The 55,088-nt window shown below is 62.1% G+C and carries 57 protein-coding genes (2 of these 57 running past the window's edge); 41 read left to right on the forward strand and 16 right to left on the reverse strand.

Features of this window, described 5'->3' with window-relative positions; all coding sequences use genetic code 11:
• The 10 genes from AC4P1R_RS05420 to AC4P1R_RS05465 all read left to right on the forward strand — a co-directional run.
• Positions 1–136, forward strand: partial view of an FtsB family cell division protein gene (locus AC4P1R_RS05420; protein ID WP_069457867.1) — the end only. Its footprint begins 185 nt before the window's first position; 136 of the gene's 321 nt are visible here — the last part of the coding sequence; the start codon falls outside the window, past its left edge; its stop codon occupies positions 134–136.
• A 136-nt stretch (positions 137–272) separates the two neighbouring features.
• On the forward strand, positions 273–1,319 hold the full coding sequence (gene pdhA, locus AC4P1R_RS05425) for a pyruvate dehydrogenase (acetyl-transferring) E1 component subunit alpha (RefSeq protein ID WP_069457866.1): 1,047 nt from the start codon (positions 273–275) through the stop codon (positions 1,317–1,319).
• A gap of 17 nt (positions 1,320–1,336) precedes the next feature.
• The gene (locus tag AC4P1R_RS05430) at positions 1,337–2,713 is read left to right on the forward strand and encodes a pyruvate dehydrogenase complex E1 component subunit beta (protein ID WP_069457865.1); all 1,377 of its coding nucleotides are present in this window, start codon (positions 1,337–1,339) and stop codon (positions 2,711–2,713) included.
• A gap of 12 nt (positions 2,714–2,725) precedes the next feature.
• Entirely contained in the window at positions 2,726–4,060 is a 1,335-nt protein-coding gene (locus AC4P1R_RS05435) for a pyruvate dehydrogenase complex dihydrolipoamide acetyltransferase (protein ID WP_069457864.1), read from the forward strand.
• Between the two features lie 56 nt (positions 4,061–4,116).
• A complete protein-coding gene (locus tag AC4P1R_RS05440; protein ID WP_069457863.1) occupies positions 4,117–4,758 on the forward strand; it encodes an SGNH/GDSL hydrolase family protein in 642 nt (213 codons plus the stop codon).
• A 2-nt stretch (positions 4,759–4,760) separates the two neighbouring features.
• Positions 4,761–5,342 (forward strand): GNAT family N-acetyltransferase, encoded by a 582-nt coding sequence (locus tag AC4P1R_RS05445; protein WP_069457862.1) that lies wholly within the window; start codon positions 4,761–4,763, stop codon positions 5,340–5,342.
• 18 nt (positions 5,343–5,360) lie between these two features.
• Complete coding sequence (gene lpdA / locus AC4P1R_RS05450; protein WP_492177478.1) at positions 5,361–6,806, forward strand: dihydrolipoyl dehydrogenase; 1,446 nt, start codon at positions 5,361–5,363, stop codon at positions 6,804–6,806.
• 75 nt (positions 6,807–6,881) lie between these two features.
• Positions 6,882–7,133: a GlsB/YeaQ/YmgE family stress response membrane protein gene (locus AC4P1R_RS05455; RefSeq protein WP_069457860.1), complete on the forward strand. Its 252-nt coding sequence runs from the start codon at positions 6,882–6,884 to the stop codon at positions 7,131–7,133.
• A gap of 130 nt (positions 7,134–7,263) precedes the next feature.
• Positions 7,264–8,229 carry a lipoyl synthase gene (lipA, locus tag AC4P1R_RS05460; protein ID WP_069457859.1) on the forward strand — a complete coding sequence of 322 codons (966 nt, stop codon included), beginning with the start codon at positions 7,264–7,266 and terminating at the stop codon, positions 8,227–8,229.
• 80 nt (positions 8,230–8,309) lie between these two features.
• Positions 8,310–9,101, forward strand: coding sequence for a class I SAM-dependent methyltransferase (locus AC4P1R_RS05465; RefSeq protein ID WP_069457858.1), 792 nt, complete (start codon positions 8,310–8,312; stop codon positions 9,099–9,101).
• 22 nt (positions 9,102–9,123) lie between these two features.
• On the opposite strand, the gene AC4P1R_RS05470 is transcribed toward AC4P1R_RS05465, so the two are convergent.
• Both AC4P1R_RS05470 and AC4P1R_RS05475 read right to left on the reverse strand, forming a co-directional pair.
• A complete protein-coding gene (locus tag AC4P1R_RS05470) occupies positions 9,124–9,591 on the reverse strand; it encodes a cytochrome C-552 (protein ID WP_106407795.1) in 468 nt (155 codons plus the stop codon).
• A complete protein-coding gene (locus tag AC4P1R_RS05475) occupies positions 9,588–10,934 on the reverse strand; it encodes a sulfite oxidase (RefSeq protein ID WP_492177479.1) in 1,347 nt (448 codons plus the stop codon). Before AC4P1R_RS05475 ends, AC4P1R_RS05470 begins: the two co-directional genes overlap by 4 nt.
• A gap of 192 nt (positions 10,935–11,126) precedes the next feature.
• On the opposite strand from AC4P1R_RS05475, the gene AC4P1R_RS05480 reads away from it, so the two are divergent.
• Positions 11,127–11,576 (forward strand): type II toxin-antitoxin system RatA family toxin, encoded by a 450-nt coding sequence (locus AC4P1R_RS05480; protein WP_069457943.1) that lies wholly within the window; start codon positions 11,127–11,129, stop codon positions 11,574–11,576.
• On the opposite strand, the gene AC4P1R_RS05485 is transcribed toward AC4P1R_RS05480, so the two are convergent.
• Together AC4P1R_RS05485 and AC4P1R_RS05490 are read right to left on the reverse strand one after the other, a co-directional pair.
• The gene (locus AC4P1R_RS05485; RefSeq protein WP_069457857.1) at positions 11,564–12,061 is read right to left on the reverse strand and encodes a CinA family protein; all 498 of its coding nucleotides are present in this window, start codon (positions 12,059–12,061) and stop codon (positions 11,564–11,566) included. The genes AC4P1R_RS05480 and AC4P1R_RS05485 overlap by 13 nt on opposite strands.
• Positions 12,061–13,275, reverse strand: a complete 1,215-nt coding sequence (locus AC4P1R_RS05490; RefSeq protein ID WP_207544019.1) for a bifunctional 2-C-methyl-D-erythritol 4-phosphate cytidylyltransferase/2-C-methyl-D-erythritol 2,4-cyclodiphosphate synthase — start codon at positions 13,273–13,275, stop codon at positions 12,061–12,063. Before AC4P1R_RS05490 ends, AC4P1R_RS05485 begins: the two co-directional genes overlap by 1 nt.
• Before the next feature lie 148 nt (positions 13,276–13,423).
• On the opposite strand from AC4P1R_RS05490, the gene dusB reads away from it, so the two are divergent.
• The 9 genes from dusB to hflX all read left to right on the forward strand — a co-directional run bounded on the left by dusB (position 13,424) and on the right by hflX (position 25,087).
• Complete coding sequence (dusB, locus tag AC4P1R_RS05495) at positions 13,424–14,452, forward strand: tRNA dihydrouridine synthase DusB (protein ID WP_492177480.1); 1,029 nt, start codon at positions 13,424–13,426, stop codon at positions 14,450–14,452.
• On the forward strand, positions 14,449–15,603 hold the full coding sequence (locus AC4P1R_RS05500; RefSeq protein WP_069457854.1) for a two-component system sensor histidine kinase NtrB: 1,155 nt from the start codon (positions 14,449–14,451) through the stop codon (positions 15,601–15,603). Before dusB ends, AC4P1R_RS05500 begins: the two co-directional genes overlap by 4 nt.
• On the forward strand, positions 15,600–17,054 hold the full coding sequence (gene ntrC, locus AC4P1R_RS05505; RefSeq protein WP_069457853.1) for a nitrogen regulation protein NR(I): 1,455 nt from the start codon (positions 15,600–15,602) through the stop codon (positions 17,052–17,054). The genes AC4P1R_RS05500 and ntrC overlap by 4 nt, the downstream gene beginning before the upstream one ends.
• A gap of 193 nt (positions 17,055–17,247) precedes the next feature.
• Entirely contained in the window at positions 17,248–19,518 is a 2,271-nt protein-coding gene (locus tag AC4P1R_RS05510; protein WP_492177481.1) for a sensor histidine kinase NtrY-like, read from the forward strand.
• Positions 19,508–20,872, forward strand: a complete 1,365-nt coding sequence (ntrX, locus tag AC4P1R_RS05515; protein WP_151611162.1) for a two-component system response regulator NtrX — start codon at positions 19,508–19,510, stop codon at positions 20,870–20,872. Before AC4P1R_RS05510 ends, ntrX begins: the two co-directional genes overlap by 11 nt.
• Before the next feature lie 208 nt (positions 20,873–21,080).
• The gene (gene trkA / locus AC4P1R_RS05520; RefSeq protein ID WP_069457850.1) at positions 21,081–22,457 is read left to right on the forward strand and encodes a Trk system potassium transporter TrkA; all 1,377 of its coding nucleotides are present in this window, start codon (positions 21,081–21,083) and stop codon (positions 22,455–22,457) included.
• Positions 22,458–22,469: 12 nt separating this feature from the next.
• On the forward strand, positions 22,470–23,333 hold the full coding sequence (locus AC4P1R_RS05525) for a D-amino-acid transaminase (RefSeq protein WP_069457849.1): 864 nt from the start codon (positions 22,470–22,472) through the stop codon (positions 23,331–23,333).
• Between the two features lie 107 nt (positions 23,334–23,440).
• Complete coding sequence (hfq, locus tag AC4P1R_RS05530; RefSeq protein ID WP_003535434.1) at positions 23,441–23,683, forward strand: RNA chaperone Hfq; 243 nt, start codon at positions 23,441–23,443, stop codon at positions 23,681–23,683.
• 78 nt (positions 23,684–23,761) lie between these two features.
• A complete protein-coding gene (gene hflX / locus AC4P1R_RS05535; protein ID WP_069457848.1) occupies positions 23,762–25,087 on the forward strand; it encodes a GTPase HflX in 1,326 nt (441 codons plus the stop codon).
• 23 nt (positions 25,088–25,110) lie between these two features.
• Here the strand turns inward: hflX and mazG are convergent, their stop codons facing one another.
• Both mazG and AC4P1R_RS05545 read right to left on the reverse strand, forming a co-directional pair.
• Positions 25,111–25,944, reverse strand: coding sequence for a nucleoside triphosphate pyrophosphohydrolase (gene mazG / locus AC4P1R_RS05540; RefSeq protein WP_069457847.1), 834 nt, complete (start codon positions 25,942–25,944; stop codon positions 25,111–25,113).
• A gap of 4 nt (positions 25,945–25,948) precedes the next feature.
• On the reverse strand, positions 25,949–26,536 hold the full coding sequence (locus tag AC4P1R_RS05545; protein WP_069457846.1) for a nucleoside deaminase: 588 nt from the start codon (positions 26,534–26,536) through the stop codon (positions 25,949–25,951).
• 214 nt (positions 26,537–26,750) lie between these two features.
• Here AC4P1R_RS05545 and cysG point away from each other — a divergent pair, with 214 nt between their 5' ends.
• The 5 genes from cysG to AC4P1R_RS05570 all read left to right on the forward strand — a co-directional run bounded on the left by cysG (position 26,751) and on the right by AC4P1R_RS05570 (position 31,692).
• Complete coding sequence (cysG, locus tag AC4P1R_RS05550; protein ID WP_069457845.1) at positions 26,751–28,196, forward strand: siroheme synthase CysG; 1,446 nt, start codon at positions 26,751–26,753, stop codon at positions 28,194–28,196.
• A gap of 10 nt (positions 28,197–28,206) precedes the next feature.
• Entirely contained in the window at positions 28,207–28,524 is a 318-nt protein-coding gene (locus AC4P1R_RS05555; RefSeq protein WP_069457844.1) for a DUF2849 domain-containing protein, read from the forward strand.
• 14 nt (positions 28,525–28,538) lie between these two features.
• On the forward strand, positions 28,539–30,209 hold the full coding sequence (locus AC4P1R_RS05560; protein WP_069457843.1) for a nitrite/sulfite reductase: 1,671 nt from the start codon (positions 28,539–28,541) through the stop codon (positions 30,207–30,209).
• A gap of 27 nt (positions 30,210–30,236) precedes the next feature.
• Positions 30,237–30,734 carry a DUF934 domain-containing protein gene (locus AC4P1R_RS05565; protein ID WP_069457842.1) on the forward strand — a complete coding sequence of 166 codons (498 nt, stop codon included), beginning with the start codon at positions 30,237–30,239 and terminating at the stop codon, positions 30,732–30,734.
• A 145-nt stretch (positions 30,735–30,879) separates the two neighbouring features.
• Positions 30,880–31,692: a ferredoxin--NADP reductase gene (locus AC4P1R_RS05570; protein ID WP_069457841.1), complete on the forward strand. Its 813-nt coding sequence runs from the start codon at positions 30,880–30,882 to the stop codon at positions 31,690–31,692.
• A gap of 244 nt (positions 31,693–31,936) precedes the next feature.
• On the opposite strand, the gene AC4P1R_RS05575 is transcribed toward AC4P1R_RS05570, so the two are convergent.
• From AC4P1R_RS05575 to AC4P1R_RS05590, 4 genes are all read right to left on the reverse strand, one after another.
• Positions 31,937–32,713, reverse strand: a complete 777-nt coding sequence (locus tag AC4P1R_RS05575; protein ID WP_069457840.1) for an amino acid ABC transporter ATP-binding protein — start codon at positions 32,711–32,713, stop codon at positions 31,937–31,939.
• Positions 32,714–32,727: 14 nt separating this feature from the next.
• Entirely contained in the window at positions 32,728–33,882 is a 1,155-nt protein-coding gene (locus tag AC4P1R_RS05580; RefSeq protein WP_069457839.1) for an amino acid ABC transporter permease, read from the reverse strand.
• 4 nt (positions 33,883–33,886) lie between these two features.
• Positions 33,887–35,080, reverse strand: a complete 1,194-nt coding sequence (locus AC4P1R_RS05585) for an amino acid ABC transporter permease (RefSeq protein ID WP_069457838.1) — start codon at positions 35,078–35,080, stop codon at positions 33,887–33,889.
• Between the two features lie 94 nt (positions 35,081–35,174).
• Positions 35,175–36,200, reverse strand: a complete 1,026-nt coding sequence (locus tag AC4P1R_RS05590; protein WP_069457837.1) for an amino acid ABC transporter substrate-binding protein — start codon at positions 36,198–36,200, stop codon at positions 35,175–35,177.
• 338 nt (positions 36,201–36,538) lie between these two features.
• On the opposite strand from AC4P1R_RS05590, the gene AC4P1R_RS05595 reads away from it, so the two are divergent.
• Positions 36,539–37,726, forward strand: coding sequence for a cystathionine beta-lyase (locus AC4P1R_RS05595; RefSeq protein WP_069457836.1), 1,188 nt, complete (start codon positions 36,539–36,541; stop codon positions 37,724–37,726).
• A gap of 118 nt (positions 37,727–37,844) precedes the next feature.
• Here AC4P1R_RS05595 and AC4P1R_RS05600 read toward each other — a convergent pair whose 3' ends face one another.
• A complete protein-coding gene (locus tag AC4P1R_RS05600; protein ID WP_069457835.1) occupies positions 37,845–39,017 on the reverse strand; it encodes an FAD-dependent monooxygenase in 1,173 nt (390 codons plus the stop codon).
• Between the two features lie 20 nt (positions 39,018–39,037).
• The gene (locus AC4P1R_RS05605; protein ID WP_069457834.1) at positions 39,038–39,283 is read right to left on the reverse strand and encodes a zinc-finger domain-containing protein; all 246 of its coding nucleotides are present in this window, start codon (positions 39,281–39,283) and stop codon (positions 39,038–39,040) included.
• 182 nt (positions 39,284–39,465) lie between these two features.
• On the opposite strand from AC4P1R_RS05605, the gene AC4P1R_RS05610 reads away from it, so the two are divergent.
• From AC4P1R_RS05610 to AC4P1R_RS05645, 8 genes are all read left to right on the forward strand, one after another.
• Positions 39,466–40,251 (forward strand): alpha/beta fold hydrolase, encoded by a 786-nt coding sequence (locus tag AC4P1R_RS05610; protein WP_069457833.1) that lies wholly within the window; start codon positions 39,466–39,468, stop codon positions 40,249–40,251.
• 108 nt (positions 40,252–40,359) lie between these two features.
• The gene (gene cysE, locus AC4P1R_RS05615; protein ID WP_069457832.1) at positions 40,360–41,187 is read left to right on the forward strand and encodes a serine O-acetyltransferase; all 828 of its coding nucleotides are present in this window, start codon (positions 40,360–40,362) and stop codon (positions 41,185–41,187) included.
• A gap of 185 nt (positions 41,188–41,372) precedes the next feature.
• Positions 41,373–41,576, forward strand: a complete 204-nt coding sequence (locus AC4P1R_RS05620; RefSeq protein WP_069457831.1) for a DUF3126 family protein — start codon at positions 41,373–41,375, stop codon at positions 41,574–41,576.
• Positions 41,577–41,866: 290 nt separating this feature from the next.
• A complete protein-coding gene (locus AC4P1R_RS05625; protein WP_069457830.1) occupies positions 41,867–42,220 on the forward strand; it encodes a phasin family protein in 354 nt (117 codons plus the stop codon).
• A gap of 279 nt (positions 42,221–42,499) precedes the next feature.
• Positions 42,500–42,853: an ATP-dependent Clp protease adapter ClpS gene (gene clpS / locus AC4P1R_RS05630; RefSeq protein WP_069457829.1), complete on the forward strand. Its 354-nt coding sequence runs from the start codon at positions 42,500–42,502 to the stop codon at positions 42,851–42,853.
• 9 nt (positions 42,854–42,862) lie between these two features.
• Complete coding sequence (gene clpA, locus AC4P1R_RS05635) at positions 42,863–45,358, forward strand: ATP-dependent Clp protease ATP-binding subunit ClpA (RefSeq protein ID WP_069457828.1); 2,496 nt, start codon at positions 42,863–42,865, stop codon at positions 45,356–45,358.
• Positions 45,359–45,514: 156 nt separating this feature from the next.
• Positions 45,515–46,252 (forward strand): AzlC family ABC transporter permease, encoded by a 738-nt coding sequence (locus AC4P1R_RS05640; protein WP_069457827.1) that lies wholly within the window; start codon positions 45,515–45,517, stop codon positions 46,250–46,252.
• A complete protein-coding gene (locus AC4P1R_RS05645) occupies positions 46,222–46,593 on the forward strand; it encodes an AzlD domain-containing protein (RefSeq protein ID WP_069457826.1) in 372 nt (123 codons plus the stop codon). The genes AC4P1R_RS05640 and AC4P1R_RS05645 overlap by 31 nt, the downstream gene beginning before the upstream one ends.
• A gap of 2 nt (positions 46,594–46,595) precedes the next feature.
• Here AC4P1R_RS05645 and AC4P1R_RS05650 read toward each other — a convergent pair whose 3' ends face one another.
• From AC4P1R_RS05650 to AC4P1R_RS05665, 4 genes are read right to left on the reverse strand one after another with little or no spacing between them, the layout of a single operon-like run.
• Positions 46,596–47,015: an HIT family protein gene (locus AC4P1R_RS05650; RefSeq protein ID WP_069457825.1), complete on the reverse strand. Its 420-nt coding sequence runs from the start codon at positions 47,013–47,015 to the stop codon at positions 46,596–46,598.
• A 51-nt stretch (positions 47,016–47,066) separates the two neighbouring features.
• Positions 47,067–48,248: a GNAT family N-acetyltransferase gene (locus tag AC4P1R_RS05655; protein WP_069457824.1), complete on the reverse strand. Its 1,182-nt coding sequence runs from the start codon at positions 48,246–48,248 to the stop codon at positions 47,067–47,069.
• 4 nt (positions 48,249–48,252) lie between these two features.
• Complete coding sequence (locus tag AC4P1R_RS05660; protein ID WP_069457823.1) at positions 48,253–48,978, reverse strand: glycerophosphodiester phosphodiesterase; 726 nt, start codon at positions 48,976–48,978, stop codon at positions 48,253–48,255.
• A gap of 13 nt (positions 48,979–48,991) precedes the next feature.
• Positions 48,992–49,459, reverse strand: coding sequence for a RidA family protein (locus tag AC4P1R_RS05665; RefSeq protein ID WP_069457822.1), 468 nt, complete (start codon positions 49,457–49,459; stop codon positions 48,992–48,994).
• 133 nt (positions 49,460–49,592) lie between these two features.
• On the opposite strand from AC4P1R_RS05665, the gene AC4P1R_RS05670 reads away from it, so the two are divergent.
• The 7 genes from AC4P1R_RS05670 to AC4P1R_RS05700 form a co-directional block, all read left to right on the forward strand.
• Complete coding sequence (locus tag AC4P1R_RS05670) at positions 49,593–50,414, forward strand: cell envelope integrity EipB family protein (protein WP_069457821.1); 822 nt, start codon at positions 49,593–49,595, stop codon at positions 50,412–50,414.
• 212 nt (positions 50,415–50,626) lie between these two features.
• Positions 50,627–51,394 (forward strand): 30S ribosomal protein S2, encoded by a 768-nt coding sequence (gene rpsB, locus AC4P1R_RS05675; RefSeq protein WP_069457820.1) that lies wholly within the window; start codon positions 50,627–50,629, stop codon positions 51,392–51,394.
• 251 nt (positions 51,395–51,645) lie between these two features.
• The gene (tsf, locus tag AC4P1R_RS05680; RefSeq protein WP_069457942.1) at positions 51,646–52,569 is read left to right on the forward strand and encodes a translation elongation factor Ts; all 924 of its coding nucleotides are present in this window, start codon (positions 51,646–51,648) and stop codon (positions 52,567–52,569) included.
• A 193-nt stretch (positions 52,570–52,762) separates the two neighbouring features.
• Positions 52,763–53,485, forward strand: coding sequence for a UMP kinase (gene pyrH / locus AC4P1R_RS05685; RefSeq protein ID WP_069457819.1), 723 nt, complete (start codon positions 52,763–52,765; stop codon positions 53,483–53,485).
• Between the two features lie 49 nt (positions 53,486–53,534).
• Positions 53,535–54,095 carry a ribosome recycling factor gene (frr, locus tag AC4P1R_RS05690; protein WP_069457818.1) on the forward strand — a complete coding sequence of 187 codons (561 nt, stop codon included), beginning with the start codon at positions 53,535–53,537 and terminating at the stop codon, positions 54,093–54,095.
• Positions 54,096–54,131: 36 nt separating this feature from the next.
• On the forward strand, positions 54,132–54,875 hold the full coding sequence (locus tag AC4P1R_RS05695; RefSeq protein ID WP_069457817.1) for an isoprenyl transferase: 744 nt from the start codon (positions 54,132–54,134) through the stop codon (positions 54,873–54,875).
• Positions 54,875–55,088 carry the 5' portion of a phosphatidate cytidylyltransferase gene (locus AC4P1R_RS05700; RefSeq protein WP_069457816.1) on the forward strand. Its footprint extends 620 nt past the window's final position, so the window shows 214 of its 834 coding nt (coding positions 1–214); its start codon is at positions 54,875–54,877; its stop codon lies off the right edge, out of view. Before AC4P1R_RS05695 ends, AC4P1R_RS05700 begins: the two co-directional genes overlap by 1 nt.

A 55,088-nucleotide genomic window follows, 5' to 3' on the forward strand; every position in this document is an offset into this window, starting at 1 on the left:
AAGAACCCTGGAGCGGGAGGTCGAGCTGATGAGCGACGGCTCGCTGGAAAGGGACATGTTGGATGAGAAGGCTCGGCTCGCGCTCAACATGTCGCGTAGCGATGAGATCGTTATTTTTCATCATCGTGCAAATTAACCGGAAATTGGTTAATTCAAATTTTCCGCGAAAAAACAACGGGTTGTGCGTAATAATAGCCATGCAATTATGGCATTGCTGCGGCGCTCTTCTTTCCCTATGGTAGCCGGCGAAGGCTAACCATTGGGAGGAACGAATGGCTCCGCGAAAATCCGCGTCCGTTTCCAGCCGCAAGACCGCCGCCAAGCCGTCCAAGAAGGACTTCGCCGGCGGCACTATCGCCGAATTCTCCAAGGAAGACGACCTCAAGGCCTATCGCGAAATGCTGCTGATCCGGCGTTTCGAGGAGAAGGCCGGCCAGCTCTACGGCATGGGTTTCATCGGTGGTTTCTGTCACCTCTACATCGGCCAGGAGGCGGTCGTCGTTGGCATGCAGCTGGCGCTGAAAGAGGGTGACCAAGTCATCACCGGCTATCGTGACCACGGCCACATGCTCGCCTGCGGCATGAGCCCCCGCGGCGTCATGGCGGAGCTGACCGGACGCCGCGGCGGCCTTTCCAAGGGGAAGGGTGGCTCGATGCACATGTTCTCCAAGGAGAAGCACTTCTACGGCGGCCACGGTATCGTCGGTGCCCAGGTGTCGCTCGGTACCGGCCTCGCTTTCGCCAACAGGTATCGCGGCAACGATAATGTGAGCCTCGCCTATTTCGGCGACGGTGCCGCCAACCAGGGCCAGGTCTATGAGAGCTTCAACATGGCCGCGCTCTGGAAGCTGCCGGCGATCTACATCGTCGAGAACAACCGCTATGCGATGGGCACCTCCGTGTCGCGCGCGTCGGCCCAGACCGACTTCTCCCAGCGCGGCGCCTCCTTCGGCATTCCCGGCTACCAGGTCGACGGCATGGACGTGCGGGCCGTCAAGGCGGCGGCCGACGAGGCCGTCGACTATTGCCGCTCCGGCAAGGGTCCGCTCATCCTCGAAATGCTGACCTATCGCTACCGCGGCCACTCCATGTCCGACCCGGCGAAGTATCGCTCGAAGGACGAAGTGCAGAAGATGCGTTCGGAGCATGATCCGATCGAGCAGGTGAAGGCCCGCATTGTCGAGAAGGGCTGGGCCAGCGAGGACGAACTGAAGCAGATCGACAAGGAGGTTCGCGATATCGTCGCGGATAGTGCCGATTTTGCTCAGTCTGATCCGGAGCCGGATGTATCCGAGCTCTACACCGATATCCTGCTTTGATCCGGGGAGGGAAAAACATGCCAGTAGAAATTCTCATGCCTGCGCTTTCCCCGACCATGGAGGAAGGCACGCTTTCCAAATGGCTGAAGAACGAGGGCGACAAGGTGACCTCCGGCGACGTGATCGCCGAAATCGAGACCGACAAGGCGACGATGGAAGTGGAAGCGGTCGACGAGGGCACGATCGGTAAGCTGCTGATTGCGGCCGGCACCGAAGGCGTCAAGGTCAACACGCCGATCGCCGTGCTGCTGCAGGACGGCGAAGCTGCCGGTGACATCAATCTCAAGGCCGAGGCGCCGAAGACGGAGGCACCGAAGCCGACCGCCGCTGAAGCGCCCGCATCTGCGGCCCCGGTAGCGGCTCAACCGAAGGCGGAAATTCCCGCCGATCCGGCAATTCCGGCCGGAACGGAAATGGTGACCATGACCGTGCGCGAGGCGCTGCGCGACGCGATGGCGGAAGAAATGCGCGCCGATGACGATGTGTTCGTCATGGGTGAGGAAGTCGCCGAATACCAGGGTGCCTACAAGGTCACGCAGGGCCTGCTGCAGGAGTTCGGTCCGCGTCGCGTGGTCGATACGCCGATCACCGAGCATGGCTTTGCCGGCGTCGGCGTCGGCGCGGCGATGGCCGGGCTCCGCCCGATCGTCGAATTCATGACCTTCAACTTCGCCATGCAGGCGATCGACCAGATCATCAACTCCGCCGCCAAGACGCTCTACATGTCCGGTGGCCAGATGGGCGCACCGATCGTCTTCCGTGGCCCCAACGGCGCGGCCGCCCGCGTCGCGGCGCAGCACTCCCAGTGCTATGCCGCCTGGTACAGCCAGATTCCGGGCCTGAAGGTCGTCATGCCCTACACGGCGGCGGACGCGAAGGGCCTCCTGAAGGCTGCAATCCGCGATCCGAATCCGGTGATCTTCCTAGAAAACGAAATTCTCTACGGCCAGACCTTCGAGGTGCCGAAGCTCGACAATTTCGTGCTGCCGATCGGCAAGGCCCGCATCCACCGCGTCGGTAAGGACGCGACGATCGTCTCGTTCGGCATCGGCATGACCTATGCGGTGAAGGCCGCGGCGGAACTCGAGGCGCAGGGCATCGATGTCGAGCTTATCGACCTTCGCACCATCCGTCCGATGGATCTTCCGACCGTCATCGAGTCGGTCAAGAAGACCGGCCGCCTGGTCACGGTCGAAGAGGGCTATCCGCAATCGTCCGTCGGCACGGAAATCGCCAGCCGCGTCATGCAGCAAGCCTTTGACTATCTCGATGCGCCCGTGCTGACGATCGCCGGCAAGGACGTGCCGATGCCCTATGCAGCCAATCTCGAGAAGCTCGCTCTGCCGAATGTCGCCGAAGTCGTCGATGCGGTAAAAGCCGTCTGCTACAAATAAGGGGGTCGTTCGATGCCAATCAACATCACCATGCCGGCCCTTTCTCCGACGATGGAAGAGGGCAATCTTGCCAAGTGGCTGGTCAAGGAAGGCGACGCGGTCAAGTCCGGCGACGTGATCGCCGAGATCGAGACAGACAAGGCGACGATGGAAGTCGAAGCCGTCGATGAGGGCACGATCGCCAAGATCGTCGTGCCGGCCGGCACCGAAGGCGTCAAGGTCAATGCACTGATCGCCGTGCTGGCGGAAGAGGGAGAGGACGTCGCCACCGCCGCCAAGGGCGGCAACGGCGCCGCCGCCCCGGCATCCGCAGCCAAGGCGGAAATGGCCCCGGCAGCACCGGCCGCGGCTCCCGCTCCCGCTGCGGCACCGGCACCGCAAGCCGCGGCCCCGGCTCAGGCTGCAGGTGACGGCAAGCGCGTCTTCTCGTCGCCGCTTGCCCGCCGTTTGGCGAAGGAAGCAGGCATCGATCTTTCCGCAATCGCTGGTTCCGGCCCCTACGGCCGGGTCGTCAAGAAGGATGTCGAGGCCGCCGCTGCCGGCGGAGTTGCGAAGCCTGCCGCGGCGCCTGCTCCGGCCGCAGCACCGGCCCCGGCGTTTGCCAAAGGCATGTCCGAGGACGCGGTCCTCAAGCTCTTCGAGCCGGGCAGCTACGAGCTCGTGCCGCATGACGGCATGCGCAAGACGATTGCCAAGCGCCTGCAGGAATCGAAGCAGACGATCCCGCATTTCTATGTGTCGATCGATTGCGAGCTCGACGCACTTCTGGCGCTGCGGGCCCAGCTCAATGCCGCGGCCCCCGAGAAGGATGGCAAGCCGGTCTACAAGCTCTCGGTCAACGACATGGTGATCAAGGCCATGGCGCTGGCGCTGCGCGACGTTCCGGACGCGAACGTCTCCTGGACCGATGCGAACATGGTCAAGCACAAGCATGCCGATGTCGGCGTCGCCGTCTCCATTCCGGGCGGCCTGATCACTCCGATCATCCGCCAGGCGGAACTGAAGAGCTTGTCCGCCATCTCCAATGAGATGAAGGATCTCGGCAAGCGCGCCAAGGAGCGCAAGCTGAAGCCGGAAGAGTACCAGGGCGGTACCACGGCCGTTTCCAACATGGGCATGATGGGCGTCAAGAACTTCGCCGCGGTCGTTAATCCGCCGCATGCGACGATTCTGGCGGTTGGTGCGGGCGAGGAGCGCGTCGTAGTCAAGAACAAGGAAATGGTCATCGCCAACCTGATGACCGTGACGCTTTCCACAGACCATCGCTGCGTCGATGGCGCGCTCGGCGCCGAACTGCTCGCCGCCTTCAAGCGCTACATCGAAAACCCGATGGGCATGCTGGTGTAATACGATCCGGACCGGCGTTTCAGCCGGTCCCTCCCCACTGACAGGCGAGTAGGCAGATGAAGACAGTCCTTTGCTATGGTGACAGTCTGACCTGGGGTTATGACGCTACGGGGCCCGGACGGCACGCGCTCGAAGATCGCTGGCCGAGCGTGCTGCAGCAGGCGCTCGGCTCCGATGTCAATGTCATCGCCGAAGGGCTGAACGGGCGCACCACCGCCTATGAAGACTATCTCGCGGATTGCGACCGCAACGGCGCCCGGGTGCTCCCGACCGTTCTCCACAGTCACGCGCCGCTCGATCTCGTTATCTTCATGCTCGGCTCGAACGATATGAAACCGGTGATCCACGGTACCGCCTCCGGCGCCGTCAAAGGTATCGAGCGTCTGGTCAAACTCGTCCGTCATCACGATTGGCCGATGGAGACGGAGGAGGGGCCGGGCATTCTTGTCGTCTCGCCGCCGCCGCTTTGCGAAACGGCCGACAGCGACTTCGCCGCAATGTTTGCCGGCGGCATCGAGGAATCGGCGATGTTGGCCTCGCTTTATCGCGACCTTGCCGACGAGCTCGATTGCGGCTTCTTCGATGCGGGTTCCGTGTCGCGGACGACGCCGCTCGACGGTGTTCATCTCGACGCCGAGAATACCCGGGCTCTCGGGCGCGGCCTCGAGCCGGTCGTGCGGATGATGCTCGGGCTCTGACGATGGCGGCCCCAGCGAACCTGAGAGCGGCGGAGAAAAGCGAGGCGGCGGAGCTCGCGATCCTGATCGACATCGCGTCGCACGGCTTTGCCTCCTGGCTGTGGTATGGCGGCGTCCTGAGCAAATCGGCGGAAACCGCCTTCGAGCATGGCCGCGACAGGCTTCGGCAGGATAGCGGTCTCGGCACCTGGCGCGATGCGGTCGTGGCACTGGTCTCAGAGGAGATTGTCGGCGTTTCGGTGTCCTATGGGCTGGACGAGTCCATCCTCGAAGTGGAGGCTACACACCCGGTGCTCGTGCCGCTGATTGCCCTGCAGAAGCAGGTGGTCGGCCATTGGTTCATCGACAGCCTCGGCGTCTACAAGGCCCATCGCGGCAAGGGGATCGGTCGCGCCCTGCTTGATCATGAATTCGGTCGCGCCGGTTCGGCGCCGGTGAGCCTGATCACCGAAAGCCACAATGAGAAGGCGCAGGCGCTCTACGGAAGGAATGGCTTCGAGGAGGTGGCGCGTGCTCAAGCCGTGCCGCTTTTCGAAGACATGCGGAAACATGACTGGGTGCTGTTCACCCGCAAGGTCGCTTGAAACAAAGGTAGGAAACACATGGCTGAGAATTACGACGTCATCGTTATCGGTTCGGGCCCGGGCGGCTATGTCACCGCCATCCGCTCGGCGCAACTGGGCTTGAAGACGGCGATCGTCGAGCGCGAGCACCTGGGCGGCATCTGCCTGAACTGGGGCTGTATTCCCACCAAGGCGCTTTTGCGTTCGGCGGAAATTCTCGACCATGCCAATCATGCGAAGAATTACGGCCTGACGCTCGAAGGCAAGATGACCGCCAACGTCAAGGACGTGGTCGCCCGCTCGCGCGCGGTTTCCGCGCGGCTGACCGGCGGCGTCGCCTTCCTGATGAAGAAGAACAAGATCGACGTGATCTGGGGCGAGGCGAAGCTGACCAAGCCCGGCGAAATCGTCGTCGGCGCGCCGTCAAAGCCGGCGGTCCAGCCGCAGAATCCCATTCCGAAGGGCGTCAAGGGCGAGGGTACCTATACGGCCAAGCACATCATCATCGCGACTGGCGCCCGGCCGCGGGCGCTGCCGGGCATCGAGCCCGACGGCAAGCTGATCTGGACCTATTTCGAGGCGATGAAGCCGGAAGAACTTCCGAAATCGATGGTGGTGATGGGCTCGGGTGCGATCGGCATCGAGTTCGCGAGCTTCTACCGGTCGATGGGCGTGGACGTCACCGTCGTCGAGCTGCTGCCGCAGATCATGCCGGTCGAGGACGCGGAAATCTCCGCCTTCGCCCGCAAGCAGCTCGAGAAGCGCGGGCTCAAGATCTTCACCGACGCCAAGGTGACGAAGGTCGAGAAGGGTGCCAATGACGTGACCGCCCATGTCGAAACGAAGGACGGCAAGGTGATGCCCATCAAGGCGGATCGCCTTATCTCCGCCGTCGGAGTCCACGGCAACATCGAGAACCTCGGGCTCGAAGCACTCGGCATCAAGACGGATCGCGGCTGCATCGTCACCGACGGCTACGGCAAAACGAATGTCGCCGGCGTCTACGCGATCGGCGACGTTGCCGGCCCTCCCATGCTGGCGCACAAGGCCGAGCACGAGGGGGTGATCTGCGTCGAAAAGATCGCGGGCATTCCGGGCGTCCATGGGCTCGACAAGGGTAAGATCCCGGGCTGCACCTATTGCGATCCGCAGGTCGCCTCGGTCGGCCTGACGGAAGCCAAGGCGAAGGAGCTCGGCCGTGACATCCGCGTCGGCCGCTTTGGCTTCGGCGCCAACGGCAAGGCGATCGCGCTCGGCGAGGATCAGGGCATGGTCAAGACGATCTTCGACAAGAAGACGGGTGAACTCCTCGGCGCCCACATGGTCGGCGCCGAAGTGACCGAACTCATCCAGGGCTTTGTCGTCGCCATGAATCTGGAGACCACGGAGGAGGAACTGATGCACACGGTCTTCCCGCATCCGACGCTTTCGGAGATGATGAAGGAAAGCGTTCTCGATGCCTATGGGCGCGTATTGAACGCCTGATGCGGAACCGCCGAGCGGAACTTTCGACCTTTTCGCGCATTGCTTGCGAGACATCGGCAATGCGTGGAGGTCGTCATGAGCCTGAACGGAGTGGGCCTTCTGGCCGCAATCATCATCGGCGGACTTGCCGGCTGGCTGGCCGAGCAATTCATGCACAGCCAGATGGGGCTGATCGCGAATATCGTCCTTGGTATCATCGGTGCCTTGGTGCTGAACTTCATCCTGGCCGCCTTTGGCATGGCCTATACTGGCTGGGTCGCCTATCTCATCATCGGCTTCATCGGCGCCTGCCTGCTGATTGCGGCGGGGCGTGCCGTCAGAGGTTAGCACTCAGTCCATTCACTTGCGGTCAGGCTGCCATGCAAATGGCGGCCTGACTTTTTGCGTCCAGCTCGTTATATAAAGCGACACGGTGCGAACGGCCCGGCCGCTTGCTCGATACGATGAAGGAAGACAGATGGTAACGGTTTTCGATGCGGTCTCGGACCGGGCTGAGCGGGTTCGCCATCCGGAGAAGGCGCACAGGCCGGACACGGAGGTCCTGCGCAAGCCCGACTGGATTCGCGTGAAGGCGCCAACCTCCAAGGGTTACCTGGAGACGCGCTCGATCGTGAAGGGCAACAATCTCGTCACGGTCTGCGAAGAGGCCGGCTGCCCCAATATCGGCGAATGCTGGGACAAGAAGCACGCCACCTTCATGATCATGGGGGAGATCTGTACCCGCGCTTGCGCCTTCTGCAACGTCTCGACCGGCAAGCCGAACGCGCTCGACCTGGATGAGCCGGCCAATGTCGCGAAGGCGGTCAAGCAGATGGGCCTGAGCCATGTGGTCATCACCTCGGTCGACCGCGACGATCTTGATGATGGCGGCGCCGAGCACTTCGAGAAGGTGATCTTCGCGATCCGGGAAGCCTCACCGGCAACCACGATCGAGATCCTGACGCCCGACTTCCTGAGAAAGCCCGGCGCCCTGGAGCGCGTCGTCGCCGCCAAGCCGGACGTCTTCAACCACAATCTCGAGACCGTTGCCTCCAACTATCTGACGGTGCGGCCGGGCGCCCGTTATTTTCATTCGATCCGCCTGCTACAGCGGGTGAAGGAGCTCGATCCGTCGATGTTCACCAAGTCCGGCATCATGGTCGGGCTCGGCGAGGAGCGGAACGAGGTCCTGCAATTGATGGACGATCTGCGCACCGCCGACGTCGATTTCCTGACGATCGGCCAATATCTGCAGCCGACCCGCAAGCATCACAAGGTCGAATGCTTCGTCACCCCGGAGGAGTTCAAGTCCTACGAGACGGTCGCCTATACCAAGGGCTTCCTGATGGTCGCATCGAGCCCGCTGACCCGCTCGTCGCACCATGCCGGCGACGATTTCGCGCGGCTGAGGGCGGCGCGGGAGAAGAAGGCGGCAGCGGAGTAGCCGGGCGGCGACCGGGTGCTTGCAGAAATACGCTTGAGATAAGTAGATCGCAACCTCCGAGCGTGAGTGTGGGGGCTTCGATGCAATCTGCCGAGGTTGGTGCCTGCTGGGAGGGGAATGCCGAGAACTGGACGAAGTTCTCGCGCGCCGGCTACGATATTTACCGCGACGCGCTGAATACACCCGCATTCCTGGACATGATTCCGCCTGTCGCCGCCTTGCGCGGGCTTGACCTCGGTTGCGGAGAGGGGACCAACACCCGCCGTCTCGCCGAACACGGGGCACTGATGACGGCGATCGACATCGCGCCGACCTTCATCCGCCATGCGCGCGAACAGGAGGAGGATGATCCGCGGGGAATTCGCTACGAGATTGGCGATGGTGCAGATCTGCCATTCGAGGACGAGGCGTTCGATTTCGTGACGGCTTTCATGTCGCTGATGGACATGCCCAACCAGGCTGGCGTCCTGCGGCAGGTCTTTCGCGTGCTGCGCCGAGGCGGCTTCTTTCAGTTCTCGATCCTTCATCCCTGTTTCGTGCCGCCGCATCGCAAGACCATCCGGGACGAGAACGGAGACTGCCACGCCGTCGAAGTTGCGGACTATTTCGACGAGACCGATGGGCGAATCGAGACCTGGCTGTTTTCGTCGATGCCTTCGAGCGAGCGGGAGAACGCGACGCCCTTTCGCGTCCCCCGCTTTCACCGGACGCTCAGCACCTGGGTGGCAATGATCACTGCGTCGGGTTTCGTCCTGGAGGAACTGCGCGAGCCGATGGCCTCCGAGGAGGCGGCCCGGCTGTACCCGACCGTCGCCGATACGCGCGTGGTCCCTATATTTCTCCACCTTCGCCTCAGAAAACCCGCGTCTTGAGGCACGGTGTCCCGCAGACTCTCTACCGTTCGGAAGAAAAATGTGTCTGCAGGTAGTTGAGGATCGCCTCGCGCGTTTCTTCATCCTGGTCGGGCATGCCCTGTTCGCGGACCATCCAGTCCCACAGGTAATTCCATCGCTCATCCGTGAGCCGCTGTTGGGTCACCAGTGCGATCGAGTGGCAAGCCGAGCAAAGATAGTAGGTGTCCTCGGCGCCGGGAGCGTCCGGCAGGTCACCGAGTTCGGGGTTGCCCGGCGGCGCAGGTTCGCCCCGCTGGGTGGGTCTCCCGATGCCTCGTCGCATCGGGTCGTATCCGGGCGCGCCGCCCTGCTGCGCCAGTTGGATCGAGGGTTCCGTTGCATGTGCGGCAGGGGCGCCTATGCCGCCGACAAGAAGACAAGCGGCGACGCTGACGAGACTGATCGCGCCGCTTGCGTTGAAGCGGCGGGAAGGAAAGGCTCTCCTTGCGAGCTTGCCCCGGGTCGTCATTGCGCAAATAGCGCTATCCGGTGGATAATGTTGTTGCCGTAGCCGCGCGGGTTCCAGCCAGGCGCTACCGGCGGCTGCATGACGTCGTTCATGTCGGTCGCTCGCGCCCAGACCTCGTAATAGCCCTTTTCCGGCGGAGTGACGTTGGCGCGCCACCTCTGCCAGGCAAACTTGTTGCGCGGAGGCTCCAGCGTCGCTTCCTGCCAGCTCTGCCCGAAATCGAGCGAGACATGCATGGCCTTCACATCGCCACTGCCCGCCCATGCATGACCCCGCACTTCCGTCGCCTGGCCGGCCGGAACATTGGAGCCGGTTGCGGGTGCGGTCACGATCGACTTGACCGGCATGACAGTGAGGATCTCCATGTCCTCTTCCGGCACCTCCGTTCCCGGAGCGACCGGATAGGCGGGCAGGCGATAGGAATGCCCGCCCATTTTCTCGCCGTCGTGAACTTGATCGCGGACCCAGATACGGGTCAGGAACTTCTGCGAGGCTGAACCCGGATATCCTGGAATGACCAGCCGCAGCGGAAAACCGTGGAGCGCCGGCAGGTCCTCGCCATTCATCGCCCACACGATCAGGGTCTCGGGTTCCCTTGCCTTTTCGATCGGAACGCCGCGGGAAATCACCACCTTGTCCTGGTCTCCCGAAATGTCCACATCATTGCCATAGTGGCCGGTGTAAACAGCCGACGGTTTGATGCCGGCCTTTTCCAGGACGTCGCGCAGGCGCACTCCGGTCCATTCCGGGCAGCCGACGGCGCCGACCGTCCACTGATTGCCGGAGGCGCCCGGGTCGAAAAAGGCGCGGCCGTTGCCCGCGCATTCGAGCACCAGCGCCAGCGTCACGTTCTCGAAGTCGTTCTTGAGGTCGTCGAGACTGAGTGAAAGTTCGTTATCCACCTCTCCATCGATTTTGAGGGTCCAGCCCTCGGCATTCTTGTCGAGCGCCGTTTGTGGGATGAGCCCGTTCGAACGAATGAAAAGTCGCGAATACGGCGTGAGATCGTCGTCGAGGAGATGCGCGGGCGTCTCGGCGTTGAGAGGCCGATCGGCCAAGACCGTCAGCCCGTCCTTCTCCTTCATAAGCGCGGCGCCGGTGTCCTGGGCAAAGGCAATCGGCATCAGCCCGGCTGGAAAGTTGCGGTGGAAAGGCATCGCTGCACCGAGCGCCGCACCCAGCGCCGCAAGCCCTGCATTCTTTAGAAAGCCGCGCCGGTCCGGGCAAGAAATGCGCCCAAACAGTCTCTGTTCGGCCCCTTCGGGATCCTCATGGTAAGCCGTGCGGATATCCGCGCGCGTGAGGATCTGCTCGACCTGGCGCTTCTGTCCGTGAACAGCCATTCGCTCCTCCCTGCGTTCGACAATACTTTCTTGGATATAATGCCAAAAGGATACCACCACGGCGCCCCCGGGGCAAAAGAGCGAGACATGTCGTCCCTCAAGCGGTGATGCCACCGGTCCCATGATACAAGAACCCGGGACAAATGCGCGCGCTCCTTGATCTTCCTTGCGCGCGCGCTTAACTCAAAATTCATGCCACATTTCGAAACCAACCATGTCGTGAACCATTCGGCCGAACAGATGTTCGACCTCATCGCCGATGTCGAGCGCTACCCGGAATTTCTGCCCCTCTGCGAGGGCTTGAGCGTGCGCTCGCGCAAAGAGCGGGACGGCAAGGTCCTGCTGCTGGCGGATATGACGGTCGGCTACAAGGCAATCCGCGAGACCTTCACGACACAGGTCCTGCTCAATGGGGCGGAGCGGATGATCGACGTGAAATATATCGAGGGGCCCTTTAAATACCTCGACAATGTCTGGCGCTTCGAAGCGGTGAACCAAGGCCAGTCCATCGTTCATTTCTGCATCGACTACGAGTTCAAGAGTCGCATTCTGGGTGCGCTGATGGGATCGATGTTCGACCGCGCCTTCGGCATGTTCTCCGAGGCTTTCGAGAAGCGGGCCGACGTGATCTACGGCTCCTGAGCGACTTCCCGGAGGAGGTCCAGCGCGGTGGCGACCGTTGCCAGTCGCACGGCGGTGCGACCGATGTCGCCATAGCGCATCTCCCGCTGAAGAAGCCGGCCTGTTCGCGTGGCCGCCGCGAGGTGAACGAGGCCGACCGGCTTCTCGACGGAGCCGCCGCCCGGACCGGCAATGCCCGTGACAGCCACTGCCAGATCGGCGCATGAGTGCTCGAGGGCGCCTTTCGCCATTTCGGTGGCGGTTTCGCGCGAGACGGCGCCGTGCGCCAAGAGGGTTGCGGCAGCGACGCCAAGCATCTCGACTTTCGCCTCATTGGAATAGGTGACGTAGCCGCGGTCGCAAACGGAGGACGAGCCCGCAATCTCCGTCAGTGCCCCGGCAATGAGCCCGCCGGTACAGGACTCTGCCGTTGCCACTTTCAGGCCGCGCCTGGTGAACTCGGCGATAACCGCGTTCGCCCTCTCTGCGATCGCCGCCGGCCACATCAGCTCTTTCTCCCGGACACATAGACGACGGTCGCAGTCGCGATCGCGGCAATGCCCTCCTTGCGGCCGACGAAGCCAAGCTTCTCGTTCGTCGTCGCCTTGATCGAGCAGCGGTCGAGATCGATGTCGAGCATCGCGGCGAGGCTCTCGCGCATCTGTTGACGATGGGGGCCGACCTTCGGTGCTTCGGCGATCAGCGAAATGTCGGCATTGGTGATCCTGCCGCCCCGCGCGCGCACGATCTTTGCCGCGTGCTCCAGGAAGATGCGGGAAGGGGCGCCCTTCCACTGCGGATCGGTCGGCGGAAAATGGTCGCCGATATCGCCGGCGCCGCAGGTGGCAAGCAGCGCGTCGGTCAAGGCGTGCAGGGCGACGTCGGCGTCGGAATGGCCGGAGAGCTTGCGCTCATGCGGAATGAAGACGCCGCAAAGCGTGACGCCGTCGCCCTCGACGAGCTGATGCACGTCATAGCCGTTGCCGGTGCGCACGTCCGGAACGGCGTCGCGGGTCAGCCTTTCATCGGCCATCGATATGTCCCTCTTGAGGGTAAGCTTGACGTTGTCGACCGCGCCTTCGACGAGAATGACGGGAAGACCCGCCCATTCGGCGATAGAAGCGTCATCGGTGAAATCGCTTCGGCCGCTGGCGCACGCCCGGCGGTGGGCGGCCAGGATCTCTTCCAGGCGGAAGCATTGCGGCGTCTGCGCGGCGTAAAGCCCGGCCCGCGGGACCGTCTCCTCGACAAGGCGGCCGTCTGTCGCGCGTTTCAGCGTATCGGCGACCGCGATTGCCGGCAGCACAGCCCCGGCGCCGCTCTCCAGCGCCGCGCGGCAGCGGTCGAGCAACGCATGGTCTATGAACGGACGCACGGCGTCGTGGATCATGACATGCCGCGGACCGGCTCCGGAAAGCGCCTCGAGCCCCGCAAGGACGGAGAGTTGACGGCTTGCACCGCCATGCACCACCAATAGATCGGCCTGGCTGGACAGGCGCACACGGGCGGCTGCAAAGAGAGCCTCGTCGTCCCGATGAATGACGACGACGATGGGGCCAACGCCCCGCCACGTCGCGAAAATGTCAAGTGTATGCGTGATAACAGGACGATCGCCAATGATTCGGTATTGCTTCGGGCCTTCGGCCGATTGGCCCGCGCGCTCACCGCGGCCGGCTGCGACGATGACGACGCCACAGGAGAACTGTTCTTCCGGTTGCATCTTCTGTATGGGGTCCCGCATTCGCCAATCTTTGCAGTCATGTACCGCGAAGGTCCCCTCTTTGCCACCCGTCGGAGGAATTTTGTCGAGCGTGTGGAAATCGCTTGGCAAGCCGATGAAGTATGGCTAAAAATAGTGCAAGACTTGAATGTGCCTGAAAGATATGCATTTGCCCTCCACGGCCCTCTCATCGTCACTCCGGATCGGGAACGTCGAAATCCGTAACCGCGTGGCGCTCGCGCCCATGTCCGGGGTGACCGACCTGCCCTTTCGCATGCTCGCCTGGCGCTTCGGCGCCGGGTTCGTCGTGACGGAGATGGTGGCAAGCCGCGAGCTCGTCTGCAATGCCGCCGAATCCTGGGCGCGCCTGAAGAATTCCGGCATCGATCCACACATTGTCCAGCTCGCCGGGCGCGACGCGCATTGGATGGCCGAGGCGGCGCGGATCGTCGAGGCCAATGGGGCCGATATCGTCGACATCAATATGGGCTGTCCGGCAAAGAAGGTGACCGGGGGCTATTCCGGTTCGGCGCTGATGCGTGAGCCGGATCATGCCCTGTCGCTGATCGAGGCGACGGTCGAGGCGGTCGACGTGCCGGTCACGCTCAAGATGCGGCTTGGTTGGGACGAAAGCTCGATCAATGCACCGCTGATTGCGCGCAGGGCTGAAGAGGCGGGCGTGCAGGCGATCACGATCCACGGGCGCACGCGTATGCAATTCTACAATGGCAAGGCCGATTGGGATGCGATCCGTGCGGTTCGCGACGTCGTGTCGGTGCCGCTGATCGCCAATGGAGACGTGGATACCACTGCCGATGCCCGCGAAATCCTGCGCCGCTCGGGTGCGGATGCGGTAATGGTCGGCAGATCGGCTCAGGGGCGGCCATGGCATCCGGCGGTGCTGGCCGGTGCCGCCGTGCAGCCGGACGCGACGGCGGTCGCGGAAATATTCGCCGAGCACTATGCCATGATGCTCGATTTCTATGGGGCCGAAGTGGGGCTCCGCGCCGCCCGCAAGCATGTCGGCTGGTATCTGGATCGTTTCGTGCCAACTCTTCCGGTCGAGGAAAAGGCCGCGATACTGACGTCCAAGGATGTGAAACTGGTGAGCGAGCGCGTAATTGGCGCGATCGCTTGCTCCGGCGTGGCGACGGCCAGGGAGGGAGTGGCGGCATGAGCGAAAAGGCAAGAGTGCCGGAGCCCGCGGGCGGCGTAAACGATCTTCCCATGGCGGTTCTGAATGCGATCCAGAATCCGGTGATCCTGGTAGACGAGAACAGCCATGTCGCCTTTGCAAATTGGGAGGCCGAATCGTTTTTCGGCGCGAGCGCCAACCATCTCGCCCGCCACACGATCGACGCGTTCATCCCCTTCGGCAGCCCACTATTGACGCTGATCGAGCAGGTGCGCGAACGGCGGGCGCCGGTGAACGAATACCGGGTCGACCTAAGTTCGCCACGGCTGGGCGCCGACAAGCTCGTCGACCTTTATGTCGCGCCGGTACTGTCGCAGCCGGGATCGGTGGTGATCGTCCTTCAGGAACGTTCGATGGCCGACAAGATCGACCGGCAGCTCACTCATCGCGCCGCCGCGCGATCCGTCACCGGGCTTGCCTCGATGCTGGCGCATGAGATCAAGAACCCGCTTTCCGGAATCAGGGGGGCGGCGCAACTCCTTGAATCATCGGCCACGGACGAGGATCGCGCGCTGACGCGGCTGATCTGCGAGGAGACGGATCGGATCGTGTCTCTCGTCGATCGCATGGAGGTGTTCTCCGACGAGCGCCCGATCGATCGCGTGCCGCTCAACATCCATTCGGTCCTCGACCGCGTGAAGGCAATCGCCAAGGCCGGTTTCGCCCGCGGGATAAAGATATCCGAAAACTATGATCCGTCGCTGCCGCCGGTGTTTGCCAATCGCGACCAGCTCGTTCAGGTCTTCCTCAACCTCGTGAAGAATGCCGCAGAGGCGATCGGCGATCGGCCCGACGGCGAAATCCAGCTGACGACCGCCTATCGCCCGGGCATTCGGCTTTCCGTTGCAGGCACGCGGGAGAAGATATCACTGCCGCTCGAGTTCTGCGTGCACGACAACGGGCCGGGTGTGCCGCCCGACCTGCTTCCGCATCTTTTCGACCCCTTTATCACGACGAAAACGAACGGGTCCGGTCTCGGGCTGGCGCTCGTTGCCAAGATCATCGGCGGCCATGGCGGCATCGTCGAATGCGACAGCCAGCTCAGCCGCACGACCTTCCGCGTTCTGATGCCCGCATCCAAGGGGCCGACGGCGGATGACGTATTTCCGATGACAAAAGGAACCAATGCATGACCGGCGCAACGATCCTCGTCGCGGATGACGACGCTGCCATTCGCACCGTGCTCAACCAGGCGCTCAGCCGTGCCGGATATGATGTACGCATCACCTCCAACGCGGCGACGCTCTGGCGCTGGATCTCCGCCGGCGACGGCGACCTCGTGGTCACGGATGTGGTGATGCCGGACGAGAATGCCTTTGATCTTCTGCCTCGGATCAAGAAGGCACGCCCGGATCTTCCCGTTCTGGTCATGAGCGCGCAGAACACCTTCATGACGGCCATCAAAGCGTCGGAGAAGGGCGCTTACGACTATCTGCCGAAGCCGTTCGACCTGACCGAGTTGATCGGCATTATCGGCCGGGCACTGGCGGAGCCGAAGCGCCGGCCCTCGAAGCTGGACGACGATACCCAGGACGGCATGCCGCTCGTCGGCCGCTCCGCCGCCATGCAGGAGATCTACCGCGTGCTCGCGCGGCTGATGCAGACCGATCTGACGTTGATGATCACCGGCGAATCGGGCACCGGCAAAGAGCTTGTCGCACGCGCGTTGCACGACTACGGCAAGCGGCGGAATGGGCCCTTCGTGGCCATCAACATGGCGGCAATTCCGCGCGACCTGATCGAATCGGAGTTGTTCGGCCACGAAAAGGGTGCCTTCACCGGCGCCCAGATGCGGTCGACCGGCCGCTTCGAACAGGCGGAAGGCGGAACTCTCTTTTTGGATGAGATCGGCGACATGCCGATGGATGCACAGACGCGTCTCCTGCGCGTGCTGCAACAGGGCGAATACACGACCGTCGGCGGGCGCACGCCGATCCGCTCGGACGTTCGGATTGTCGCCGCGACCAACAAGGACCTGAAGCAGTCGATCAATCAGGGCCTCTTCCGTGAGGACCTCTACTACCGCCTCAACGTCGTGCCGCTGCGTCTGCCGCCCCTGAGGGATCGAGCCGAGGATATTCCGGATCTCGTGCGCCACTTCGTGCAGCAGGCCGAGAAGGAAGGTCTCGATGTGAAGCGCTTCGATCAGGAGGCGCTGGAACTGATGAAGGCGCATCCTTGGCCGGGCAATGTGCGCGAGCTCGAGAACCTCGTGAGGCGCCTGACGGCACTTTATCCACAGGATGTGATCACCCGGGAAATCATCGAAAACGAGTTGCGCTCGGAGGTGCCGGACAGTCCGATCGACAAGGCTGCCGCCCGCGACGGCTCGCTGTCGATCTCCCAGGCGGTCGAGGAAAACATGCGGCAGTATTTTGCGAGCTTCGGCGACGCTTTGCCGCCGTCCGGCCTCTATGAACGCGTACTTGCGGAAATGGAGTATCCGTTGATCTTAGCGGCCCTGACCGCGACCAGGGGCAACCAGATCAAGGCTGCGGACCTGCTGGGACTCAACCGGAACACCCTGCGCAAGAAGATCCGGGAGCTCGGCGTTTCGGTCTATCGCAGCTCGCGCAGCGCTTGACTGCCGTGCAACACCGTTGCATTTTCGCCACAATACATTGTTGAACGTCCTCCACGCGCCGAGTCGCAGGCCGGACTGCCGTTGAAACGACGCATTGGCGCCGTACCGGCCACCGAGGTGCGTTCAGTTCTTGGTCCGGAATTGAAGCGCGTGCCGGTGCCGTGGGGGCGCCGGTTTGGGGGAAACTTTATTCATGGTGGATGGAATGGCCTTGCCATTGGGCACGGAGGACAGTGTCGCGGCCCAGGATCGGCGGGCATCCTTCGCGCTGCCGGGGCTGATGCTTGCGACAGGCGCGCTGGTCTGCGCCACCCTGTCGCTGCTCGTCCTTCTGGGGCTGACCCCGGTTCGCCCGGAGCGGAACATCGTCATCGCCTGCGCCGGCGTCAATGGTGTCTTCGTCGTCGGGCTGATCTATCTCATCGCCCGCGAGATCATGAGACTGCTCAGGGCGCGCAGCAAGGGCAGGGCCGCGGCGCGGCTGCACGTGCGCATCGTCGCACTGTTTTCGATCGTCGCCATTACGCCGGCGATCCTGGTGGCGATCTTCGCCAGCATCACGCTCGATGTGGGGCTTGATCGCTGGTTCTCGTTGCGCACGCAGGCGATCGTTCGCTCGTCCTTGAACGTGGCGCAGGCCTATGTGCTTGAGAACGCCAGCTATCTCCAGGGGCAGACGGTCTCGATGGCCAACGACCTCGAGCGCAACCGACAGCTCTACAGCCTCGACCGAACCGGCTTCATCGAACTGATGACGCGGCAGGCGCGGGGGCGCGGCATGCTTGGTGCGTTTCTCGTCCGCGCCGATGGTAGCCCCATCCTCCAGGCGAATATCTCGACCGACCGGCCGCTGCCGTCCATTCCCCAGGATGCGCTGAAAAGCACCGTCGCCGGCCAGCCGACGCTCATTCCACCGGGAGTTACCAACCTCGTCGGCGCCGTCATCCCGCTCGACAACATACCCGACACCTATCTCTACACCGTCCGCAACGTCGATCCGGAAGTCATGCGCTCGATGCGGCTGATGGAGGAGAACACCGCCGAATACAAGGCCTTGGAGGCGGGACGAACCTCGCTGCAGATCGCCTTCGGCGTCCTCTACATCGGTTTCGCGCTGATCGTGCTGCTTGCCGCAATCTGGACGGCGATCGCTGTCGCCGACCGCATCGTGCGGCCGATCCGTCAATTGATCGGCGCGGCCGACAGCGTCGCCTCCGGCAATCTCAACGTCGTCGTGCCCGTGCGCGCCGTCGACGGGGACGTCGGCAATCTGTCGCGCACCTTCAACAAGATGGTGAGCGAGATCCGCACGCAGCAGGAGCAGATCCTTGAAGCGAAGGACGAGGTCGACCAGCGCCGCCGTTTCATCGAGGCGGTGCTTTCCGGCGTCACCGCGGCGGTCATCGGCGTCGGCAAGGATCACCGCATCACCATCGTCAATCCTTCCTCCGAAGGCGTTTTGAGGAACGGCGCGCAAGGCCTGATAGGTGTGAGCCTCAGCGAGGTGGCCCCGGAAATCGAAGCCGTGCTGGTTGAGGCGGAGAGCCGCCATCGCAACGAGTATCGCAAGCAGATAAACACCATGCGCGGCGGTACGGAGCGCTCGCTGAACGTCCAGGTGACGCGCGAGGAGGGCAACGGATCGCACGGCTCCTATGTCATCACCATTGATGACATCACGGACCTGATGATTGCGCAGCGCTCCACCGCCTGGGCGGACGTCGCCCGGCGCATCGCCCATGAGATCAAGAACCCGCTGACGCCGATCCAGCTCTCGGCCGAGAGGCTGAAGCGCCGCTACGGCCGGCAGATCGACCAGGACGATAAGGCGGTCTTCGACCAGTGCACCGATACGATCGTGCGCCAGGTGGGGGACATCGGCCGCATGGTTGACGAATTTTCAGCCTTTGCGCGGATGCCGAAGCCGACGAAGGAGAAGGCCGATCTGCGCGCCATTCTCAAGGACGCCGTCTTCCTGCGGGAAATGGGCAACAGTCACATCAGCTTCATTCGCGACTTCGGCGACGATCCGCTCGAAGGCCAGTTCGACGGCCGGATGCTCGGTCAGGCCTTCGGCAATATCGTCAAGAATGCGGTGGAGGCGATCGAGGCGGTGCCGGCCGAGGTGGCCCGCGGCGAACCGAGAATTATGATCCGCTCCCGCCGAGACGAGTCGAGCGGCCGCTACGTGGTCGACATTATCGACAACGGCAAAGGGCTTCCGACGGAAAACCGGCATCGAATTCTGGAGCCGTACATGACGATGCGCGACAAGGGCACGGGGCTCGGTCTGGCGATCGTCAAGAAAATCATCGAGGACCATGGTGGACAACTGGAGTTGCATGACGCACCGCCCGATTTCGACGGCGGTGTCGGGGCAATGATCCGCGTGATCCTCCCGCCCGCCGGTGAAATCGCTGGCGGCGATACTTCCAAGGACAAGGGCAATACCAATGGCGGCTGATATTCTGGTTGTGGACGATGAGGAAGACATCCGCGAGATCGTCTCCGGCATACTGTCGGACGAGGGCCATGAGACGCGGACGGCTTTCGACAGCGACAGTGCGCTTGCGGCGATCAACGACCGGGTGCCGCGGCTCGTTTTTCTGGACATCTGGATGCAGGGCAGCCGGCTCGACGGTTTGGCCCTTCTTGACGAGATCAAGGACCGCCATCCGGATCTGCCGGTGGTGATGATTTCCGGCCACGGCAACATCGAAACAGCAGTTTCAGCGATCAAGCGCGGTGCCTATGACTTCATCGAGAAGCCATTCAAGGCGGACCGTCTGATTCTCATCGCGGAGCGCGCGCTCGAAAATTCCAAGCTCAAGCGTGAAGTTTCGGAACTGAAGAAGCGGTCCGGCGATCCGGTGGAACTGATCGGCACCTCGGTGGCGGTCTCGCAATTGCGCCAGACGATAGAAAAGGTGGCGCCCACCAACAGCCGCATCATGATCCTTGGCCCCTCCGGCTCCGGAAAGGAACTCGTGGCGCGGATGATCCACCGCAAATCGACGCGTTCCGCCGGGCCCTTCGTGGCGCTGAATGCCGGCGCGATCACGCCCGACAGGATGGAGATCGCCCTCTTCGGCACGGAGGGGACGGCGGGCCAGCCGCGCCGGACCGGCGCGCTCGAAGAGGCGCATGGCGGCATCCTCTATCTGGATGAAATCGGCGAGATGCCCCGGGAGACGCAAAACAAAATCCTGCGCGTCCTCGTCGATCAGCAGTTCGAGCGGGTCGGCGGCTCCAAGCGCGTCAAGGTGGACGTGCGTATCATTTCATCCACCGCCTACAATCTCGAGAACATGATCGCCGATGGGCTTTTCCGCGAGGACCTGTATCACCGCCTGGCCGTCATACCGGTGCGCGTCCCGGCGCTGGCCGAGCGTCGCGAGGATATACCCTTCCTGGTCGATATGTTCATGCGCCAGGTGAGCGAGCAGGCCGGCATCCGGCCGCGCAAGATCGGCGAGGACGCGCTTGCCGTGCTGCAGGCGCATGACTGGCCTGGCAACATCCGGCAACTGCGCAACAATATCGAGCGTCTGATGATTCTCGCCCGCAGCGACGGACCGGAGACGCCGATCTCTGCCGACATGCTGCCGAACGAGGTGGGTGACACGCTTCCGAAGATTTCCGCCCAGGGCGATCAGCACATCATGACCCTGCCATTGCGCGAGGCTCGCGAAATGTTCGAGCGCGATTATCTGATCGCCCAGATCAATCGGTTTGGCGGCAACATCTCGCGCACCGCCGAGTTCGTCGGCATGGAGCGTTCGGCGCTGCACCGCAAGCTGAAATCCCTGGGCGTCTGATACCGAAGCAGCGCGGGGCGGAGCAACTCCGGCTCCCCACGCGGTCGGGGCTAAGCGTGCACTCCTGCATGCGCTAAGCAGATATTCATGGGTTTATCCAAGATTATAGGCTTAGATCCTAGGTTTGCCGCGGGTTGTGATCGCAAAACCGTGGGATAAAACCGCGGACTGCTTAGGGCTCGCGGCCGATCCGGACGAAGGGACAAGGATGAAGGTAATCATTTGCGGGGCAGGGCAGGTCGGCTTCGGCATTGCCGAGCGGCTGTCGCAGGAAGACAACGACGTCTCGGTCATCGATACGTCGGCCGAGCTCATCGCCCATATCACCGAAACGCTCGACGTGCGCGGCTATGTCGGGCACGGCGCGCATCCGGACGTGCTCGCGCGGGCCGGTGCCGACCAGGCGGACATGATCATTGCCGTGACGCTCTATGACGAGGTGAATATCGTCGCTTGCGAAGTGGCGCATGCGATCTTCAACGTGCCGACGAAGGTTGCCCGCATCCGCGCCCAGAGCTATCTCGCGCCGGAATATTCCGATCTGTTCTCTCGCGAGAACGTGCCGATCGACGTCTCGATTTCGCCGGAGATCGAAGTCGGGCGTCTCGTCTTGCGCCGCATCTCCTTTCCCGGCGCGACCGATGTGGTACGCTTCGCCGAGGATCGCATCGCGATGATCGCGATCGAATGCATGGAGGATTGCCCGGTCGTCGACACGCCGTTGCAGCAATTGAGCCAGCTTTTCCCGGACCTCATGGCGACCGTCACCGGCATTTTCCGCGACGGCGAACTGATCATTCCGCATTCGTCCGATCAGTTGCAGACGGGCGATCTCGCCTATGTCATTTGTGATCGCGATCACACCCGCCGCACGCTCGCGCTCTTCGGCCATGAAGAGCAGGAGGCGCGGCGGATCGTCATTCTCGGCGGCGGCAACATCGGCTATTTCGTTGCCCGCACGATCGAGGAGCAGCAGCCGCGCATGAGGGTCAAGCTCATCGAGAGCGACCGCAGCCGCGCCGTGCTCATCGCGGACAAGCTGAACAACACGGTCGTCCTGCAAGGCTCGGCGATGGAGCAGCGAATCCTGACGCAGGCGGATGTCCAGGATGCCGACCTCGTGGTGGCGCTCACCAACAGCGACCAGATCAACATTCTCGGCAGCATGATGGCAAAGCGCCTGGGTGCGAAGTCGACCCTCGTGCTGATCAACGAGCCGGCCTATCAGGGTTTCTCCACCGCAGCCGGCGTCGATGCCTATATCAATCCGCGTGCGGTGACGATCTCGCGCGTCTTGCAGCATGTGCGGAAGGGGCGCATCCGCTCGGTCTATGCCGTGCAAAACGGCGTGGCCGAGGTGATCGAGGCGGAAGCGCTGGAGACCTCGCCGCTCGTCGGCAGGGCTCTGCGCGAGCTTGAACTTCCCGGTGGCATCCGCATTGGCGCGCTCTACCGCGACAAGATGTTCATACGACCGGACGGCAACACGCGGATAAAGGCGAAAGATCGCGTTGTCCTCCTTGCCGCGGCAAGCGCAGTGCGCGACGTCGAGCAGCTTTTCCGCGTAAGCATCCAATATTTTTGAGGCGGCTGCCGGATGCCGAGATTTGCCTATGTCAACGGTTCCTATGTGCGCCATCAGGAGGCGGCGGTCCATGTGGAGGATCGCGGCTATCAGTTCGCCGACGGCGTCTATGAGGTCTGCGAGGTGCGGCACGGCTTCATCGTCGATCTTCGCCGCCATATGGATCGCCTGGACCGATCGTTGAATGAGCTTCGCATTGCCTGGCCGATGAGCCGGATGGCGCTGGTGCAGGTTATTCGCGAGGTGCTGCGCCGGAACCGGGTGCGCAATGGGCTCTTCTATCTGCAGGTGACGCGCGGGGTCGCACGCAGGGACCACGTCTTTCCGGCAAAGGACACGCCGCCGTCGATCGTCGTCACGGCTAAGCGGACGGACGCCGCTGCCATTGCCCGAAAGAATGCCGAGGGAATCTCCGCGATTACGGTGCCGGAAAACCGCTGGGACCGGGTCGACATCAAGACCGTGGGCCTTCTCCCGAATGTGCTTGCCCGCCAGCGGGCCAGGGAGCAGGGCTCGCAGGAGGCGATCTTCGTCGACGCCGATGGCATGGTGAAAGAGGGCGCGGCAACGAATGTGTGGATCGTCGATGGCGAGGGTAGCCTGCGCACCCGACCGGCGGAACACGGCATCCTGCGCGGAATTACCCGAACCACCCTGATGGAGGTCGCGAAGACACTGGGCCTGAAGGTCGAAGAGCGGGCGTTCTCGGTCGAGGAAATGCTCGCGGCACGAGAAGTCTTCATCACCGCCGCTACGAGCATCTGCTTTCCCGTCGTGGCGGTCGACGGGAGGAGCATCGGCAATGGCCACCCCGGAAATATAGCACAGAATATACGTGACGCTTTTTTCGCCGTTGCGGAAAAGACATTGATTTGATACCAAACTTGATGAGGCTTCGGGGAAGAGCACTGTGACGCCTCAATGAGCAGAATTTAGCAAAAATGCACCGGTGCCAGGCCGGCAAATAAGAAAGAAGCGGCGCGATGGCGGAACGTTCTCAGAACCTGCAGGATCTTTTTCTCAATACGGTCCGCAAGCAAAAGATTTCATTGACGATTTTCCTGATCAACGGCGTCAAGCTGACGGGTGTTGTAACGTCTTTTGACAATTTCTGCGTCCTTTTGCGCCGCGACGGCCACTCTCAGCTCGTCTACAAGCACGCAATCTCGACGATCATGCCGGGCCAGCCCCTGCAGATGTTCGAGAATGAGGAAGCCGCATCCTGACGGGACGTAAGGAACATTACCAAGCGTGAGTCCAAATCGTCGTCGGTCATCCCGGAGCTGGAAAGGCGCCGCGATGACATGCGCGCGGTCGTCGTCGTTCCCGTCCTGAAGAAATCGGGAAGGGGCACGAGCGAAACGCCGTCCCTAACGACGACCCGTTCCGATGAAAGCCGGCTGGAAGAGGCGACAGGACTTGCGCTTGCGATCGATCTCGAGGTCGTCCATGGCTCCATCGTTCCCGTCGCCCAACCGAAACCCGGCACGCTGCTCGGCAGCGGCAAGATCGAGGAAATCGGCCATGTCCTCAACGAAAAGGACGCGGGTCTCGTCATCGTCGATCACCCGCTGACGCCGGTGCAGCAGCGCAACCTCGAGAAGGAGTGGAACGCCAAGGTCATCGACCGCACCGGACTCATTCTCGAGATTTTCGGTCGGCGCGCCTCCACCAAGGAGGGAACGCTCCAGGTCGATCTTGCCCATCTCAACTATCAGAAGGGCCGCCTCGTTCGAAGCTGGACCCACCTGGAGCGCCAGCGCGGCGGTGCGGGCTTCATGGGCGGTCCGGGCGAAACCCAGATCGAGGCGGACCGCCGCCTGCTGCAGGAAAGGATCGTGCGGCTCGAACGCGAGCTGGAGCAAGTGCGGCGCACGCGCCAGCTTCATCGCTCGAAGCGCAAGAAAGTGCCGCATCCGATCGTGGCGCTGGTCGGCTACACGAATGCCGGCAAGTCGACGCTGTTCAACCGGATGACCGGGGCGGGAGTCCTTGCCGAAGACATGCTCTTCGCGACGCTCGATCCGACGCTCCGGAGGCTGAAGTTGCCGCGCGGGCGCATGGTGATTCTGTCGGACACCGTTGGTTTCATCTCCGATCTGCCGACGCATCTGGTGGCGGCATTCCGCGCGACGCTGGAGGAGGTGCTCGAAGCCGACCTGATCCTGCATGTGCGTGACCTCTCCGACCCGGACAACCAGGCGCAGTCGAGCGACGTGCTGCGCATCCTTGCCGATCTTGGCATCGATGAGAAGGAAGGCGCCGAGCGCATCGTCGAAGTGTGGAACAAGATCGACAAGCTCGAGCCCGAGATGCGCGAGGCGCTGATGAAGAAAGCGTCGAGCGCCGAAGATACCGTCGCCGTCTCCGCGATCACCGGCGCCGGGGTGGATGACCTGCTCGCCGAAATCGGCCGGCGTCTTTCCGGCGTCCTGACCCAATGCACGATCGCGCTCGGCCTCGACCAATTGCAGATGCTGCCCTGGATCTATGAGCACGCGATCGTCGACGGCCGCGAGGACCTTGAAGACGGGCGCGTCAGCCTGGACCTGCGCCTGACGGAAGGGGAAGCGGCCGAGCTCGAAAGAAGGCTCGGCAACGGACCGAAACAGGTCGAAGAGGACTGGTGAATTGGTGACGTAACGGCATGCCGCTACGTCAATTGCCGTTCGATCGCCTTGGCCGCCTGCCAGAGTTCCTCCATGCGCTCGAGCGAAGCGGCATCGAGCGTTTCCCCGCCCGCTTTCAACTCCCGTTCGATATGGCCGAAACGGCGCCGGAATTTGGTGTTGGTGCCGCGCAGCGCCATTTCCGGATCGGTGCCGACATGGCGACCGATATTGACGAGGGCAAAGATGAGGTCGCCAAGCTCGTCGGCGACCTTGTTGCGGTCGCCGTCGTGAAGCGCTTGCCGCAGTTCGGCGACCTCCTCCTCGATCTTGTCGAGAATCGGCTCGGGCTCAGACCAGTCGAAGCCGACCTTGGCGGCGCGTTCCTGCAGCTTCAGGGCTTCGACCAGCGCCGGGAAGCTGCGCTGGATTGATCCCAGGTGGCCGCTCCCTGCCTCCTCGGGCAGGCCGCGCCGCAGGCGGCGATTCTGCCGGTCGGCCTTCTCCGCCTGTTTGATCTCCTCCCATTGCAGCTTGACTGCCTCGGGCGTATCGGCACCGGCGCGGGCAAAGACATGCGGGTGGCGACGGATCATCTTGCGGGTGACGGCTTCGACCACGTCGCCAAAGGCGAATTCGCCGGCCTCCTCCGCCATGCGCGCGTGGAAGACGACCTGAAGAAGCAGGTCTCCGAGTTCGTCGCAGAGATCGTCCATGTCGTGGCGCTCGATCGCATCCGCGACCTCGTAGGCTTCCTCGAGCGTATAGGGCTTGATCGTCTCGAAAGTCTGCACGATGTCCCACGGGCACCCGGTCTCCGGGTGGCGGAGAGCGGCCATGATGTCGAGCAGGGTTTGAATGTCGCGGGAAGGTTCCATCGGATCAGTTCAGCGGTATGTCGTTGTTGTCCTTGCCCGCCTGATAGGTGTCGGACAGGCGGTCGTAATGCGTGCGGATGCGGGCGTCCTGTGCCGCAAGCCGCTTTCTCGTGTCCGGATTGGCGTCTTGCGCCAGCTCCCTGATCGAGGCCGAGGACCAAAAGGCATTCTCGCGGGCATAGCCGCCCGGTTCGAGCCGAAAGACCTCCTTGAGGATCTTCAGGTCATGCGGGATTGAGAATGCATCGCGCGAATCCTTGTGGCTGAAGAAATAATAGAAGTTGTCGAAGCCGGACCAGGTGATGGCCGAGAGGCACATGGAACACGGTTCGTGCGTCGACAGGAAAATCAGGTCGCGCGTGTCGGGTCTTTCCGCCATTTCGTAGAAACGTTTGAGCGTGTGGACCTCGCCGTGCCACAGTGGGTTTTCGGTCTCGTTGTTGGTCTCCGCCAAGACGAGCGAGAGGTCTGATTTGCGCAGGATTGCGGCCCCGAACACCTTGTTGCCGGCCGCGACGCCCTTTTCGGTGAGCGGCAATATGTCCTTCTCGATGACCGTCAGCAGGCGCTCGGCCATTTCATGTCGCTTCATGGCTTGAGTTCTCCCGTGCCACCCGCCGGCATTTAACGGAGGTCGGGGCTATGGCGCAATGGCAGCCGCGGCTGCCGGAGATATTTGCTCAAAAAGATTGGCTGTCGAGCAAAACAATACGTGCCCGCAAAGCCATAGAAATTTCTGTTTCTTCAATTGGCAGCGGCTATGAGGGATATTCGCCGCAGCCTGTAGAAGGAGCCGTCCTCTCGCCATGTCACAACAACTGTCCGTGTTTCCGGCATTTTTTCGCGTCGCGCAGAAGCGCGTGGCGGTGTTCGGCAATGGTGACGAGGCGTTTGCCAAGGTACGGTTGCTGTTGAACACCGAGGCGCGGATCGTTGCCTATGCGGACCAGCCGGAGTCGGCCTTCGAGAAGTTCCTGAACGAGAAGGGCATCGAGACCGTTCGTGAAGGCTTTGCCGCCGATCAGGTGGAAGGCTCCGCGCTCGTCTTTGCCGCAACCGGTGATGCCGCTGCCGACCGGGTGATCGTGACCGCCGCACGGGTTGAGAGAATTCCGGCGAATGCCGTCGATCAGCCGGACTATTGCGACTTCCTGACGCCCGCGCTCGTCAATCGCGCGCCGGTCGCCGTTGCAATCGGCACCGAGGGGGCGGGCCCGGTCCTGGCGCAGATGATCCGCGCACAGATCGACCAATTGCTGTCCCCGTCGCTTGGGCTTGTCGCATCGCTGGCTGCGACCTATCGCGAAGCGGTCGACCGCCTCGTGCCGCGCGGCGTCGCGCGGCGGGTGTTTTGGCGGCGCTTCTTTTCGGGGGCGGTCTCCGATCACGTAGCCGCCGGCGATCTTGCTTCCGCCAGCCGCGAGGCCGCGCGCCTGTTGAATGCGGCCGGAGATGTGTCTGGCCATGTCTGGCTTGTCGGTGCCGGGCCGGGAGCGGAGGATCTGCTGACGCTGAGAGCGCAGCGCGTCATGATGGAGGCGGACGTCATCGTCTATGATGCGCTGGTTCCGCAGGCGATCGTCGATATGGGGCGTCGCGACGCCGAGCGTCTGTCCGTCGGCAAGCGCAAGGGATGTCATACCAAGTCGCAGGACGAGATCAATCACCTGCTGGTGAAGCTTGCCGGCGAAGGCAAGCGCGTGGTGCGGCTGAAATCCGGCGATCCGCTGATCTTCGGCCGTGCCGGAGAGGAAATGGCTGCCTTGCGCGAGGCCGGCATCAGCTACGAAATCGTGCCGGGAATCACCTCGGCCTTTGCTGCTGCGGCGGATTTCGAGTTGCCGCTGACGCTGCGCGGCGTCGCATCCTCGCTGGTCTTCACCACGGGACACGACCTCGCCGGCGACGTTCTGCCCGACTGGGCGCGACTTGCTGTTTCCGGCGCGACGATAGCCGTCTATATGGGGCGCACGGTGGCGGCTTCGGTGGCGGGCCGGCTGATGAAGGCGGGGCTTGCGCCCGAGACGACGGTGGCGGTGATCGAGAATGCCAGCCGCGCCGAGCGCCGGTTGCTGCACGGGACCCTTGTAGATCTTCCGGGCCTCGAGAACCGCACGGAACTCGACGGTCCGGTGATGGTGATCATTGGCGACGCCGTCGCCGGCGCGAATTTCGAACGCTCGGAGCCACTGGTTGCCGCCAAGCGCCAGGTTTTCGAGGCGGAGAAGCGCGTAGAACAGATTGGGAATTGAGGACGACGCGATGGTGGACAAGGTTTTGACGGCGAATCGTTTAGGCGACGGCATATCCGTCTGGCTCGGCGCTTCCGGCAAGTGGGTGGAGTCGCTCCAGGACGCGTTCATCGCCCGCCATGCGGAGGCGGTCGCCGCTCTCGAGACGACCGGCAAGCGTTCCTTCGATGCCAATGAGGTCGTCGACGTGAATGTCGTCGACGTCGAGGTGGTCGACGGTGTGCTCCGCCCGCTGCGCATGCGCGAGCGCATTCGGGCCGAGGGGCCGTCGATTGCCTATGCGCCCGGATATGACGGGCTTGCCGGCCCCAAGAATGTTGCTGCCTGAGGACCCGATCACCCATGTATCGCTACGACGAATTTGACCACTCCTTCGTATCCGCACGCGTCGAGCAGTTCCGTGACCAGGTCCAGCGGCGGCTTTCCGGCGAACTCGCCGAAGATGCCTTCAAGCCGCTTCGGCTGATGAACGGCGTATACCTGCAGCTTCACGCCTATATGCTGCGCGTCGCCATCCCCTACGGCACGCTGTCGAGCCGGCAGATGCGCATGCTCGCGCATATCGCCCGAAAATACGACCGCGGCTACGGCCATTTCACCACGCGCCAGAACATCCAGTACAACTGGCCGCGCCTTTCCGACACGCCCGACATCCTCGCGGAGCTTGCAAGCGTCGAGATGCATGCCCTGCAGACCTCCGGCAATTGCATTCGCAACGTTACGGCGGATCATTTCGCCGGTGCTGCGGCCGACGAGGTCGCCGATCCGCGGCCCTACGCCGAAATCCTCCGGCAATGGTCGAGCGTCCATCCGGAGTTCTCCTTCTTGCCGCGCAAGTTCAAGATTGCCGTCACCGGCGCCGAGCGTGATCGCGCCGCGATCCAGGTGCATGATATCGGCCTGCATCTGAAGAAGGACGGGGATGGCAAGCTTGGTTTCGCCGTCTATGTCGGGGGCGGGCAGGGCCGTACCCCGATGATCGCCAAGAAGATCCGCGACTTTCTGCCGGAAGAGGACCTTCTCTCCTACACGACGGCGATCATGCGCGTTTACAACCTCTATGGCCGTCGCGACAACAAGTACAAGGCGCGCATCAAGATCCTGGTGCATGAAACCGGCACGGAGGAACTGGCACGCCAGGTCGAATCCGAATTCGCCAGCCTCAAGGACACCGAACTGAAGCTGCCGGACGCCGACATCCAGGCGATCGCCGCCTATTTTGCGCCGCCGGCACTGCCGGAAAGGCAGGAAGGTTGGGGCAATCTGGCCCGCTGGAAGAAGGCCGATCCGGCCTTCGATCAATGGGTGCGCCAGAACGTACAGCCGCACAAGCACCCGGATTACGGCATGGTGACGATCTCGCTGAAGCCGATCGGCGGCATTCCGGGCGACGCGACCGACGCGCAGATGGATGTGGTTGCCGATATCGCCGAGGAATACGCCTTCGATGAGATCCGTGTCAGCCACGAGCAGAACCTGATCCTGCCGCATGTGGCTCTGGCGGACCTGGAACCGGTCTACCGCGCGCTCGTCGCCGCCGGGCTTGCGACGGCCAATGCGGGGTTAATCACGGATATCATCGCCTGTCCCGGCCTTGACTACTGCGCACTTGCCAATGCACGTTCGATCCCGGTTGCCCAGGAGATTTCGAACCGTTTCGGCGCGCCCGAGCGGCAGGCCGAGATCGGCGAACTGAAGATCAAGATCTCCGGCTGCATCAATGCCTGCGGCCACCACCATGTCGGTCATATCGGCCTCCTGGGTGTCGAAAAGAAGGGCGCGGAACTCTATCAGATCACGCTGGGTGGGTCGGGAGACGAAAACACATCGATCGGCGAGATCATCGGACGCGGCTTCGAGCCGGAGAAGGTGACGGACGCCGTGGAGACGATCGTCGACACCTATCTCGGCCTGCGCCGGGACAAGTCGGAGACGTTCCTCGAAGCCTATCGCCGTGTGGGGCCGCAGCCGTTCAAGGATGCGCTCTACGGCGGCGCCCAGGAAGCCGCGTGACGGAAACCGCTGAACAGGAATGAAACGATGACGAAAATCTGGAAGGAAAGCGGTTTCGTGAACGATGATCCCTGGGTCATCGAGACCGAGGAGGCAAAGGCGGGGTCGAACGAAAAAGCGATCGTCGGCCTCGACGCATTCTTGGAGCAGACCGCGGCCGGCGCATCGGGCCTTGGCGTATTGATTTCGCCCGCCGACGACGTGACCCGCCTGACGCCGCATCTCGACCGTGTCGCGCTTGTTGCTGTCGCCTTTCCGGCCTTCAACGACGGCCGGGCCTTCAGCCATGCCTCGCTGCTGCGGACGCGGCTTGGCTATGCGGGTGAAATCCGCGCCGTCGGAGACGTGCTGATCGACCAGATCCCGCTGATGCTGCGCTGCGGCATCGAGAGCTTCGCGGTCACCAATGCGACGGCGCTCAAGCGGCTCGCGGAAGGGAGGCTGCCGGGCATATCCAACCACTACCAGCCGACGGCAAAGCCCAGTGCGAACGCCAATTCCTACAGCTGGCGCCGGGTCTCCTGAAAAAAATCGGCCCGCGACAGAGTGAAGCAAGGCGAAATCCTCCAAAGCGGCCTATATTTGGAAGGGAATTGCTTTCAATCGGCCGAGCCTTGGAATATCCGCTTGGACTTGGTAGAAAGCGTCACCATTACAGGACTGAAGCCATATGAATGCTCCGGCAAAAAAGGAAGATTTCACGGTCCAGGCTCCGGCGGGTGTCTTCTTGGAGACGGTCACGAGCGTCGAGCACTACACGGACCGGCTCTTCCGCTTTCGCATGACACGCCCGCAGGAGTTTCGCTTCCGCTCCGGTGAGTTTGCCATGATCGGCCTCATGGTCGGCGACAAGCCGATCTATCGTGCCTATTCCGTTGCCAGCCCGGCATGGGATGAGGAACTCGAGTTTTTCTCGATCAAGGTACCGGACGGCCCGCTGACCTCACACCTGCAGAAGATCAAGGCCGGCGACCAGGTGTTGATGCGCAAGAAGCCGACGGGCACGCTGGTGCTGGACGCCCTCGTGCCCGGGCGCCGGCTCTACATGTTCTCGACCGGAACCGGCATTGCTCCCTTCGCGAGCCTGATCCGCGACCCGGAAACCTACGAGAAGTTCGAGGAGGTCATCCTCACGCATACCTGCCGCGACGTGGCGGAACTGAAATACGGCTTCGACCTCGTCCAGGAGATCCGCAATCACGAGTTCCTGAACGAAATCGTCGGCGACAAGCTGCGCCATTACGCCACGGTTACGCGCGAGGATTACCCGTTCAAGGGCCGCATTACCGATCTGATGACCAACGGCAAGTTCTTTGCCGATCTCGGTCTGCCGCCGCTCGACCCGGCAATCGACCGCGGGATGATCTGCGGCTCCACGGCCATGCTGAAGGACACGAAGGAGATCCTCGAGGCCGCCGGCCTGACCGAGGGTGCCAACAACAAGCCGGCCGAATTCGTCATCGAACGTGCCTTCGTCGGCTGACCGGCGAGCGAAAGCGTGCAATCAGCAAAGAGGCGCACCCCCGACGCGCCTCTTTTGTATTGTGGGTTCGGCACGGGCCTGTTGGGTCGATCCGACGGCTGTCGCCGCGGGTAGGTGACCCGTGACTGCGTGAGCTGACCGCCATAGGCGCGCGGGGCAATGCAATTCGACGCCGGCGTCGGCAGCAAGAAAAACGGCCGGCCTGGTGAAGGCGGGCCGTTCTGTTCCGATGCTCGTTCTGGATTCAGTGCAGGATCTGGCTGAGGAACAGCTTGGTACGCTCGTGCTGCGGATTGTCGAAGAACTCGGCCGGCGAATTCTGCTCGACGATCTGGCCCTGATCCATGAAGATCACGCGGTTGGCGACCTGGCGAGCGAAACCCATTTCATGGGTGACGCAGAGCATGGTCATGCCTTCTTCCGCGAGGCCGACCATGGTGTCGAGCACTTCCTTGATCATTTCCGGGTCGAGCGCCGAAGTCGGTTCGTCGAAAAGCATGATCTTCGGATTCATGCAGAGCGAACGGGCGATGGCGACGCGCTGTTGCTGACCGCCGGAAAGCTGCCCCGGATATTTGTGCGCCTGCTCGGGGATCTTGACCCGCTCGAGGAAATGCATCGCGACTTCCTCGGCCTCCTTCTTTGGCATTTTGCGCACCCAGATCGGCGCAAGCGTGCAGTTTTCCAGAATCGTCAGATGCGGGAAGAGGTTGAAGTGCTGGAATACCATGCCGACCTCGCGGCGCACTTCATCGATCTTCTTGAGGTCGTTGGTGAGTTCAATCCCGTCGACGACGATCTTGCCCTTCTGGTGCTCCTCGAGGCGATTGATGCAGCGGATCATCGTCGATTTGCCGGAGCCCGACGGGCCGGCGATGACGATGCGCTCGCCGCGCATGACCTTGAGATTGATGTCACGCAGGACATGGAAATCACCATACCATTTGTTCATGTTGGTGATCTCGATCGCCACGTCCGTCGCCGAGACGGTCATTTTTGAAGCAGTGGCATTATTTGCCATATGTTTTCCCCTTTTTATCGTCGGCTGGTATCGAGCAGGCGTTCCATGAAGCCTGAATAGCGCGACATGCCGAAGCAGAAAAGCCAGAAGACGAAGCCCGCGAAGATGAGGCCCGTCAATGGCGTGACGGCGGACGACCAGTTCGCATCGGCGAAGTTCAGGCGAACGATGCCGAGGAGATCGAACATGCCGATGATCGAGACGAGAGACGTGTCCTTGAACAGGCCGATGAAGGTGTTGACAATACCCGGAATCACCAGCTTCAGCGCCTGCGGCAGGATGATGAGGTTCATCTTCTGCCAGAAGCCGAGGCCGAGCGAATCGGCGCCTTCATACTGCCCCTTTGGAATGGCCTGCAGACCGCCGCGGACCACTTCCGCCATATAGGCCGAAGCGAAGAGCGACACACCGATCAAGGCGCGCAGAAATTTGTCGAAGGTCACCCCCTGGGGCAGGAACAGCGGCAGCATGACGCTGGCCATGAACAGAACCGTGATCAGCGGAACGCCGCGGACGAGTTCGATAAAGGCCGTGCAGAGCATCTTGATCACCGGCATGTTCGACCGCCGCCCAAGCGCCAGAAGAATGCCCAACGGGAGCGAAACCGCGATCCCGACAAATGACAGGACGAGGGTGACCATGAGGCCGCCCCACAGCGGTGTCTCGACGTAGGTCAGGCCGAGCCAGCCGCCGGGAAGCAGGATCGTGGCGATGATCGGCAACACGACCAGTAGCAACAACGCGTTCAGGCCCTTGTACGGAATTTTCGGGATCAGCATCGGCACGAGGAACAGGACGAACAGGATGCCGACAAGTGCTGGGCGCCAGCGTTCATCGAGCGGATAGCGGCCGAAGAGGAACTGAGAGAATTTCGCATTGACGAAGGCCCAGCAGGCGCCGCTCCAGCCGTCCGGCTGCGAGCCGCCCTGGGCGATCGTGGCGCAAACGCCGCGGCCGCCGCCCGTCCAGGCGGCGTCTATGAAGAGCCATTGTAGAGCCGGCGGCACCAGCCATGCCAGGATGAGCAGACTGATGATGGTCATGGCCGTGTCTTTCGGCGTAGCGAAGAGATTCTTCCTGAGCCAATAGACAATGCCGCTGTCCAGCGCCGGGGGAGGTGAGGCTTCGATTATCGAAGCACGAACGAAAGATGCCTGTTGCGTGGTCATGAACTCACCTCTCCACCAGCGCCATGCGAGCGTTGTACCAGTTCATGAACAGCGAGGTCGCGAGGCTGAGCGTCAGGTACACGATGAGCCAGATGCTGACGACTTCGATCGACTGACCGGTCTGGTTGAGAATGGTGCCGCCGACGGCGACGAGGTCGGCGTAGCCGATGGCGACCGCCAGTGACGAGTTCTTGGTGAGGTTGAGATATTGGCTGGTCAATGGCGGGATGATGATGCGCATGGCCTGCGGGACGACCACGAGGCGCGTCGTCAGCCGGGGACGGATGCCGAGCGCATGGGCGGCCTCCGTCTGCCCCTTCGAAACTCCGCGGATACCGGCCCGGACAATCTCCGCGATGAAGGCGGCAGTATAGAAGGACAGCGCGAGGAAGAGCGACATGAATTCCGGTCCGACGACCGAACCACCGGTGAGATTGAACCTGCCGGCAACGGGCAGGTCGAACGTGAGCGGTGCCCCTGTCACGAGGAAGGTGACCGCAGGCAAGCCGATGGTCAGTCCGAGCACGGTCCACAGCACGGGCAAGCGCCGGCCGGTCGCCATCTGCCGCTGGCGTGCGTAACGGGCAAAGACGAAACTTGCTGCGAGGGCGACCAAGAGCGCGACTATCGTATACGCCGCGCCCTCTTCGAAAATGGGCTTCGGGAAGGCGACGCCGCGATTGCTCACGTATATATCGAGGGGCAGCTCGAGCGCGTCACGTGCCTGCGGCAGAATTGCCAGAACGCCGCTGTACCAGAAGAAGATGACGAGCAGCGGCGGGATGTTGCGGAACACCTCGACATAGGCCAGCGAAAGCTTGGCAATGATCCAGTTGTGCGAAAGGCGCCCGATGCCGACGATGAAGCCGATAACCGTGGCGGTGATGATGCCCGTGATCGCCACCAGCAATGTGTTGACGAAACCGACCACCAGGGCGCGGCCGTAGGTGGAATCGCTGGTGAACGCAATCAGCGATTGCCCAACGTCGAAACCCGCGCGGCTGTTCAGGAAACCGTAGCCGGATGCGATATTCGCGCGCCGCAGGTTCTCGATCGTGTTGTCGACGATCCAATAGATGAGAACCGCGAGAATGATGATAGTGAGTGCCTGGTAAAATATTCCGCGCACCTGGGGATCGTTGAAGATCGATCCCGAGGATTTGCTTTTTTCAGGCGCATCTGTAACGCCAATGGCCATGCAATGCCTCTTTCCCCAATCCGCCCTTTGTGGGCGTTCTTATCGTTGAAGACGGGGGAGCGGCGGTACCGCTCCCCCGGTTCGTAAATGCCGATCAGCGGACCGGCATCGCGTACTGGAGGCCGCCCTTCGTCCACAGCGCGTTCAGACCGCGCTCGATCTTCAGCGGGCTGCCGGCGCCGATGTTGCGATCGAACACCTCGCCATAATTGCCGACTGCCTTGATGATGTTCACCGCCCACTCGTTGGTAAGGCCGAGGTCGGTGCCGATCTTGCTATCGGCTTCTACGCCGAGGAAGCGCTGAACGTCCGGGTTGGCGGAGCTCTTCATTTCCTCGACATTGGCCTGAGTGATGCCGAATTCTTCAGCCTGGACTAGAGCGTAATGGATCCAGGTGACGATATCGAACCATTGGTCATCGCCCTGGCGGACAGCCGGGCCGAGCGGCTCCTTCGAGATGATTTCCGGCAGGATGATGTGATCATCCGGGTTGGAAAGCGTGAGACGCAGCGAATAGAGGCCCGATTGGTCCGTCGTGTAAACGTCGCAGCGGCCGGCGTCATAGGCTGCGTTCACTTCCTCGAGCTTCTCGAAGACGACCGGATTGTACTGCAGGTTGTTCGCCTTGAAATAATCGGCGAGGTTCAATTCGGTGGTGGTGCCGGTTTGCACGCAAACGGCGGCGCCGGAGAGTTCGAGAGCCGACTTCACATCGAGGCTCTTGCGTACCATGAAGCCCTGGCCGTCGTAATAGTTGACCGGGCGGAAGTTGAAGCCGAGTGCCGTGTCGCGATTGATGGTCCAGGTGGTGTTGCGAGCCAGGACGTCTACTTCACCGGACTGCAGCGCCGGGAAACGCTCCTTTGCGGAGGTCGGCGTGTACTTCACCTTGGAGGCGTCGCCGAAGATGGCGGCCGCAATGGCCTTGCAGTAATCGACGTCGAAGCCGCTCCAGTTGCCGGCAGCATCAGGTGCCGCGAAGCCGGCGAGACCCGTGTTCACGCCGCACTGGACGAAGCCCTTCGCTTTCACGTCGTCAAGGGTAGCGGCCGATGCAGCATTTGCGCCAATCCCCGCGACAGCACCGCATACCAAGGCTGTCAGAATTCTTCTTGCCATTTTTTTGAACCTTTTCGGTTGTTAGTTCCCGTCTGCACGGTCGTGCGCTTATAGCGCGTGCAGCCTCAGCCACCCTCCTGGCTTGAGTGCGGTCTATCTCATGCCCAAAATCCACAAGGGTCAAGAGATGATGCCGATTTTCCGTTTTTTCATGTGAAAAACATGAAATCCGCCAGAAGTTTAGGCAGATCTGACGGAAAAACCGGAGGTAATGCGCAAAATGCTGCCACTTGCACGTTTATCGGGATTCGATGGCTCGCCGCCGAATTTCCCCCTTGACCCCGCAGGTGCGGCATTCGATGAGTTGCCGTGGCGAATTTCAACAGCGGATTTTTCGAATGGCAGAAAAGACGAGCGCAGTTCGCGAGATGGGAGTCAACACCCGCCTTGCGCACACCGGCAACAATCCCTCCGACTTCCATGGATTCGTCAATCCGCCTGTCGTGCACGCTTCGACCGTGCTGTTTCCAAACGCCAGAACCATGGAAACGCGGGCGCAGAAGTACACCTATGGTACACGCGGCACGCCGACGACCGATGCGCTCTGCGACGCGATAAACGATCTCGAGGGAGCAGCTGGAACGATTCTCGTGCCCTCGGGGCTTGCGGCTGTCACCGTGCCGTTCCTTGCCTATCTCTCATCGGGCGACCACGCCCTCATCGTCGATTCGGTCTATTTCCCGACACGACATTTCTGCGACACGATGTTGACCCGGCTCGGTGTGACGGTCGAATACTACGATCCGATGATAGGGGCGGGAATCGAAGCCTTGATCAGGCCGAATACGCGGCTCGTTCATACGGAGGCGCCGGGTTCGAACACGTTCGAAATGCAGGATATCCGGGCGATTGCCGAGGCTGCGCATCGCCATGACTGCATCGTGACCATGGACAACACCTGGGCAACGCCGCTCTACTTCCGGCCGCTCGAGCATGGCGTGGACATTTCCATCCACGCCGCCACCAAATATCCGTCCGGTCATTCGGACGTCCTGCTCGGAACGGTTTCCGCCAATGCGGCGCATTGGCCGGCCCTGAGCGAAGCGATGGTGACGCTCGGCGTATGCGTGTCGCCGGACGACAGTTACCAGATCCTGCGCGGCCTGCGCACGATGGGCATTCGCCTCGAGCGGCATCAGGCAAGCGCTTTTGAAATCGCGCGCTGGCTCGAGGGCCATGAAGAGGTCGCGCGTGTACTGCATCCCGCGTTGCCGAGTTTTCCTGGGCATGAATTGTGGAAACGTGACTTTGGCGGCGCAAGCGGCATCTTCTCGTTCGTGCTGAAAGCCGGACCGGAGACGAGCAGGGCGAAGGCCCATGCCTTCCTCGACGCGCTCTCCATCTTTGGCCTTGGCTATTCCTGGGGCGGTTTCGAAAGTCTGGCGCTTCATGTGAACCTCGCCGACCGCAGGGTGGCGAAAGCCCCTTCGGAAGGCCCGGTAATCCGGCTGCAGATCGGCCTGGAAGACGTTCAGGACATCCGGCGCGACGTCGAGGCCGGCCTTGCAGCGGCGAAGGCCGTCTGACCGCGCCGAAGTGACGCTCCAGCGCCGCGCGTCTCTTCAGACGCGCAAGGCCGATGTAATTCTTTTAATCTGCGCATCGAGCTTTCCGAAAATCGGGTACGATTTTTGGGCCGATGCGTTATCGTCCCGGAGCGCCGTAGCCGTAAAGCCAGTCGAGATCGGCGGCCAGCGTTTCAGGGCCGCGTAGCGCCAGAACCGCATTGCGCACCACCTGGATTGGCCCTCCGGCATGATAAGCGAAGCGGTTGAAGGCGCCCCTCTTGCGGACACGGGCAATGCGCGGCCTGCGTGCGGCCTCATATTGGCGGAGCGCGGCGGCAACATCGTCGCATCGCTTGAGACATCGGGCGAGTTCCTGGGCGTCCTCGATCGCCATCGCCGCGCCCTGAGCGGCAAATGGCGTCATGGCATGCGCGGCGTCGCCGATGAGAACGATGTCGCGCCCGTTGTGCCACGGGCCTTTACCGACCGTGCAGAGGGGCCAGTAGGTCGCTGAAGCGGCACTGTCGAGCATCGAGCGCAGGCCGGCGTTCCAGTGCCGGAATGCCGCGGCAAGTTCCCGTCGCCGCTCTTCGGAATTCTGGCCGACCCATGTCTCGTTTGCGGGCCTCCCACCTATGATCGCGATCAGGTTGAAGCTGTCCGTCTCCCTGATCGGGTAAACTACGAGGTGAGCGTTCGCTCCGAGAAAGGCCGTGACGCGATCGTCCGAGAGGCAGTTAGCCGCGCATGCGCGCGGTACCATCAGGCGCCAGGCGACATCGCCGGTAAAACGCACTGCCCCCCCTTGCGGGAGGGTGGCTCTGACCTGCGACCTGATACCGTCGGCGCCGATGGTGACCGACGGCCGCCGGCCGGTTGCCGCCATGACCGCCGGGACGGGATCGCCTTCGATCCGGCTTCCGAGATGCAGCCGGCAGCGCGGCTCCGACTGCACGGCATGAAGCAGGATCCGCTGGAGGCTGGCTCGGTGGAGCACGCCATAGGGCGCCGCCCAGCGGCTGCGCGCGTCGGCACCAGCCGGTACGCGTGCGAGCGTCCGCAGTGACCGGCCATCGGCAAGAGCAATGGTATCCGGTTCGCTCCAAACCGCCCGAAGCGCTTCGAGCAGCCCGAGTTCGATTAGTATTCGCGATGCGTTCGGCGAGAGTTGCAGCCCGGCGCCGACCTCCTCGAGCGTTTCCGCCTGTTCGAAAATATCCGTGTTGAAGCCTTGGCGCGCAAGGCAGAGCGCCATCGTGAGGCCGGCAATGCCGGCGCCGACGATCGCGATCGGAGCCGCGTTTTGCATCGGCGCCGTGCCGACGCCAATCAGGCGGCTTTGTTTTCGAAGAGACAGCCCGGCGGGATCGTTTCCGTCGCCTTCAGCGAAGGATTATAGCGATACAAGGTCGAGCAGTAGGAGCAGACCTTCTCGTTGTCATCGCCCATGTCGATGAAGATATGCGGGTGGTCGAAGGGAATGGATGCGCCCGTGCACATGAACTCCTTCACGCCGATCTCGATTACCCGGTGCCCGCCGTCGTTCTGGAAATGCGGGATGCTGTGGCCGGCCATGCTTGAGACTCCGATGAATGCAAATCTTGGCTGTTTGATTTTGCCGGCACCATAGTGAGCTTTGTCGGAAATGTGTAGAAGCAAACATGACGCGCCTGTGGTTTTTGGGGGTGCAGGGGTTTTCCGCCAAGCCCTTTGCGCCTAGTTTGCGGCCAAAATCGAACAATTCGCCAGGAACAGAAATGGATCTGAATCCGCCGCAATTCTCGCGCTTCGTGCATGACGGACTGGAAATCGCCTTTTTCGACGAGGGAGACCGTTCAGGGGATCCGATCCTGCTCATCCATGGCTTCGGCTCGAGCGCCAACGTCAACTGGGTGTTTCCGGGATGGGTGAAGGCGTTGGGCGAAGCAGGCTACCGGGTGATTGCGCTCGACAATCGTGGTCACGGCGCCAGCAGCAAGCCCTACGACCCTTCCCTTTATCACCCGCCGCAAATGGCGGGTGACGCGGCTGCACTTCTCAGCCATCTCGGCATCGGCGACGCGCATGTTATGGGCTATTCCATGGGCGCGCGCATCTCCGCCTTCCTCGCCTTGGGGCATCCGCACCGCGTCCGTTCGCTCATTTTCGGCGGGCTCGGGATCGGCATGGTAAGGGGCGTCGGGGACTGGGATTCGATCGCCGGCGCGCTTCTTGCGCCATCGCTCGAGGACGTGACGCACGAACGCGGTCGCATGTTCCGTGCCTTTGCCGATCAGACGAAGAGCGACCGCCAGGCGCTTGCCGCGTGCATTTCCACCTCGCGCGATCTGCTATCGGTGGAGGATGTCGGGCGCATCGAGGCGCCGGTGCTGATCGGCGTCGGGACGAAGGATGATATTGCCGGGTCGGCACAGGAACTTGCCGCGCTGATGCCACATGCCACGGCGCTGGACATTCCGGGGCGCGACCATATGCTGGCGGTGGGCGACCGGGTGTTCAAGAAGGCGGTTCTCGAGTTCCTCGCAGAGGTCGGCCGGAGATAGGCCGCCGCGGTCTCCATCGATGCGCGAAGAGACCATTTATGTCGGCGGGGAATTGCCCTATATATGGCCGATTGACGGTGCAGGAATCTGATCGGAAGGAGCGCGGCCATGGTCGCAAAGACCGAACTTCGTCATGCGGAATCGCTAAAGGCGGTCGATCCCATCTGGGATAGCCTGCGCGAAGAGGCGCGCCTGGCCGCAGAGCGCGACCCGATGCTCGCCGCCTTCCTGTATTCGACGGTCGTCAACCAGCATTCGCTGGAAGAAAGCGTGATCTACCGGATTTGCGAGCGGTTGGATCATCCGGACCTGCAGGCAAACCTGCTGCATCAGACCTTTTCGGAGATGCTCGATGACTGGCCCGAATGGGGCACGATCCTGCGCGTCGATATCCAGGCCGTCTATGATCGCGATCCGGCCTGCGCGCGGTTCCTCGAGCCTGTCCTTTATTTCAAGGGTTTCCATGCCCTTCAGACGCATCGTCTCGCGCACTGGCTCTGGAATCGCGGACGGAAGGACTTCGCGCTCTATCTGCAAAGTCGCTCCTCGAGCGTCTTCCAGACGGATATCAATCCGGCCGCTCGCATCGGGCGCGGCATTTTCCTCGATCATGCGACCGGCCTGGTAGTCGGTGAAACGGCCGTTATCGGCGACAACGTCTCGATCCTGCACGGTGTCACGCTTGGCGGTACTGGCAAGGAGGGCAGCGATCGCCATCCGAAGATCGGCAACGGCGTGCTGATCGGCGCGGGCGCGAAGATTCTTGGCAATATTCACATCGGCCATTGCTCGCGCGTGGCCGCGGGTTCGGTCGTGCTGAAGCCGGTGCCACCGAAGACCACGGTTGCAGGCGTCCCGGCAAAGGTTGTCGGCGAGGCGGGCTGCTCGGAACCGTCGCGTCAGATGGACCAGCTGCTCTCGAGTTTCGATATCTGAGACAGGCGGCGGCGACGGCAGGCCCCGCTTTCGTGGCCGCGCCCGCGTCACATGAATACCCTCCTGTTCAGGGGGTTGATGGAGAATCTCACAGTCTCCACAGGCGGCAGGCGCCGGAGTGGGTTTACACCCGGCGCCATCGCATGCGAGAAGCGCCCGAAATCAACCGGCTACGGAGAGTAGATTTGAAGCCCGAAGAGATCCGCAAGCTTGAGGCCTATTTCAAGCGCACCTTTAATCAGTCGATGGTCGTCAAGGCTCGTCCGAGGAAGGACGAATCCGCTGAAGTCTATCTCGGCGACGAATTTCTCGGCGTCGTCTTTCGCGATGAGGAGGACGGCGAACTTTCCTACAATTTCTCGATGGCGATCCTGGACATCGATCTGTAAGGGCGGACCGGGGACCGGCGCGTGTGGCTTTTGCACCCACACGCCCGCATCGTGATGCGAGTGCCGCAAAAATTCCGATTTTCTCTGATACCCGGTGCCCTCAGCCTGATTTTTTCTCCATAAGTCGTACTTTTTGCGTCGCCGTCACAGAATTCTACTGAAAAGGGCGGCGCTTTCACAAAGCTGTTGCAGGATTTGCATGCTATTGCAATGCACAACATAACTTGACTTTTTGTGCATTGCACATAGATTTGTACCGCACTCTGCCCCACGCAAAAAGGAGACGCCCAATGTTTAACTTCGATGACGCGAATAAGAGAAGCAAGGAAGTGATGGATGTGGCCGTCAAGAGCTACTCCGCCCTGACCAAAGGCTTCCAGGCAATCGCGACCGAAGCAACGGATTATTCGAAGAAGTCGTTCGAGGATGGTATCGCCCATCTCGAAAAGCTGTCCAATGCCAAGAGCCTGGAGGCAGCTTTCGAACTTCAGACGAACTATCTGAAGGCGAGCTACGAAGGTTTCGTCACGGAAGCGACGAAGATCAGCGAAATGTATGCCGATCTCGCCAAGGACGCCTACAAGCCCTATGAGGCGCCGGTTGCCAAGGCCACCGCGCAGGTCAAGTCTGCCGCAGCCGCCTGACGACGAAGGCGATCGCCATCTTTCAAAAAAGGCCGGTCGCGGGCTCGCGGTCGGCCTTTCTTCGTCATTGGAGGCGCGGCCAGGCCTCGGGGCTTGAATCCTCCGGATGCGGGAGGCGCTCGACGGTGAGAGAATTTCCCATCAATCTTGTGCTTCGCCATGCGAATATGATTGCAGTGCGTCTGTTCGGCCTTAAAATCCAAGAACGAACCATTAGATAAAGGCAATAAAGCCGTGGCCATGGCCCCTGGATTGCGGCTCTTGAGGGAATGAAACAGAATGATCGCCATGCCGGTCCGGATGCAGCAGGGAAGCGAAGGAGACGGAGGCGGCCCCACTCGCGGCACCTCCGTAATCACGCGCACCAAGCCGAAGACCAAGAAGCCGAGTTTGTACCGCGTCTTGCTTCTGAATGACGATTACACGCCGATGGAGTTCGTCGTTCACATTCTGGAGCGCTTCTTCCAAAAGGACAGGGAAGAGGCAACCCGCATCATGCTCCATGTCCATAATCATGGCGTTGGAGAATGCGGCGTCTTCACCTACGAGGTCGCCGAAACCAAAGTGGCGCAGGTGATGGATTTCGCCAGGCAGCATCAGCATCCGTTGCAATGCGTCATGGAAAAGAAATGAGGATCTAACGTGCCAACATTTTCGCCCAGCCTTGAAAAGGCGCTGCATCAGGCACTGACTTTTGCCAACGAGCGCCATCACGAATATGCGACGCTCGAGCACCTGTTGCTGGCATTGATCGACGATCCCGACGCGGCAGCCGTCATGGGCGCTTGCAACGTAAATCTCGACGCGCTTCGCAAGACCGTGACCGACTATGTCGACAACGAACTGTCGAACCTGGTCACCGGCTATGACGAGGATTCGAAGCCGACCGCCGGCTTTCAGCGCGTCATCCAGCGCGCCGTGATCCATGTGCAGTCCTCCGGCCGCGAGGAAGTGACCGGTGCCAACGTGCTCGTCGCAATCTTCGCCGAGCGCGAGAGCCATGCGGCCTATTTCCTGCAGGAGCAGGAGATGACGCGCTACGATGCGGTCAATTTCATCTCGCACGGCATCGGCAAGCGGCCGGGTAGTTCCGAGTCGCGGCCGGTGCGCGGCGCCGAAGATCAGGAATCCGAACAGAAGGCTTCGCGCGAGAGCGAGGAAGCCGCGCCGAAGAAGCAGCAGGATGCGCTTACCGCCTATTGTGTCAACCTCAATGAAAAGGCGAAATCCGGTAAGATCGATCCGCTTATCGGCCGCAATGCCGAGGTCAACCGCACGATCCAGGTGCTTTGCCGCAGGTCGAAGAACAATCCTCTCTATGTCGGTGATCCCGGCGTCGGCAAGACGGCGATTGCCGAGGGGCTCGCAAAACGCATCGTCGAGAAGCAGGTGCCGGAGGCGCTTCAGGATGCGACGATCTTCGCGCTCGACATGGGAACGCTCCTCGCCGGGACGCGCTACCGCGGCGACTTCGAGGAGCGGCTGAAGCAGGTGGTGAAGGAACTCGAAGAATATGCCGGAGCCGTGCTCTTCATCGACGAGATCCATACGGTCATCGGCGCGGGCGCAACGTCCGGCGGCGCAATGGACGCATCGAACCTCCTGAAGCCGGCGCTCTCCTCCGGCTCGATTCGCTGCATCGGTTCGACGACCTACAAGGAGTATCGCCAGTTCTTCGAGAAGGATCGGGCGCTGGTGCGCCGTTTCCAGAAGATCGATGTCAACGAGCCGACGGTCGCCGACGCGATCGAGATCATGAAGGGACTAAAGCCGTATTTCGAGGGCTATCACAACCTCAAGTACACGAATGACGCGATCCGGGCTGCCGTCGAGCTTTCCGCCCGCTATATCAACGACCGCAAGCTGCCGGACAAGGCGATCGACGTCATCGATGAATCGGGTGCGGCCCAGATGCTCCTTCCCGCCAGCAAGCGGCGCAAGCTGATCACCGAAAAGGAGATCGAAGCGACGATCGCCACGATGGCGCGCATTCCGCCGAAGACGGTGTCCAAGGACGACGAGGCGGTGCTCGCCAATCTCGACAAGGAGCTTAGGTCGGTCGTCTATGGCCAGGATCTGGCGATCGAGGCGCTTGCCTCCTCGATCAAGCTCGCACGCGCCGGCCTGCGCGAGCCGAACAAGCCGATCGGCTGCTACATCTTTTCCGGCCCGACCGGTGTCGGCAAGACGGAGGTGGCCAAGCAACTGGCCGTGTCGCTCGGTGTCGAACTGCTGCGCTTCGACATGTCGGAATACATGGAGCGGCACACGGTTTCCCGCCTGCTCGGCGCTCCTCCCGGCTATGTGGGCTTCGACCAGGGCGGACTTCTGACCGACGGCGTCGACCAGCACCCGCACTGCGTGCTGCTTCTGGACGAGATCGAGAAGGCGCATCCGGACCTCTTCAACATTCTGCTGCAGGTCATGGATCACGGGTCTCTGACTGACCACAACGGCAAGAAGATCGACTTCCGCAACGTCATTCTGATCATGACCACGAATGCTGGTGCCTCCGACATGGCAAGGCCGGCAATCGGCTTTGGATCGACCAAGCGGACAGACGAGGATATCGAGGCGCTGAACCGCCTGTTCACGCCGGAGTTCCGCAACCGTCTCGATGCCGTGATCCCGTTCAACTCGCTGCCGACACCTGTCATCCATCAGGTTGTGCAGAAGTTCGTCATGCAGCTCGAGACGCAACTCGCCGAGCGCAACGTCACCTTTGACCTCGCGCCCGATGCGATCGCCTGGCTGGCGGAGAAAGGATACGACGAGAAGATGGGCGCGCGGCCGCTGGCGCGTGTCATCCAGGAGAACATAAAGAAGCCGCTGGCGGACGAAATCCTGTTCGGCAAGCTCAAGAAGGGCGGCGTCGTCAAGGTGACGATCGGCACGAAGGAGGACGGCAGCCAAGGACTGGTCCTCGACGCAGTGCCGGAGACGGCTCCGATAAAGCCGAAGGCGGAGGTATCGCGGCCGGCAAAGAGCGCCAAGCCGAAGAAGACGGAGGAAAAGGAAACCGTCGCCGCCGAGGCTGGCCCGAAGGCAAAACCGAAGAAAGCGGCAGCCAAGCCCGGTTCTTCGGATGGCGGTCCGCTGAAGGGACGGACGGTTCCGAAGGTTCCGCGCAAGAAGTGACGCGATCGTGATTGTGCCTGACGGTGCCGGTAGGATTACCCGGCACCTTCAACGGTTCTGCTCAATGCGGCAGGGCAGAGGGGGTAAATCGGGGCACCAAACCTCAACCGCAGCTCTAAGTCTACTGTCATTCCCAACTGATCCCCCGGGATATCCATGGAAGATGTTGAAGACGAACGGTCGTCCCTTGCCTGGTTCCTGAAGGGCGCGCGAGGGATTTGCAGCGTTCCGGCCGTGATCCTGATGCTGTCCTTCGTCGGCTTTTGCGCGCTCACGGTCCAGGCGGGCATCCCCCCGGAGCAGGTCGTCTTCATGACCGGTGCCGTCTGGGCTTTGCCGGCGAAGGTCATCCTCGTCAGCTCGGTACTCGGCGGCGCCAGCCTCGCGACGGCGTTCCTTGCCGTCACTCTGTCGTCGGTCCGGCTGATGCCGATGGTTGCGGCGCTCGTTCCCGAACTGCGCGGGCCGAAAACACCGACCTGGGTACTCCTGGTGCTGTCTCATTTTATTGCGATCACCGCCTGGGTCTTCGCGATGGAGCGAATCCATGAGGTGCCGCGCAACCGCCGTGTCACGTTTTTCGCGGGTTTCGGCATCACGCTGGTTGCCGCCAATATGGTCCTGGTCGGGGTCGTCTATCATCTCGTCGCGGAATTCCCGCCGATCGTCGCCGGCTGCCTGTTCTTCCTGACGCCCGTCTATTTCCTTGCCTCGATCTGGCATTCGGCGCGCCACCCCGTCGTCTACGTGGCGCTTGCCGCCGGTCTCGTCGCCGGGCCGCTGTTCTACTGGATCGCTCCGGAGTTCGATATCCTGCTTGCCGGCGTCGGCGGCGGAACGGTCGCCTGGGCCGGCGAACGCCTGTGGCGCTTGCGGCGGGAGGCGGGCGCGTGAACTGGCTGGAGGGGTGGTGGGCCTATGCCTTCATCGCGATTGCCGGCTGGCTCGCCACGGATATCTGGCGATGGCTGGGCGTGATTGCCGGCAAGCAGCTCCGCGACGATTCCGAGGCGTTGAACTGGGTGAGGGCGGTGGCGACCGCGCTGGTCGCGGCCGTGATCGCGAAGCTGATCCTCTTTCCGACCGGGGTGCTTGCGCAATCGCCGCTGTGGCTGCGGCTGAGCGCCGTCTTTCTCGGCGCCCTTGCGTTTTTTCTCGCCCGCCAAAAGCCGATCGCCGGCATCGCGACGGCGATCGCGGTTCTCGCCGCCGGACTCTGGTGGCTGGGATTCTGACCCTACAGCGCCTGCCGGATCTTCTCCGCATTTGCGGCCAGCACGTCGCCGTCTACCATCTGTCCGGAATGCGGTTTCAGCGGAACGCCCGCCCTGCGGGGAATGACATGGAAATGCAGGTGGAAAACCGACTGGCCGGCCGGGGCCTCATTGAACTGCATGACGGTGACGCCATCCGCGTCGAAGGCCTGCTTCGCCGCGATGGCGACCTTCTGAACCGTCGCGATCAAGGCGGGTAGGCTGGCTGTGTCCGCGTCGAGAAGGTTGCGGGACGGGGCCTTGGGCAATACCAGCACATGCCCTTCCGCCTGCGGCATGACGTCCATGAACGCCACCGTCGCATCGTCTTCATAGACCCGATGGGAGGGGATCTCGCCGCGCAGGATCTTGGCAAAGATATTGCTGGTGTCATAACCGCTCATGTCACGTCCTCTTGTTGGTGCGCGGCGGATATTTCGGCGCCGCTCGTCGTCTCATTGTTGATCGCCTTTGCGGAAGGGACCGTGTTCCGCAAGGAATTCGCCAGTCTCTTCCACATCGCGGCGTTCCCGTTCAAGGTAGTCCGCGACCGCCCGCGCCAGTCCGGGATGGGTGATGAAGTGGGCCGAATGGGTCGTCACCGGCATATAGCCGCGCGCCAGCTTGTGCTCGCCCTGCGCTCCGGCCTCTACCCGCTGCAGGCCCCGGGCGATCGCAAAGTCGATCGCCTGGTGATAGCAGACCTCGAAATGCAGGAAGGGGTGATGCTCGATGCAGCCCCAGTGTCGTCCGTATAGCGCCTCGCCGCCGATGAAGTTGATTGCGCCGGCGATGTACCGGCCGGCGCGCTTGGCCATGACCAGCAGGATGTCGTCGGCCATCCGTTCGCCGATCAGGGAATAGAAGTCGCGCGTCAGATAGGGACGTCCCCATTTGCGCCCGCCCGTGTCCATGTAGAAGGCGAAGAACTGGTCCCATATGGCTTCGGTCAGGTCGCTGCCGGTAAGCCAATCGATCGTGATTCCATGTTCGACGGCAGTGCGGCGCTCCTTCTTCAGCGCCTTGCGCTTTCGCGACGCCAGGGTCGCGAGAAAGTCGTCATGCGAGCTATAGCCCGCATTCATGAAATGAAACTGCTGGTCCGTCCGGTGCAGGAAACCGGCCCGCTCGAAGGCCGGCATCTCCTCGGCAGGAACGAAGGCCACATGGGCGGAGGAGACGCCGTGTCGGCGCGTGAGTTCCTTGAGGCCCGCGGCCAGCGCCTCCCGCACCGGCCGGGGATCGGTGCCGTCGGCCGCCAGCAGGCGCGGTCCCGTGACCGGCGTGAAAGGCACCGAACACTGCAATTTCGGATAATAGCGCCCCCCCGCCTGTTCGAAGGCATTCGCCCAGCCATGGTCGAAGACATATTCGCCCTGGCTATGGTTCTTCATGTAGCAGACGAGGCCACCGGTGATGGATCCGCCCGCATTCTCGATCAGCAGATGTTGCCCCAGCCAGCCCGTCTGCGCCGTCGCCGAGCCGGATTGCTCCAGCGCCGACAGATAGGCATGCGAGATAAACGGGTTATAGGGCGTGCCAGCATGCGCTTTCGACGCCCCGGCAAGCCGATCCCACTTCGCCGGCGGAATCGCGGTGAACGAATGCTCGATGCGGATGGTGATCGCGTCTGACATGACCTTAGGAAACCATGGTCTCCCGTGGATCGAAACCCTCGAATGTCATTTGATCGGCATGGGCGAAGGTATGCTCCTGCGCCCGCCGGTCGCGCACGGTCCAGGTGATGACCGTGCAGCCGAGGGTACGCTCCTTGGTGATGAACGGGTTCGGCAGGTCGCCGTAGAAATAGGAAATGAAATCCAGGCCGAACTGCATCGCTTCTTCGTGCACGAAGAAGGTTTCCGGTCTGGAGCCTTCGGCGGTCAGGCCGAGCGGATAGGGGGCGTCGAGCGCCCTCAGGTCCTTGAGCAGCCAATGGTCGAAGCTCATCAGCGCCACGGGCCCCTTGTATCCCTCAAGCGTGTCGAGCACGGCTGCCGCAAAGCCCTCGTCGTCGCCCTTCCGGCCCTTGAGTTCGAGGACGAGCGGTACGCGCCCGGCTACGAGCCGGAGGAGTTGCGACAATGTCGGCACCTTGTCCGCGGTGCCTCCGACGGAGAGGAGGGCGAGTTCTCCGGCCGTTTTCGCCCGGATATCCCCCTTCAGCCCGCAGAGACGCCGCAGGTCGTCATCATGGAAAACGACCGGGATGCTATCGGCTGTATATTGCAGGTCGCACTCGATCGCGAAGCCCGCCTCGACGGCGCGGGCGAAGGCCGAAAGCGTGTTCTCCCAGACCTCGCGGTTCATGTCGTGATAGCCGCGATGCGCGATCGGCTGCGTCTTGAGAAAGGACGTGTCCTTCATGGTGGCGCCCCGATCAGGCGATCTCGAGGATGGCATCGATCTCGACCGCCGCATTGAAGGGCAGGGAGGCCATGCCGACCGCGGCGCGCGCGTGCTTGCCGGCTTCGCCGAGCACATTCGCCAGGAGATTCGAGGCGCCGTTGATGACGAGATGTTGTTCGGTGAACTCCGGTGTTGAGGCGACGAAGCCGTTGATTTTGACGAGGCGCCGAATGCGCCCGAGATCGCCGCCGAGCGCGGCCTTTGCCTGCGCCAGGATGTTGATCGCGCAGAGCTCAGCCGCCCGCTGCGCCGCCGCGACATCGACATCCTTGCCCACATGACCCGTGACCGCGACCTTGCCGGCTTCCATGGGCAATTGCCCGGAAATATAGAGCGTCGAGCCGGTGACGACGAATGGAACGTAGTTCGCGACAGGCGCGACCGCCTGCGGAAGCACGATACCGAGTTCGTTGAGGCGCGTTTCGATCTCTGCGGACATAGAGGGCTCCGTTGTTGTCTTTTGTGATAAAATCCGTCATGCAGGCAGGATGGGCTCGATCCAGGTGGCGTCGCCTTGTTTCTGCCGAACGTTTGTTTAACGCATCGCCGCCGAGTCCAACAGGAGGAAACGGATGTTTCGTAAAGGCCTCGGCCTGGTCGCTCTCTCGGGCGCCTGGCTCGCTGCGGCGGCCGCGGCCGGCGTGGCCAATGCCAGTACGCTCGCACCTCACCGCGCCGTCTACGACCTTGAGCTGAAGGACGCATCCGAACGTTCCGGCATCAGCGGAATGTACGGGCGCATGGTCTACGAGTTCAACGGTTCCGCCTGCGAAGGGTACACGGTCAGCTTCCGCTTCGTGACCCAGGTGGACACGGGCGAAGAAGTTCGCATGACCGACCAGCAGACGACCACCTTCGAGGATATGAGAACCGGCAGCTTCCGATTTCTGACGCGTTCCTTTACCGACGAGAAGCTGGACAAGGAAGTGCGCGGAAGTGCGCATGAGGAGACGTCCGGCGTCAAGGTGGAACTGACCGTACCCGATAGGCGCGAAGTGGCGCTGGCCGCAAGTCGATTTCCGACCGAGCACATGCTGGAGGTCATCGAGCGGGCCAAGAGGGGCGAGACCTTCTTCGAGGCGCGCATCTTCGATGGCTCCGATTCGGGTGACAAGACGCTGATCACTTCCACCTTCGTGGGCAAGGCCCGCAAGCCGGAGCCGAACGACGTGGACGCCGGCAGAGCCGGCGAGCTCGCAGGCGAAAGTTACTGGCCGGTGACGATCTCCTACTTCAACGATGAAGCGACGGGCGATGCCGTGCCCATCTACCGCATGTCCTTCAAGCTCTACGAGAATGGCGTCACCCGCGATTTGACGATGGACTACGGAGACTTCGTCCTGGCCGGCAGGCTTGCCGACCTCGAAGTCTTCAAGGCGGAAGAGTGCAAATAAAGCAGGCCACCGCAAAAGCAGATAATGCGAGGCGCTGCAGGGCAAATCGGACTTCCTGTCTTGATTTATCGGATGGTAGCGGCTAAGGGGCTGTCCATTCCACACGTGAGGCATGGGATTGTCCGGGAGAAATCCGGATCGTTCCGCCGGTGGGCGCAGTAAGATGCGTTCGACGCCTTGCGGAGGTTCAACCGGAAAAGGAGAATAAGGGCATGGCATTGCCTGATTTTAGCATGCGCCAGCTTCTCGAAGCAGGCGTTCACTTCGGTCACCAGACGCATCGCTGGAACCCGAAGATGAAGCCGTACATCTTCGGCGACCGCAACAACGTTCACATCATCGACCTCGCTCAGACCGTACCGATGCTGTCGCGCGCCCTCCAGGTCGTCAGCGACACCGTCGCCAGCGGCGGCCGCGTGCTCTTCGTTGGCACCAAGCGCCAGGCTTCGGAAATCATCGCTGACGCTGCAAAGCGCTCCGCCCAGTACTACGTCAACGCGCGCTGGCTCGGCGGCATGATGACCAACTGGAAGACGATCTCCAACTCGATCCAGCGCCTGCGCAAGCTCGACGAGATTCTCGCTTCCGAAGCTTCCGGCTTCACGAAGAAGGAGCGCCTGAACCTCGAGCGCGAGCGCGAAAAGCTGAACCGTGCGCTCGGTGGTATCCGCGACATGGGCGGCACGCCGGACCTGATGTTCATCATCGACACCAACAAGGAATCGATCGCCATCGAAGAAGCCAAGCGCCTTGGCATTCCAGTGGTTGCCATCATCGACTCCAATTGCGATCCGGACCAGATCGACTATCCGATCCCCGGCAATGACGACGCTTCGCGTGCGATCGCCCTTTACTGCGATCTCGTTGCCCGCGCGGCGATCGACGGCATTGCGCGTCAGCAGGGCGCTGCCGGCCGCGATCTCGGCGCCTCCGAAGAGGTTCCGGTCGAGCCGGCTCTCGACGAATCGTCCGAAGCCTGATCGGGAGGCCGGCAGCTATTGCTGCCGCACCCCTTGAATTGTTCGGACGAGGCCGTTTCTGATGGAAATCTGAACGGCCTCGTTCTTTTCAGCCGGGAATGGCGCGGCTTGATTCGAAAAAGTTTCCCGCACCGCACCATGATGGCGACGTCATCACGGTGTCACATCGACAGGCCATTCCCTGCCAAACCTTCTGGCACGGCGCCACTTTGCGGTTGGCGCGCCAGCGAAACAGATGAAGAGGCATGAAGATGACTGTTACTGCCGCGATGGTGAAGGATCTGCGCGAGAAGACCGGCGCAGGCATGATGGATTGCAAGAAGGCGCTTGCTGAAACCAACGGCGACATGGAAGCCGCAGTCGACTGGCTGCGCGCCAGGGGCATCGCGAAGGCCGACAAGAAGTCCGGCCGCACCGCTGCCGAAGGTCTCGTGGGCATCGCCAGCGCCGGCAACAAGGCCGTTGTCGTCGAAATCAATTCCGAGACCGACTTCGTCGCTCGCAACGACGCCTTTCAGGACCTCGTCCGCGGCGTCGCCAGCGTCGCGCTCGGTACGGACGGCAGCGTTGAGGCCGTTGCCAACGCGACCTATCCGGCCACCGGCAAGTCTGTGGAAGAAACCATCAAGGACGCGATTGCGACGATCGGCGAGAACATGACGCTGCGTCGTTCCGCCCTGCTCGCTGTCGAGGATGGCGTTGTCGCGACCTACATCCATAATGCCGCCGGCGATGGTATCGGCAAGCTTGGGGTTCTGGTCGCGCTGAAGTCCACGGGCGACAAGGAAGCGCTGAACGCCATTGGCCGCCAGGTCGCCATGCACGTCGCGGCGACCAACCCGCTTGCCGTGCGCCCGAGCGAGATCGATCCGGCGGTTGCCGAACGTGAGCGCAACGTCTTCATCGAGCAGTCGCGCGCTTCGGGCAAGCCGGACAACATCATCGAGAAGATGGTGGAGGGTCGCATGCGCAAGTTCTTCGAGGAAGTCGCGCTTCTCTCGCAGGCTTTCGTGATGAACCCCGACCAGACCGTTGAAGCAGCCCTCAAGGAGGCCGAAAAGAGCGTCGGCGCGCCGATCGAGGTAACGGGCATCGCTCGCCTGCTGCTCGGCGAAGGCGTGCAGAAAGAAGAGTCCGACTTCGCAGCCGAAGTGGCGGCCGCCGCCAAGGGTTGATTTCTTCTTCCCGAATGGGAAAAGCTCAGGGCATCGCGTGACAACGCGGTGCCCTTCGTGTATCCGGCATTCGTCATTGCGTCGGGCCCGCTGGAATGCACATGGAGGCGGTCGATACCACGCAATCGGGTTTTTCCTTGTTGCCGCCGTGCGTGCCTTTCGCGCATGCGTGCCGATCTGTTCAGGAGTGATGATGTCGGCCAAGCCAATCTACAAGCGCGTTCTTCTCAAAGCCTCGGGCGAAGCCTTGATGGGGAGCCAGGGCTTCGGCATCGATGTGACGGTTGCCGATCGGATCGCATCCGACATCGCCGAGGCTCGGGCCATGGGCGTGGAAGTCGGCGTCGTTGTCGGCGGGGGCAACATCTTCCGTGGCGTGGCGGTCGCCTCCAAAGGCGGCGACCGGGTGACGGGCGATCACATGGGCATGCTGGCGACGGTCATCAATGCGCTTGCTCTTGCAACATCGCTGCGCAAACTCGACATCGATACGGTGGTGCTGTCGGCAATCGCGATGCCGGAGATTTGTGAAAGCTTCTCGCAGCGCGCGACGCTTTATCATCTTTCTCTGGGTCGTGTGGTGATCTTTGCCGGCGGTACCGGCAATCCGTTCTTCACGACCGATTCCGCAGCCGCGCTTCGCGCCGCGGAAATGGGAGCGGAGGCGATCTTCAAGGGAACGCAGGTGGACGGGATCTATTCCGCCGACCCGAAGAAAGTTCCTTCTGCCACCCGCTTCGATCGGCTGACCCATAGTGAGGTCCTCGAAAAGGGATTGGCCGTGATGGACGTTGCGGCGGTGGCGCTCGCGCGGGAAAATGCCATTCCGATCGTCGTTTTCTCGATCCACGAGAAAGGCGGGTTCGCGGAGATATTGACCGGTGGCGGTCGCGCCACCATCGTGACGGATAACTGATAATCTGCGGAGGCCCGGTGGGCCGCCTAACAGAACGGGAGCTAGTATCATGAGTGAAGGTGTGGATCTGAAGGAACTGAAGCGCCGGATGGACGGGGCGATTGCCGCGTTCAAGCACGACATCGCCTCGCTTCGTACCGGCCGCGCATCGGCAAACGTTCTCGATCCGGTGACCGTCGAGGCCTACGGATCGCGCATGCCGCTGAACCAGGTCGCCAACGTCACGGTTCCGGAAGCGCGCATGCTGTCGGTTTCGGTCTGGGACAAATCCATGGTCGGTGCAGTCGAGCGGGCGATCAGGGAGGCAAATCTCGGCCTCAATCCGATCGTGGACGGGCAGAATCTGCGCATTCCGCTGCCGGAGCTGAATGAGGAGCGTCGCAAGTCGCTCGTCAAGGTCGCACATGACTATGCCGAGAAAAGCAAGGTAGCGGTGCGCCATGTCCGCCGCGACGGTATGGATGACCTGAAAAAAGCCGAAAAGGATGGCGAGATCGGCCAGGATGAGAGCCGCGCCCAGTCGGAACGCGTGCAAAAGATGACCGATGAAATGATCTCCGAGATCGACCGCTTGCTCGCGGACAAGGAAAAGGAAATCATGCAGGTCTGACCCGTGGAATTGTGAGTCTCTATTTTCGGACAGCCCATGCCAGATATCACCTTCACAAACGCGCCGGCTCACGTCGCCATCATCATGGACGGCAACGGTCGCTGGGCGAACGCGCGTGGACTGCCCCGCACGATGGGGCACCGCAAGGGGGTCGAGGCGGTCCGCGGCGCGGTGAGGACGGCTGCGGAACTGGGTATCCGTTATCTGACCCTGTTTGCATTTTCATCGGAGAACTGGAGCCGGCCCGAGGATGAGGTCAGCGATCTCATGGGCCTGCTCAAGTCTTTCGTGCGAAGAGATCTGGCGGACCTGCACCGCGAGAACGTCCGCATCCGCGTTATCGGCGACCGCACGAACCTGAGCGGCGACATCCTGCCGCTCTTGCTCGAGGCGGAAGAGACCACGATCGCCAATACGGGGATCACGCTGGTGATCGCCTTCAATTACGGGGCGCGGGACGAACTGGCGAGGGCGATGCGCCGGCTGGCCGAAGAGGTGGCCGACGGGCGTCTTACGCCAAGCGACATCACGGCAGAGCGGATCGCAGAAACGATCGACACGGCAGGCATACCCGACCCCGATCTCATCCTGCGGACGAGTGGAGAGGAGCGCCTGTCAAATTTTCTGCTTTGGCAGGGAGCCTACTCCGAATTGCTGTTCATTCCAGAACTGTGGCCGGATTTCACGCGTGAGACTTTCATCGCGGCGATCGAGAAATATTCCGGCCGTGAACGCCGCTTTGGCGGGCTGCCGCAACCGACTTTGGCGGTCGGCTCCTGATGCCGAGCGAACTGAAGCTTCGAATCGCCTCCGCGGTCGTGCTCGCCGCCGTCGCTCTGGGCGCCACCTGGGCCGGAGGCTTCGCATTCCAGCTTCTGGCCGTCGCGATCGGCCTTTTGGTCTATTACGAGTGGTCGACGATCACGAGGCTCGTCGATCGGGATTTCCGGGGCAACGCCTTCGGCTGGCTCACGCAGGCGGTCGTCGCTGTTC

It is taken from the genome of Sinorhizobium sp. Y406, assembly GCF_058732025.1.

Excerpts from the sequence above, each read along its gene's own strand:
- AC4P1R_RS05560 (WP_069457843.1), top strand. The coding sequence starts at position 28,539 with ATGTATCGCTACGACGAATTTGACCACTCCTTCGTATCCGCACGCGTC.
- AC4P1R_RS05430 (WP_069457865.1), top strand. The coding sequence starts at position 1,337 with ATGCCAGTAGAAATTCTCATGCCTGCGCTTTCCCCGACCATGGAGGAA.
- AC4P1R_RS05555 (WP_069457844.1), top strand. The coding sequence starts at position 28,207 with ATGGTGGACAAGGTTTTGACGGCGAATCGTTTAGGCGACGGCATATCC.
- AC4P1R_RS05485 (WP_069457857.1), bottom strand. The coding sequence starts at position 12,061 with ATGTGGCCGGCGGCGATCGCAGAGAGGGCGAACGCGGTTATCGCCGAG.
- pdhA (WP_069457866.1), top strand. The coding sequence starts at position 273 with ATGGCTCCGCGAAAATCCGCGTCCGTTTCCAGCCGCAAGACCGCCGCC.
- AC4P1R_RS05565 (WP_069457842.1), top strand. The coding sequence starts at position 30,237 with ATGACGAAAATCTGGAAGGAAAGCGGTTTCGTGAACGATGATCCCTGG.
- AC4P1R_RS05665 (WP_069457822.1), bottom strand. The coding sequence starts at position 49,459 with ATGTCCGCAGAGATCGAAACGCGCCTCAACGAACTCGGTATCGTGCTT.
- AC4P1R_RS05500 (WP_069457854.1), top strand. The coding sequence starts at position 14,449 with ATGAGCGAAAAGGCAAGAGTGCCGGAGCCCGCGGGCGGCGTAAACGAT.
- ntrX (WP_151611162.1), top strand. The coding sequence starts at position 19,508 with ATGGCGGCTGATATTCTGGTTGTGGACGATGAGGAAGACATCCGCGAG.
- AC4P1R_RS05605 (WP_069457834.1), bottom strand. The coding sequence starts at position 39,283 with ATGGCCGGCCACAGCATCCCGCATTTCCAGAACGACGGCGGGCACCGG.
- AC4P1R_RS05610 (WP_069457833.1), top strand. The coding sequence starts at position 39,466 with ATGGATCTGAATCCGCCGCAATTCTCGCGCTTCGTGCATGACGGACTG.
- lpdA (WP_492177478.1), top strand. The coding sequence starts at position 5,361 with ATGGCTGAGAATTACGACGTCATCGTTATCGGTTCGGGCCCGGGCGGC.
- dusB (WP_492177480.1), top strand. The coding sequence starts at position 13,424 with ATGTGCCTGAAAGATATGCATTTGCCCTCCACGGCCCTCTCATCGTCA.
- AC4P1R_RS05490 (WP_207544019.1), bottom strand. The coding sequence starts at position 13,275 with ATGCAACCGGAAGAACAGTTCTCCTGTGGCGTCGTCATCGTCGCAGCC.
- pyrH (WP_069457819.1), top strand. The coding sequence starts at position 52,763 with ATGTCGGCCAAGCCAATCTACAAGCGCGTTCTTCTCAAAGCCTCGGGC.
- AC4P1R_RS05580 (WP_069457839.1), bottom strand. The coding sequence starts at position 33,882 with ATGACCACGCAACAGGCATCTTTCGTTCGTGCTTCGATAATCGAAGCC.
- AC4P1R_RS05475 (WP_492177479.1), bottom strand. The coding sequence starts at position 10,934 with ATGGCTGTTCACGGACAGAAGCGCCAGGTCGAGCAGATCCTCACGCGC.
- AC4P1R_RS05570 (WP_069457841.1), top strand. The coding sequence starts at position 30,880 with ATGAATGCTCCGGCAAAAAAGGAAGATTTCACGGTCCAGGCTCCGGCG.
- AC4P1R_RS05510 (WP_492177481.1), top strand. The coding sequence starts at position 17,248 with ATGGTGGATGGAATGGCCTTGCCATTGGGCACGGAGGACAGTGTCGCG.
- lipA (WP_069457859.1), top strand. The coding sequence starts at position 7,264 with ATGGTAACGGTTTTCGATGCGGTCTCGGACCGGGCTGAGCGGGTTCGC.
- rpsB (WP_069457820.1), top strand. The coding sequence starts at position 50,627 with ATGGCATTGCCTGATTTTAGCATGCGCCAGCTTCTCGAAGCAGGCGTT.
- ntrC (WP_069457853.1), top strand. The coding sequence starts at position 15,600 with ATGACCGGCGCAACGATCCTCGTCGCGGATGACGACGCTGCCATTCGC.
- AC4P1R_RS05660 (WP_069457823.1), bottom strand. The coding sequence starts at position 48,978 with ATGAAGGACACGTCCTTTCTCAAGACGCAGCCGATCGCGCATCGCGGC.
- frr (WP_069457818.1), top strand. The coding sequence starts at position 53,535 with ATGAGTGAAGGTGTGGATCTGAAGGAACTGAAGCGCCGGATGGACGGG.
- AC4P1R_RS05480 (WP_069457943.1), top strand. The coding sequence starts at position 11,127 with ATGCCACATTTCGAAACCAACCATGTCGTGAACCATTCGGCCGAACAG.
- cysE (WP_069457832.1), top strand. The coding sequence starts at position 40,360 with ATGGTCGCAAAGACCGAACTTCGTCATGCGGAATCGCTAAAGGCGGTC.
- mazG (WP_069457847.1), bottom strand. The coding sequence starts at position 25,944 with ATGGAACCTTCCCGCGACATTCAAACCCTGCTCGACATCATGGCCGCT.
- AC4P1R_RS05590 (WP_069457837.1), bottom strand. The coding sequence starts at position 36,200 with ATGGCAAGAAGAATTCTGACAGCCTTGGTATGCGGTGCTGTCGCGGGG.
- AC4P1R_RS05435 (WP_069457864.1), top strand. The coding sequence starts at position 2,726 with ATGCCAATCAACATCACCATGCCGGCCCTTTCTCCGACGATGGAAGAG.
- clpS (WP_069457829.1), top strand. The coding sequence starts at position 42,500 with ATGATCGCCATGCCGGTCCGGATGCAGCAGGGAAGCGAAGGAGACGGA.
- AC4P1R_RS05585 (WP_069457838.1), bottom strand. The coding sequence starts at position 35,080 with ATGGCCATTGGCGTTACAGATGCGCCTGAAAAAAGCAAATCCTCGGGA.
- AC4P1R_RS05650 (WP_069457825.1), bottom strand. The coding sequence starts at position 47,015 with ATGAGCGGTTATGACACCAGCAATATCTTTGCCAAGATCCTGCGCGGC.
- AC4P1R_RS05625 (WP_069457830.1), top strand. The coding sequence starts at position 41,867 with ATGTTTAACTTCGATGACGCGAATAAGAGAAGCAAGGAAGTGATGGAT.
- AC4P1R_RS05525 (WP_069457849.1), top strand. The coding sequence starts at position 22,470 with ATGCCGAGATTTGCCTATGTCAACGGTTCCTATGTGCGCCATCAGGAG.
- AC4P1R_RS05545 (WP_069457846.1), bottom strand. The coding sequence starts at position 26,536 with ATGAAGCGACATGAAATGGCCGAGCGCCTGCTGACGGTCATCGAGAAG.
- cysG (WP_069457845.1), top strand. The coding sequence starts at position 26,751 with ATGTCACAACAACTGTCCGTGTTTCCGGCATTTTTTCGCGTCGCGCAG.
- AC4P1R_RS05640 (WP_069457827.1), top strand. The coding sequence starts at position 45,515 with ATGGAAGATGTTGAAGACGAACGGTCGTCCCTTGCCTGGTTCCTGAAG.
- AC4P1R_RS05440 (WP_069457863.1), top strand. The coding sequence starts at position 4,117 with ATGAAGACAGTCCTTTGCTATGGTGACAGTCTGACCTGGGGTTATGAC.
- AC4P1R_RS05600 (WP_069457835.1), bottom strand. The coding sequence starts at position 39,017 with ATGCAAAACGCGGCTCCGATCGCGATCGTCGGCGCCGGCATTGCCGGC.
- AC4P1R_RS05670 (WP_069457821.1), top strand. The coding sequence starts at position 49,593 with ATGTTTCGTAAAGGCCTCGGCCTGGTCGCTCTCTCGGGCGCCTGGCTC.
- AC4P1R_RS05575 (WP_069457840.1), bottom strand. The coding sequence starts at position 32,713 with ATGGCAAATAATGCCACTGCTTCAAAAATGACCGTCTCGGCGACGGAC.
- AC4P1R_RS05695 (WP_069457817.1), top strand. The coding sequence starts at position 54,132 with ATGCCAGATATCACCTTCACAAACGCGCCGGCTCACGTCGCCATCATC.
- AC4P1R_RS05470 (WP_106407795.1), bottom strand. The coding sequence starts at position 9,591 with ATGACGACCCGGGGCAAGCTCGCAAGGAGAGCCTTTCCTTCCCGCCGC.
- AC4P1R_RS05595 (WP_069457836.1), top strand. The coding sequence starts at position 36,539 with ATGGCAGAAAAGACGAGCGCAGTTCGCGAGATGGGAGTCAACACCCGC.
- trkA (WP_069457850.1), top strand. The coding sequence starts at position 21,081 with ATGAAGGTAATCATTTGCGGGGCAGGGCAGGTCGGCTTCGGCATTGCC.
- AC4P1R_RS05455 (WP_069457860.1), top strand. The coding sequence starts at position 6,882 with ATGAGCCTGAACGGAGTGGGCCTTCTGGCCGCAATCATCATCGGCGGA.
- hflX (WP_069457848.1), top strand. The coding sequence starts at position 23,762 with ATGCGCGCGGTCGTCGTCGTTCCCGTCCTGAAGAAATCGGGAAGGGGC.
- tsf (WP_069457942.1), top strand. The coding sequence starts at position 51,646 with ATGACTGTTACTGCCGCGATGGTGAAGGATCTGCGCGAGAAGACCGGC.
- AC4P1R_RS05465 (WP_069457858.1), top strand. The coding sequence starts at position 8,310 with ATGCAATCTGCCGAGGTTGGTGCCTGCTGGGAGGGGAATGCCGAGAAC.
- AC4P1R_RS05655 (WP_069457824.1), bottom strand. The coding sequence starts at position 48,248 with ATGTCAGACGCGATCACCATCCGCATCGAGCATTCGTTCACCGCGATT.
- AC4P1R_RS05445 (WP_069457862.1), top strand. The coding sequence starts at position 4,761 with ATGGCGGCCCCAGCGAACCTGAGAGCGGCGGAGAAAAGCGAGGCGGCG.
- hfq (WP_003535434.1), top strand. The coding sequence starts at position 23,441 with ATGGCGGAACGTTCTCAGAACCTGCAGGATCTTTTTCTCAATACGGTC.